General features: G+C 61.1%; 52 protein-coding genes and 1 pseudogene (2 of these 53 running past the window's edge). 30 read left to right on the forward strand and 23 right to left on the reverse strand.

Annotation, left to right across the window (positions count from 1 at the left end):
• Positions 1-1,291 carry the 5' portion of a ribonuclease J gene (locus B9A12_RS10030; RefSeq protein ID WP_084057758.1) on the reverse strand. 389 nt of this gene lie to the left of the window's left edge, so the window shows 1,291 of its 1,680 coding nt (coding positions 1-1,291); its start codon is at positions 1,289-1,291; its stop codon lies beyond the left edge, outside the window.
• Positions 1,288-2,055, reverse strand: coding sequence for a lysophospholipid acyltransferase family protein (locus B9A12_RS10035; RefSeq protein ID WP_170920523.1), 768 nt, complete (start codon positions 2,053-2,055; stop codon positions 1,288-1,290). Before B9A12_RS10035 ends, B9A12_RS10030 begins: the two co-directional genes overlap by 4 nt.
• Before the next feature lie 209 nt (positions 2,056-2,264).
• On the opposite strand from B9A12_RS10035, the gene B9A12_RS10040 reads away from it, so the two are divergent.
• Positions 2,265-2,738, forward strand: a complete 474-nt coding sequence (locus B9A12_RS10040; RefSeq protein ID WP_084057816.1) for a single-stranded DNA-binding protein — start codon at positions 2,265-2,267, stop codon at positions 2,736-2,738.
• Between the two features lie 236 nt (positions 2,739-2,974).
• On the opposite strand, the gene B9A12_RS10045 is transcribed toward B9A12_RS10040, so the two are convergent.
• The 8 genes from B9A12_RS10045 to B9A12_RS10080 form a co-directional block, all read right to left on the reverse strand.
• Positions 2,975-3,199, reverse strand: coding sequence for a twin-arginine translocase TatA/TatE family subunit (locus B9A12_RS10045; RefSeq protein ID WP_084057760.1), 225 nt, complete (start codon positions 3,197-3,199; stop codon positions 2,975-2,977).
• 21 nt (positions 3,200-3,220) lie between these two features.
• Positions 3,221-3,622, reverse strand: coding sequence for a hypothetical protein (locus tag B9A12_RS10050; protein WP_084057761.1), 402 nt, complete (start codon positions 3,620-3,622; stop codon positions 3,221-3,223).
• Positions 3,623-3,669: 47 nt separating this feature from the next.
• Entirely contained in the window at positions 3,670-4,977 is a 1,308-nt protein-coding gene (gene hemA / locus B9A12_RS10055) for a glutamyl-tRNA reductase (RefSeq protein WP_084057817.1), read from the reverse strand.
• Positions 4,978-5,201: 224 nt separating this feature from the next.
• A complete protein-coding gene (gene ccsB / locus B9A12_RS10060; RefSeq protein WP_170920524.1) occupies positions 5,202-6,023 on the reverse strand; it encodes a c-type cytochrome biogenesis protein CcsB in 822 nt (273 codons plus the stop codon).
• Entirely contained in the window at positions 6,005-6,721 is a 717-nt protein-coding gene (locus B9A12_RS10065) for a precorrin-2 dehydrogenase/sirohydrochlorin ferrochelatase family protein (RefSeq protein WP_170920525.1), read from the reverse strand. Before B9A12_RS10065 ends, ccsB begins: the two co-directional genes overlap by 19 nt.
• A gap of 119 nt (positions 6,722-6,840) precedes the next feature.
• Positions 6,841-7,866, reverse strand: coding sequence for a polyprenyl synthetase family protein (locus B9A12_RS10070; RefSeq protein WP_245802412.1), 1,026 nt, complete (start codon positions 7,864-7,866; stop codon positions 6,841-6,843).
• A gap of 161 nt (positions 7,867-8,027) precedes the next feature.
• Positions 8,028-9,392 (reverse strand): 30S ribosomal protein S12 methylthiotransferase RimO, encoded by a 1,365-nt coding sequence (rimO, locus tag B9A12_RS10075; RefSeq protein ID WP_084057764.1) that lies wholly within the window; start codon positions 9,390-9,392, stop codon positions 8,028-8,030.
• A gap of 73 nt (positions 9,393-9,465) precedes the next feature.
• Positions 9,466-10,431 (reverse strand): hypothetical protein, encoded by a 966-nt coding sequence (locus tag B9A12_RS10080; RefSeq protein ID WP_084057765.1) that lies wholly within the window; start codon positions 10,429-10,431, stop codon positions 9,466-9,468.
• A 310-nt stretch (positions 10,432-10,741) separates the two neighbouring features.
• Here B9A12_RS10080 and B9A12_RS10085 point away from each other — a divergent pair, with 310 nt between their 5' ends.
• The 11 genes from B9A12_RS10085 to B9A12_RS16995 all read left to right on the forward strand — a co-directional run bounded on the left by B9A12_RS10085 (position 10,742) and on the right by B9A12_RS16995 (position 24,015).
• Positions 10,742-11,812, forward strand: a complete 1,071-nt coding sequence (locus B9A12_RS10085) for a lytic transglycosylase domain-containing protein (protein ID WP_139796584.1) — start codon at positions 10,742-10,744, stop codon at positions 11,810-11,812.
• Between the two features lie 412 nt (positions 11,813-12,224).
• Positions 12,225-12,407: a hypothetical protein gene (locus B9A12_RS10090; RefSeq protein ID WP_084057767.1), complete on the forward strand. Its 183-nt coding sequence runs from the start codon at positions 12,225-12,227 to the stop codon at positions 12,405-12,407.
• Between the two features lie 189 nt (positions 12,408-12,596).
• Positions 12,597-13,829, forward strand: coding sequence for a sulfate adenylyltransferase (gene sat / locus B9A12_RS10095; RefSeq protein ID WP_084057768.1), 1,233 nt, complete (start codon positions 12,597-12,599; stop codon positions 13,827-13,829).
• 164 nt (positions 13,830-13,993) lie between these two features.
• Entirely contained in the window at positions 13,994-14,440 is a 447-nt protein-coding gene (aprB, locus tag B9A12_RS10100) for an adenylyl-sulfate reductase subunit beta (RefSeq protein WP_084057769.1), read from the forward strand.
• 18 nt (positions 14,441-14,458) lie between these two features.
• Positions 14,459-16,372: an adenylyl-sulfate reductase subunit alpha gene (gene aprA, locus B9A12_RS10105; protein WP_084057770.1), complete on the forward strand. Its 1,914-nt coding sequence runs from the start codon at positions 14,459-14,461 to the stop codon at positions 16,370-16,372.
• A gap of 595 nt (positions 16,373-16,967) precedes the next feature.
• Entirely contained in the window at positions 16,968-18,236 is a 1,269-nt protein-coding gene (locus tag B9A12_RS10110; RefSeq protein ID WP_084057771.1) for a CoB--CoM heterodisulfide reductase iron-sulfur subunit A family protein, read from the forward strand.
• A gap of 5 nt (positions 18,237-18,241) precedes the next feature.
• On the forward strand, positions 18,242-20,461 hold the full coding sequence (locus tag B9A12_RS10115; protein ID WP_084057772.1) for an FAD-dependent oxidoreductase: 2,220 nt from the start codon (positions 18,242-18,244) through the stop codon (positions 20,459-20,461).
• Between the two features lie 39 nt (positions 20,462-20,500).
• Positions 20,501-21,661 (forward strand): (Fe-S)-binding protein, encoded by a 1,161-nt coding sequence (locus B9A12_RS10120; protein ID WP_084057773.1) that lies wholly within the window; start codon positions 20,501-20,503, stop codon positions 21,659-21,661.
• A 246-nt stretch (positions 21,662-21,907) separates the two neighbouring features.
• The gene (locus B9A12_RS10125; RefSeq protein WP_084057774.1) at positions 21,908-22,174 is read left to right on the forward strand and encodes a hypothetical protein; all 267 of its coding nucleotides are present in this window, start codon (positions 21,908-21,910) and stop codon (positions 22,172-22,174) included.
• Positions 22,175-22,490: 316 nt separating this feature from the next.
• Positions 22,491-23,207 carry a YkgJ family cysteine cluster protein gene (locus B9A12_RS10130; protein WP_084057775.1) on the forward strand — a complete coding sequence of 239 codons (717 nt, stop codon included), beginning with the start codon at positions 22,491-22,493 and terminating at the stop codon, positions 23,205-23,207.
• 19 nt (positions 23,208-23,226) lie between these two features.
• Positions 23,227-24,015 (forward strand): YkgJ family cysteine cluster protein, encoded by a 789-nt coding sequence (locus tag B9A12_RS16995; RefSeq protein WP_170920526.1) that lies wholly within the window; start codon positions 23,227-23,229, stop codon positions 24,013-24,015.
• A 101-nt stretch (positions 24,016-24,116) separates the two neighbouring features.
• Here B9A12_RS16995 and B9A12_RS10140 read toward each other — a convergent pair whose 3' ends face one another.
• From B9A12_RS10140 to B9A12_RS10150, 3 genes are all read right to left on the reverse strand, one after another.
• Positions 24,117-24,380 carry an Ogr/Delta-like zinc finger protein gene (locus tag B9A12_RS10140; RefSeq protein WP_084057776.1) on the reverse strand — a complete coding sequence of 88 codons (264 nt, stop codon included), beginning with the start codon at positions 24,378-24,380 and terminating at the stop codon, positions 24,117-24,119.
• Between the two features lie 103 nt (positions 24,381-24,483).
• The gene (locus B9A12_RS10145) at positions 24,484-24,885 is read right to left on the reverse strand and encodes a DUF5663 domain-containing protein (RefSeq protein ID WP_139796585.1); all 402 of its coding nucleotides are present in this window, start codon (positions 24,883-24,885) and stop codon (positions 24,484-24,486) included.
• 137 nt (positions 24,886-25,022) lie between these two features.
• Positions 25,023-25,577, reverse strand: a complete 555-nt coding sequence (locus B9A12_RS10150) for a hypothetical protein (RefSeq protein WP_084057778.1) — start codon at positions 25,575-25,577, stop codon at positions 25,023-25,025.
• Positions 25,578-25,794: 217 nt separating this feature from the next.
• On the opposite strand from B9A12_RS10150, the gene B9A12_RS10155 reads away from it, so the two are divergent.
• The 6 genes and pseudogenes from B9A12_RS10155 to B9A12_RS10180 all read left to right on the forward strand — a co-directional run bounded on the left by B9A12_RS10155 (position 25,795) and on the right by B9A12_RS10180 (position 34,447).
• On the forward strand, positions 25,795-29,988 hold the full coding sequence (locus B9A12_RS10155; RefSeq protein WP_084057779.1) for a DEAD/DEAH box helicase: 4,194 nt from the start codon (positions 25,795-25,797) through the stop codon (positions 29,986-29,988).
• Positions 29,989-30,148: 160 nt separating this feature from the next.
• Positions 30,149-30,727: pseudogene (locus B9A12_RS10160) on the forward strand (DsbA family oxidoreductase); the annotation flags it as partial.
• Positions 30,728-30,917: 190 nt separating this feature from the next.
• The gene (locus B9A12_RS10165) at positions 30,918-31,379 is read left to right on the forward strand and encodes an acyl-CoA thioesterase (protein ID WP_170920527.1); all 462 of its coding nucleotides are present in this window, start codon (positions 30,918-30,920) and stop codon (positions 31,377-31,379) included.
• 74 nt (positions 31,380-31,453) lie between these two features.
• On the forward strand, positions 31,454-32,614 hold the full coding sequence (locus B9A12_RS10170; protein WP_084057782.1) for a homocysteine biosynthesis protein: 1,161 nt from the start codon (positions 31,454-31,456) through the stop codon (positions 32,612-32,614).
• 47 nt (positions 32,615-32,661) lie between these two features.
• Positions 32,662-33,423 carry an ATP-dependent sacrificial sulfur transferase LarE gene (gene larE, locus B9A12_RS10175; protein ID WP_212636901.1) on the forward strand — a complete coding sequence of 254 codons (762 nt, stop codon included), beginning with the start codon at positions 32,662-32,664 and terminating at the stop codon, positions 33,421-33,423.
• Between the two features lie 34 nt (positions 33,424-33,457).
• The gene (locus tag B9A12_RS10180; protein WP_084057784.1) at positions 33,458-34,447 is read left to right on the forward strand and encodes a DUF814 domain-containing protein; all 990 of its coding nucleotides are present in this window, start codon (positions 33,458-33,460) and stop codon (positions 34,445-34,447) included.
• Positions 34,448-34,466: 19 nt separating this feature from the next.
• Here the strand turns inward: B9A12_RS10180 and nth are convergent, their stop codons facing one another.
• Positions 34,467-35,108 carry an endonuclease III gene (nth, locus tag B9A12_RS10185; RefSeq protein ID WP_245802413.1) on the reverse strand — a complete coding sequence of 214 codons (642 nt, stop codon included), beginning with the start codon at positions 35,106-35,108 and terminating at the stop codon, positions 34,467-34,469.
• 162 nt (positions 35,109-35,270) lie between these two features.
• Between nth and B9A12_RS10190 the strand changes: the two genes are divergently transcribed.
• From B9A12_RS10190 to B9A12_RS10220, 6 genes are all read left to right on the forward strand, one after another.
• Positions 35,271-35,453, forward strand: coding sequence for a hypothetical protein (locus tag B9A12_RS10190; protein ID WP_084057785.1), 183 nt, complete (start codon positions 35,271-35,273; stop codon positions 35,451-35,453).
• Between the two features lie 35 nt (positions 35,454-35,488).
• Entirely contained in the window at positions 35,489-35,857 is a 369-nt protein-coding gene (locus tag B9A12_RS10195) for an RlpA-like double-psi beta-barrel domain-containing protein (RefSeq protein WP_139796586.1), read from the forward strand.
• 616 nt (positions 35,858-36,473) lie between these two features.
• Positions 36,474-37,502, forward strand: a complete 1,029-nt coding sequence (locus B9A12_RS10205; protein WP_084057788.1) for an OmpA family protein — start codon at positions 36,474-36,476, stop codon at positions 37,500-37,502.
• Between the two features lie 66 nt (positions 37,503-37,568).
• Positions 37,569-37,985 carry a hypothetical protein gene (locus B9A12_RS10210; protein WP_084057789.1) on the forward strand — a complete coding sequence of 139 codons (417 nt, stop codon included), beginning with the start codon at positions 37,569-37,571 and terminating at the stop codon, positions 37,983-37,985.
• 72 nt (positions 37,986-38,057) lie between these two features.
• Positions 38,058-40,067 carry an ABC-F family ATP-binding cassette domain-containing protein gene (locus tag B9A12_RS10215; protein ID WP_084057790.1) on the forward strand — a complete coding sequence of 670 codons (2,010 nt, stop codon included), beginning with the start codon at positions 38,058-38,060 and terminating at the stop codon, positions 40,065-40,067.
• Positions 40,068-40,098: 31 nt separating this feature from the next.
• Positions 40,099-40,503 carry a glycine zipper 2TM domain-containing protein gene (locus tag B9A12_RS10220; RefSeq protein WP_084057791.1) on the forward strand — a complete coding sequence of 135 codons (405 nt, stop codon included), beginning with the start codon at positions 40,099-40,101 and terminating at the stop codon, positions 40,501-40,503.
• Positions 40,504-40,545: 42 nt separating this feature from the next.
• On the opposite strand, the gene B9A12_RS10225 is transcribed toward B9A12_RS10220, so the two are convergent.
• From B9A12_RS10225 to B9A12_RS10250, 6 genes are all read right to left on the reverse strand, one after another.
• Positions 40,546-40,836 (reverse strand): tetratricopeptide repeat protein, encoded by a 291-nt coding sequence (locus B9A12_RS10225; protein ID WP_084057792.1) that lies wholly within the window; start codon positions 40,834-40,836, stop codon positions 40,546-40,548.
• Positions 40,833-41,279: a DNA polymerase III subunit chi gene (locus B9A12_RS10230; RefSeq protein ID WP_170920528.1), complete on the reverse strand. Its 447-nt coding sequence runs from the start codon at positions 41,277-41,279 to the stop codon at positions 40,833-40,835. The genes B9A12_RS10225 and B9A12_RS10230 overlap by 4 nt, the downstream gene beginning before the upstream one ends.
• Positions 41,280-41,365: 86 nt before the next feature.
• Complete coding sequence (locus tag B9A12_RS10235) at positions 41,366-41,707, reverse strand: Mth938-like domain-containing protein (RefSeq protein ID WP_212636902.1); 342 nt, start codon at positions 41,705-41,707, stop codon at positions 41,366-41,368.
• Positions 41,708-41,830: 123 nt separating this feature from the next.
• The gene (dnaE, locus tag B9A12_RS10240; RefSeq protein ID WP_084057821.1) at positions 41,831-45,325 is read right to left on the reverse strand and encodes a DNA polymerase III subunit alpha; all 3,495 of its coding nucleotides are present in this window, start codon (positions 45,323-45,325) and stop codon (positions 41,831-41,833) included.
• Between the two features lie 112 nt (positions 45,326-45,437).
• The gene (locus B9A12_RS17820; protein ID WP_084057795.1) at positions 45,438-47,606 is read right to left on the reverse strand and encodes a peptidase U32 family protein; all 2,169 of its coding nucleotides are present in this window, start codon (positions 47,604-47,606) and stop codon (positions 45,438-45,440) included.
• Positions 47,603-48,337: a creatininase family protein gene (locus tag B9A12_RS10250; RefSeq protein ID WP_245802414.1), complete on the reverse strand. Its 735-nt coding sequence runs from the start codon at positions 48,335-48,337 to the stop codon at positions 47,603-47,605. Before B9A12_RS10250 ends, B9A12_RS17820 begins: the two co-directional genes overlap by 4 nt.
• Before the next feature lie 204 nt (positions 48,338-48,541).
• Here B9A12_RS10250 and B9A12_RS10255 point away from each other — a divergent pair, with 204 nt between their 5' ends.
• From B9A12_RS10255 to B9A12_RS10270, 4 genes are all read left to right on the forward strand, one after another.
• Complete coding sequence (locus B9A12_RS10255) at positions 48,542-48,826, forward strand: hypothetical protein (RefSeq protein ID WP_084057796.1); 285 nt, start codon at positions 48,542-48,544, stop codon at positions 48,824-48,826.
• A 47-nt stretch (positions 48,827-48,873) separates the two neighbouring features.
• On the forward strand, positions 48,874-49,461 hold the full coding sequence (locus B9A12_RS10260; protein ID WP_084057797.1) for a DJ-1/PfpI family protein: 588 nt from the start codon (positions 48,874-48,876) through the stop codon (positions 49,459-49,461).
• A gap of 233 nt (positions 49,462-49,694) precedes the next feature.
• A complete protein-coding gene (locus B9A12_RS10265; protein WP_212636903.1) occupies positions 49,695-50,351 on the forward strand; it encodes a LysE family transporter in 657 nt (218 codons plus the stop codon).
• 545 nt (positions 50,352-50,896) lie between these two features.
• The gene (locus tag B9A12_RS10270; protein ID WP_084057798.1) at positions 50,897-51,091 is read left to right on the forward strand and encodes a hypothetical protein; all 195 of its coding nucleotides are present in this window, start codon (positions 50,897-50,899) and stop codon (positions 51,089-51,091) included.
• Between the two features lie 16 nt (positions 51,092-51,107).
• Here the strand turns inward: B9A12_RS10270 and B9A12_RS10275 are convergent, their stop codons facing one another.
• From B9A12_RS10275 to B9A12_RS10285, 3 genes are read right to left on the reverse strand one after another with little or no spacing between them, the layout of a single operon-like run.
• A complete protein-coding gene (locus B9A12_RS10275) occupies positions 51,108-52,790 on the reverse strand; it encodes a SidJ-related pseudokinase (protein WP_084057799.1) in 1,683 nt (560 codons plus the stop codon).
• The gene (locus tag B9A12_RS10280; protein WP_084057800.1) at positions 52,787-53,584 is read right to left on the reverse strand and encodes a histone deacetylase family protein; all 798 of its coding nucleotides are present in this window, start codon (positions 53,582-53,584) and stop codon (positions 52,787-52,789) included. Before B9A12_RS10280 ends, B9A12_RS10275 begins: the two co-directional genes overlap by 4 nt.
• Positions 53,578-54,045 carry a hypothetical protein gene (locus tag B9A12_RS10285; RefSeq protein WP_139796587.1) on the reverse strand — a complete coding sequence of 156 codons (468 nt, stop codon included), beginning with the start codon at positions 54,043-54,045 and terminating at the stop codon, positions 53,578-53,580. Before B9A12_RS10285 ends, B9A12_RS10280 begins: the two co-directional genes overlap by 7 nt.
• A gap of 212 nt (positions 54,046-54,257) precedes the next feature.
• Here B9A12_RS10285 and B9A12_RS10290 point away from each other — a divergent pair, with 212 nt between their 5' ends.
• Both B9A12_RS10290 and B9A12_RS10295 read left to right on the forward strand, forming a co-directional pair.
• Positions 54,258-54,914: a fatty acid metabolism transcriptional regulator FadR gene (locus B9A12_RS10290; RefSeq protein ID WP_342752490.1), complete on the forward strand. Its 657-nt coding sequence runs from the start codon at positions 54,258-54,260 to the stop codon at positions 54,912-54,914.
• 54 nt (positions 54,915-54,968) lie between these two features.
• A protein-coding gene (locus B9A12_RS10295; RefSeq protein ID WP_084057803.1) for an acyl-CoA dehydrogenase crosses the window boundary here: on the forward strand, positions 54,969-56,517 show its 5' portion. The gene runs 311 nt beyond the window's last position; 1,549 of the gene's 1,860 nt are visible here — the first part of the coding sequence; it begins with the start codon at positions 54,969-54,971; its stop codon lies beyond the right edge, outside the window.

Consider the following 56,517-nt stretch of genomic DNA (forward strand, 5'->3'; position numbering starts at 1 on the left):
GTCCGTTCAGAAAGGTGATGGAGTCGCCGTTTTCCAGGATGAAACAGTTTTGCGGCGAAAGACCGACCTGCTGGGCCAACTTTTTGTGTTTGACCAGGTGGCGGTATTCCCCGTGGATGGGCACGAAATAGGTGGGCCGCACCACGTTGAGCATCATCTTGAGTTCTTCCCGATAGGCATGACCGCTCACATGAATGTCCTTGACCTGCTCATGGATCACCTCGGCGCCCTGCCGATACAGATGATTGATGATGTTCTGGATGGCCCGTTCATTGCCCGGGATGAACTTGGAACTCAGGATGATCGTGTCCCCTTCCTTGATGGACAGCTTCCGGTGCACGTTGAAGGCCATGCGGGTCAACGCGCTCATGGGCTCACCCTGGCTGCCCGTGGTCAGCATGAGAACGCGATGGTCCTCCAGACGCTGCAATTCCGCCAAGGTGGCTTCGCTGTCCGGATCGAAATCCAGGTAACCCAGCTCACGGGCGATCCGCACATTGGTCACCATGGACTTGCCACTGAAAAAGACCTTCCGATCGAATTCACGCGCCAGATGGAGTACCTGTTGAATGCGGTGCAGATTGCTGGCGAAGACCGCCACAATGATCCGCCCGGAGCATTCCCGGAAGATCTGGCGAAAGGTCTGTCCGATGTCCCGTTCTGACAGTGTATAGCCTTCCCGTTCCACGTTGGTGGAATCGGAAAAGAGGGCCAGCACCCCCTGTTCCCCGTAGTGGCCGAAGCGCGCCAAATCCAGCCGGCGGCCATCGATGGGGGTCTGGTCCAGTTTGAAGTCGCCCGAATGGATGAGGACTCCCTGGGGAGTGCGGATGGCCAGACCCACACCGTCCGGTATGCTGTGGCAGACCCGGATGCCCTCGATCTCGAAGGGGCCGATACGGAAAGGGTGGCGGGGTTGCACCGTGTGCAGAACGGTTCTTTCCAGGAGCTTGTGCTCCCTCAGCTTTTCCTCCACCAGGGCCAGCGTCAGCCGGGTGGCGTAGATGGGAATGGGAAATTCTCGAATGAGAAAGGGGATGGCCCCGATGTGATCCTCGTGGCCGTGGGTGATCACCAGGGCCTTCACCTTGTCACGGTTTTCCCGAAGATAGGTGAAATCCGGGATGACGATATCGATCCCCAGCATGTCTTCTTCGGGAAACATGAGGCCCGCATCCACCACCAAGATGGTGTCCCCATACTCCACCACCATCATATTGAGGCCGATCTCGCCCAATCCACCCAGGGGAACGACCTTGAGGGGCAAACGGGATGTGTCCGTGGAATTCATGACGCCGCCGAGCGCACCTCCCTGGTTGAAGTTTCGGCCTCCAAGACACCACCCTCCCGGGTCGTCAGGTATTGACGAATGGCTTCCCGCACGAGAAAGATCACCTTGTCGCGATCCTCAATGGAAAAGCCTTGTGTTTCAATGGGATGGCCAATGGTCATGCGGATGCGGCCCGGGCGGACCAGCCAGGCCCCCTTGGGCAGGATGGAGTAAGACCCGCTCAGACTGACGGGAACAATGGGTTGGCCCGACTTGATGGCCAGGATGATCCCGCCCTTCTTGAAAGGCTGGATCACGCCGTCCCGGCTTCGGGTCCCTTCCGGAAAGATGACGATGGACGCACCTTCACGCACCCGGCGGGACGCCTCCTCCAGACTTGCGAAGGCCTTTTTTCGATCCGCCCGATCGATGGGGATGTAGCCGATCATGCGCATGGCATGTCCGAACAAGGGGATCCGGAAGAGCTCCTCCTTGGCCAGCCACCGGAACTGTACGGGAAGTTTTCCAAGGATGGTGAAGATGTCGAACCAGCTCTGGTGATTGGCCGCATAGACGACGGGCCGATCGGGTGTGAGCCGTTCCAGGCCGTGGACTTCCACCGGAACCCCGGCGGCCCACAGATTCAGATTGCCCCAGAGGCGTCCGCACAGATGGGCCCAATCGCTGCGGCGCGTCGTGACCACGATGCCTATGGCGCACAGGCCCAGGACGATCGTGGAAAGGACCAGCATGGCGTAGAAGAGAGCGGTTCGCACATAGCGCATAGGCGTTTCCATCACATAAGTGATAAGTGCTCAAAAAACGGGAAAATTTCGTTCGGCAAAAGAGTTTAGCCACTTTCGCGGCCTGAGTCAACGCTGTCTTGTGGGCGAATGGGCTCTGTGCTATAGGAAGATCATGGGACATGCCCTTTGGATCCCGCCCGATTCTCGGAAGATTGTGGACCCAGAACCAACACCATACGAGGGACATCATGGCAAAGACAATGAACAAGGTGATACTCATCGGCCGCTTGGGGGCTGATCCGGACATCCGTTACACCCAAAGCGGCACCGCGGTGGTTCGTTTCAACCTGGCCACCAATGAAAGGGTGCCTGCCGGGGAAGGCAATTGGGAAGAGCGCACGGAATGGCACCGGGTCGTGGTTTTCGGCAGGCAGGCGGAGGCGTGCGGCAATTATCTGGCCAAAGGCCGGTTGGTGTACGTGGAGGGGCGTTTGCGCACCAACCAGTGGGAGGACGCCCAGGGAGTGCGGCGCTACACCACGGAAATCGTGGCCGGGGACGTGGGGTTCCTGGACAGCGGCCGGGACGCGGCTGCCGGAACCCAAGCCCCTCAAGGCTCGTACCAGAAGGCACCGGCCCGGTCTCAGCGAAACGGCGAAGCGGCCTTTCCCGATGCACTTCCCGAAATGTCCACCCCGCCGGACGACGATATCCCCTTCTGACAGGCGGGTGTCACGGCAGGCCGTGGCGGTCCGCCATCCGGGCTCCGTCATTCGGTGCCTGAAAGAAGGTGTTGGGTGACGGCAGGGCAAAGGGCCCCATGGTCGCTCCCCTGGCCCCGGACGGCTGGGATCCATCTCCATACAAACAAGGCGGGGCGCCCTGGGGCGCCCCGCCTTGGTCCGGCCTGTTATCCACTACAACCGCCGCGGGCCCTTCTGTGCCGCATGCCAGACTCTCAGCTTGTGGTCTTGTCCGTTTCCGCGGATTCCTGCTTCGTTTCGATCTTTTCCACCGACTCGGATTTTGACCCAGCCAATTCCGCTTCCTGGGTGGCTTTCTTGAAATTGCGAATGCCCTTGCCGAGACCGGCTCCGATCTCGGGCAGCTTTCCCGCCCCGAAAATGATCAGCACGATCACCAGGATCACAAGCAATTCAGGCATTCCGATTCCACCAATCATGGGAGGGCTCCTTTTTCTCGATTACTTTCCCAGAAGATCTTCCACTTCCTGCACCAACTGCAAGAATTCCTTGCTTTGTCGGTATTGGTCCAGCACCTGCTGATGTTCCAGCCAGGTGTCCCACACCTTCATCCACAAGCTGTTGTGCCAGTAATACTTGGCCTGTTGCTGGGCTCCGTCCCGTCTCGCCCGGTATTCTGCGTATTCCTCCCGGCAGGTGCGGCAAAGGGGGTAGGGACTGGCGTATTTTTCGTCGCACCGATCCTCTTCACCCAACTGCGCGCCGCACTTGGAACACTTGAAGGCACATCGGGTGCACTGAAAAATCTTGCGCAGTGCCTCCACCTTGCGTCGACGAACCTCTGCGTCCTTTTCCGACTTCAGGCTCTCGCAGCGTCGACCGAATTCAATAATGTTCGCCATGGAAGAAACTTTTCTTTATGTTTCAATCAGTTACTTTGCTCATACCACTATCTTTCATGGGAGTCAAGGGAGGAGGCGGATGAGGAGCGGTCTTCGTTCAGGTTGAAGAGTTGCTGGGTGAAATCCACGAAGAGGCGCTTGGATTCGCGCCCGGACTTGTGCTTAAGGAACACGATGGGATCGTGGAGCATCTTCTTGAGGATGGAGTCCGTCAGGACGGCGATGGCTTCCCGCTCCCTTTCGCCCAGGTCGGGAAGCTGGGAAAGGGTCCTTTTGAGTTCCGCCTGTCGGATGGCTTCGGCCTTTCGGCGAAGGGCGATGATGGTGGGCACCACATCGAGGGTTTGCAACCACTGCTGGAAACGCAGGGTTTCCGACTCGATGATGTGTTCCGCGCGTTGAGCCTCTTGGCGCCGCTCCGTCAGGTTGAGATCCACAATGCCTTGCAGATCGTCGATATCGTAGAGGTACACGTTGTCCAGGCGGTTCACTTCCGGATCGATGTCCCGGGGCACCGCGATGTCGATAAAGAAGAGCGGTCGGTTCTTTCGTCGGCGCATTCTGGGCTTCAGGTCCCGGTAGGTCACGATGGGATCGATGGACCCGGTGGAGCTGATCACGATATCCGCATCCACCAGGGCTTCCAAAAGGTTTTCAAAGGGAGCTGTGGAGGCGCCGAAACGGGCGGCCAGCTCCAGGGCCCGTTCCAGGGTCCGGTTGACCACCACCATGTCCCGCACCCGCTGGGCCAACAGGTGTTGAGCGCCCAGTTCGGCCATTTCCCCAGCGCCCACGAGCATGATCCGCTTGTCGTGCAAGCGGCCGAAGATCTTCCTGGCCAGTTCCACCGCCGCATAGCTGATGGAAACGGCATGGCAGCCGATGTTGGTTTCCGTGCGAACCCGCTTGGCCACGGAAAAGGTCTTGTGGAGCAGGCGATTCAGGACCACGCCCACGGTCTTGCGCTGGGTGGCTTCCCTGTAGGCCGCCTTGATCTGGCCCAGGATCTGGGGCTCACCCACCACCATGGAATCCAGGCTGGAGGCCACGCGAAACAGGTGGCGCACCGCCTCCAGATCGTGATGGACGTAGAGGTGGGATTCCAATTGGAGCCCTGGAAGCCCCAGATGGCCAAACATGAGCTCTTTGACCTGCTCCAAGGCCTGGGGCCCGTTGGCGGTGGTGAAGAGGAATTCCACTCGATTGCACGTGGACAGATAGAAGAGTTCATCCACCGCCGGACACTGGCGAACCTTTTCCAAGGGGCTTTCGTCCAAACGGCACACCTGGGCCAGTCGTTCCCGAACGGCGACGGGCGCTGTCTTGTGGTTCATGCCGATGAGAGTGATTTCCATGGCGTTGCCCTTCACAGTGCATGTGGCGATCCCAATCGCCGGCACATTATCTGGAATTGAGAGGCCAAAAGATCAAGGTCCATGATCCCGTGGTGCAAAGAGCCGGAGTTTCTTTCCGATCGTCTTGCCTCTCTTTCTTTTCTCCTCCAACCTGCGCGCACTCACATGAAAAAAGGCCAGTCAGGCGCCCATCTGTCCGCTGTCACGGCCTGACACAGGGCCGCTTACCCCACAAAGGTGGAGTGATGTCCCTTGAATAGAAGGTTCACACCGAGAAAGGTCACCAAAACGGCAGAAAAGCCGAAGATGGCCAGCCAGGCGGCACGCCTCCCCCGCCAGCCCACGGCCAGTCGTTCGTGCAACAACACGGCGTAGATCAGCCAGGTCAAGAGGGCGAAGATCTCCTTGGGATCCCAATTCCAGGGAGATTTCCACACCGTGCTGGCGTAGAAAAAACCGGTGAGCAATCCCACGGTCATGAGCGGGAATCCGACCAGCAGGCAGATATGGTTGATTCGATCCAGCCGTTCCAAGGACGGGAGTCGGGAATGGAGGTTTCCCAGGCGCTTCTGTTTGATGGATCTTTCTTGTAGCAGGTACATGATGGCTGCGGCAAAGGCCACGGCAAAGAGCGCGTTGGCGGCGAAAAGCGTGGCCACGTGAACCACAACCCACGAGCTTCTGAAAAGGGGCCCCGACGGGATGGAGGAGGCGGGCAACAAGGTGGAACCGAACATGAAGACCGCCGCCAGGGGGGAGACGAAACTTCCCAGGATGCGCAGCCGCAGACGCAGGGACAGAACCAGGTAGGCGATGACCAGAAACCAGGCGAAAAAAGACAGTGCTTCCGGACTGGAGGTGACGGCCAGGTACCCTTTGGCCGCAGAGCGTAAAGCGATCGCCGCCCCGTGGCAGATAGCTCCCGCCATGAGAACGGCCCAAGCCGCCCGATGCACTTCCTCCCGGTCCCGAATGAGGAAAACCAGATATCCCGCGGTGCCCACACAATAGAAGGCCACCGCCAAGGTCAAGAGGACGCCTTCCATGCCCTTTCCCATTCCCGCTCTATTTCCGTTTCGGCGAGCACCCCGTCCAGGACCCGCCCGACGGCCTGTGGTATTTCCTGGAACCGCCCGTTTCCAATCCACTCCAAGATCGGCAGCTGGACCACGGCCCGAAAGAGCGCCTGGTTTCTTTCCGAATCGGCAGACCGTTTCTGAACCGCTCGGCGCAGGCCGCCGAGAAAGTGCAGGTAGGCGGCCCATTCCGGCCCGAACTCTTTTTCCAGCTTCTCGCGGACCAGCCGGGACACGGCGGGGCTCAGCCCCGCGGTGCTCACCGCGATGGTCAGCGGGCCCCGCCGGAAGGAGGCCGGCACCAGGCAGGTTCCCCGTTGGGGATCGGAGGCCGTGTTGCACCACAAGCCCAGGCGCCGGGCATCTTCGGCCACCCTGCGGTTCAAGGCCCGATCGCTGGTGACCGCAAAGACCAGCACCGCCCCTTGCAGATGGTGCGGCTCATAGCTCGAAGCGACCCACGTCACCCGCTCACGGGCAACCTGGTCCCGCCACCAGGGGTTCAGATCCCGGGCCACCACCATCACCTGGGCCCCATGGTCCAGGAGCCGGCGGGCCTTTCGTTCGGCCACCGTTCCGGCACCGACCACCACGCAACGCCTGTCTTTCAGCGACAGGAACAGCGGGCAATAGGTGGTGAAATCTTCTGAGCGCACACGATCCACCACGTACCTCTTCCCTTCACGGCCAAGGTCGGCATCTCGGGCGAATGCTTCGACGCAAGCCGTGGCCACCTTTATCATGGGCAAAGCGAAGAGACAAGTAGGGGGGCGGCAGGTACAGACCTCTACGAACGTCGGCACAGGACGTAGTCGGCCAGATCCAAGAGCGTGGACTTGGCGGGGCTTTCCGGGAAAATGCCCAGGTTCGACCGGGCACGGTCCAGATGATGCGCGGCCTTTTGGAACGTGTAATCCACGCCGCCCAGATCCAGCACCAGCTTTTGAATAACTTCGATCTGCTCCCTTTCAAGGGGCGCCTCGGACAAAAAGGCGGATCGGATCAGATCGCGCTGTCCGTCCTCGGCCCGGCCCAGGGCATGAATGAGAGGCAAGGTGGCCTTGCCTTCCTGGATGTCGTTTCCCACGGGCTTTCCCAACTCGCCCACCGATCCCACGTAGTCCAGGGCATCGTCCGTCAACTGAAAGGCGATCCCCAAGTGGTGGCCATAGTCCCGCAGGGCCGATTCCTCTTGCGGCCCGGCACCGGCGAAAATCGCCCCGATCTGGCAAGCGGCGGTCATGAGATCCGCCGTCTTTCGCGTGATCACTTCCATGTAGGCGGCCTCGTCCGTTTCCAGGTCGTCCGAATGGATCAGCTGCAAGACCTCGCCCTCCGCGATGCGACTGGTCGTGGCGGAAAAGACCTCCAGGATACGCAGATCTTTGTAGCAGACGGTGGTGCGAATGGCCTGGGAGTAGAGATAATCGCCGATGAGGACCACGGCCGGGTTTCCCCAGATGGTGTTGGCAGCGGGATTTTTGCGGCGGATCTCGGCGTTGTCCACCACATCGTCATGGAGGAGCGTGGCGGCGTGGAGCAGCTCGAAGGCGACAGCCAGGTCCACCTCTTGATCGCCTTGGTAGCCGCAAAGCCGGGCGGAAAGGATCATCAGAAGAGGGCGAAGGCGCTTGCCCCCGCTGTTGACGATGTAGCGGCCCACTACCTCGATCAATGGGACGGAAGAGCTCAGATGCCTTTGCAGCGCCCTTTCAATGCGCTCCAAATCGCAACGGACCTGATCGTAGATACGGGCCTTAAGGAATTCGGCTCGCAGTGCGTTGGCCGGTTCCGAGGAGCAACATCCTGACACGTCCACTCTTCCCCATACAAAAGGTGATGTCACGCCATTCAGCCCCGCGGGACCCGGGGCCCTGTCGGGGGGTGCTTTGTCTACCCAGAATGCACCGGTTCATATCGAAAAGAAGCAGGCATGTCAAAGAGTTTGGTCGGTGCGCCGGCATCGGCTCCGGGTCAAGACTCCAGTCGTGCCTCCAGGTCGTAATCGTGAGTCCTGGTGATGACGGCGGGCACAATCTGTCCCACCTGGGCGTTGCCTTCGGTGATGATCACCTGCCCGTCCACCTCGGGGGCCTGGGTGGGAAGCCGTCCCACGGCCAGCAGTTCCGTCTCCGGATGTTCGCCCTCCACCAAAACGGGCCATCGCTGTCCCACCAGGGCCGCCAGCTTTCTGCGGGAGACCTCCTGCTGAATCGCCAACAGGGTTTCCTTCCTTTCCTCCTTGACCGGTTCGGGCACCTGATCCGGATACCCGGCGGCCCGGCATCCCTTTTCAGGCGAAAAGGCAAAGACCCCCACGTGGTCCAGCTCCATGTGCTGGACGAAATCACACAGGGCCCGAAAATCCCTTTCCGTCTCCCCGGGAAAACCCACCATGAGGGACGTGCGCAGGGCCGCACGGGGCAGGTGTCTTCGGATGAGCTCCAGGATTTGCTCCGGACGCCGTTCCATGTCCACTCGATGCATGGCTTGCAAAATCCGAGGAACGGCGTGCTGGAAGGGAATGTCCAGATAGGCGACCACCTTGTGGGAGGCCGCCATGGTCTTCAATAGGTCTTCGTGAACACGGTGGGGATAGGCATAGAGGAGGCGCACCCACCGGATCCCGTCCACCTCTTCCAGTGCTTCCAGCAGCCGCACCAGCGCCCCGGTGTCTCCCCGGTCGCTTCCGAAGGCCGTGGTGTCCTGGGCAATGAGATTGACCTCCACCACTCCTTGGTCCGCCAGGGCCCGTGCCTCCCTCGCCACGTCCTCCACGGTTCGACTGCGATATGGGCCTCGCAACTTCGGGATGACGCAAAAAGAGCACCGGTTGCTGCAGCCTTCAGCGATCTTGACGTAGGCCGTGTGCGCTGGCGTGGAGGGCAGCCGAGCCGTGGAGGCATCCACGAGATAGGTGGGTCGCTCGAGGAAAACCCGAGGGGAGCCTGTCTTCAGGAATTGGCGGAAGATCTCCCCAAACCGATGGTATTGGGACGTGCCGAGGAAAAGATCCACCTCGGGCAAAAGGTCCGGCAGCTTGACCCCGTAGCGTTGGACCATGCATCCCACCGCCACCAGATGGGCACACGGGCCCTGGGATTTGAATTGGGCCATTGCCAGGAGATGATCCACCGCTTCCTGGACGGCGGTTTCCAAGAAACCGCACGTGTTGACCACGATGAGTTCGGCCTGCTCGGCGGACTCCGTCAGGGTGTAGCCCAGATCCCGGATCTGGGCGGCCAGTACCTCGCTGTCCACCAGGTTCTTGGCACATCCCAGGCTGATCAGCGCCGCACGGTGCCGGGGGGCGTTGGTGTCACGGTTTCCATCCAACATATCGGTGATCCTCCGCGCTTCAAGATTCCCTTCCAGAAAAGGCGCTGCACCATACGGGAGTCGGACATCCCGGTCAAGGCATCCACCTTTGGACCGTGAAATGATCGATACCGGCAAAGACAAGAAAGTCCACGATGAGACTCAGCAGAAAGGCGTTCAGAGCCACGAGGCCATGAACCGCAGGGGGCAGGTTCCTGCGGAGATGCTCCCACACGAGCCGTACCGATTCCACCATCACGAAACATTCCAGGGCAAAGGGCGCAAACCCGAGGAAGCCCAACACGGGCATCTCAAAAAGTTTCATGTCCCCCACGAAAGGAACCGTATAGACCCACTTGGAACCGGCCCAGTAATTCCAGAGCTCCCACAGGAAGCCGCACAGGAGGCCCGCCCCCAGAAGACGCAAGGTGTGGCCGTAGTGGCCCCTTTCCCAGTCCTGCATGAGGGACCGTCCGCGGCAGGCGGCGTTCCAAGGATCCAGAAGGAAGAAAAATCCCAGCCAGATCAAGGGAAAGGCGAAACGGGGGAGGATCAAGGGAGCGAGCACACAGAAGGCGCCCAACCTGCGAAGCGTCTGGGCGTGGCGCAGGGTCCATCCGTGGGGGATCGGAGGCCATGGAGGATTCCACCGCCCGGCCCCCAAGTGCTCCAACAATCGTGTGGTCACAAAGAGCCCGGGCAATACCGTGGCGTAGGCGATCCAGTATCCCCACCAGCGGGTGAGCCGCGACGGGGGCAGACCCACGTAATGCCAGTTGGAAAGGCGGAAATTGGCCGCTTCGAACACCCCCCAAAGAAAGACGGACAGGGGCAAAAGGGCCAGAAACCCCAAAGGGCGTTCAAAGAGCCGGGATCGGCCGCCGGTGCACCGGAGCACGGCTTCACATACCAGGATGTACGGCCACCAGGCAAAGCAATAGTACCAAGTCCTTACAAAGGGATCTCCTTCGGCAAGCCGCCAGGTGGCCCAGACAAACACGGCCGTCCAAAAGAGAACCCAGGCCCCGCACCATGCCTTCTCCTTTCGTTTTCGTTCCATGGCCGTCCCTTCCTTTTTCTCAAATGGGTGCCTCTTTCCTTCGTAAGGGGCCGCTATGATGAGCCATGGTGAAGAATCGTAAGGTGGCCCCTCGCCGGAGAACCGCCTGAGACGAGTAACCATAATATGGAAAAGAATCCACGGACGTCATGTCCCGCAAGGCTTCTCAAAAATATCGCGAAACGACCCGAAATGTGGGGAAAAGACGCTTGTCAGCCCCGCGTGTCTGCTGTTAATAAGGCGACCAGATCATCGGGGAAAGTCGCCCTTGGCGGCCTTTCCTTGCAGCGAACTGGAATGGGGGAAAGCGATGGCTTCTCGTCTGCAGTGCCTCCGCGAAGGCACAGCGGAAAAGGCCGTTTCCATAGTCAAGATTTCCGCCGCGATTTGTGTCGCGTTTCTTCTCGCCCTGGGATCCGGGACCCCGTGGGCCCGGGCGGCTGCTCAGGAGTCCCCGGTCCTCTTGGCCCGGGTACTCGTCGGCCCTTCGCCTGCCTCCAAGGAAAACGGTGGATTCCGGATGGCGGCGGTGCCCATCTCCCGCGACCTTTCTTCCGGCCAACCGACCCCCCTTCCCGACGATAGCCTGCTGGGGCGCCGAGGCTTTCACGTTCCCGACCACCCACTGGTGGACCGGTACATCACCTATTATACGGGTAAATGGAAGAAGGGGTTCCAGGAATCCCTGGACCGGGCCTGGCCGTACCTGCCGCTCATGGCGGAAATTCTGGACGTGATGGGCGTACCCACCGAGCTGGTCTACGTGGTCCTGGTGGAAAGCCACTTCAAGGGCAAGGCCCGTTCGTGGGTGGGCGCCTGCGGGTTCTGGCAGCTCATGCCCTCAACCGCCCGGTCCTTGGGGCTCCGGGTCGACGCCTACGTGGACGAACGCCTGGATCCTCTGCGATCGACCCAGGCGGCGGCGGTTTACCTGCGCCGGTTCTACGACAAGTTCGGTTCGTGGGAGCTGGCCCTGGCGGCCTACAATGCGGGCCCCGGGGCGGTCCGCCGCGCCCTCCGCAGGCATGGTACCTCGGACTTTTGGACGCTTCGAAAAAAACGAGCCCTGCCCAGGCAGACACGCTTCTATGTGCCCAAGATCATGGCGGCCATTCGCATCTGCCGTGACTTGGACCGCTATGGGTTTCAAAAGCCTCGATACATGCCCGTGTGGGCCTACACGACCGTGTGGGTTCGGCGTCCCCTTTCGCTCAGCCGAGTGGCCCGGTGGAGTGGCATCCCACTGCGGGACATCAAGAGACTGAACCCCGCTCTCAAAAGGGGCCGGATTCCCCCGAAGGGATACCGGCTGAGACTTCCCCCGGCGGTCCTGGAAAAGTTCCTGTCGGCCTACGAATCCTATTTGCGCCGGCAGGGCTAGGAACCTGCCTGAGAACGCCCAGGTTGCTCCCTTGTTGTACGGGCGGAAGCTTGGGGCTACCAGCCGGGGCCGTGCTGCCGGCCTGGTGTTTCAGCAGTAGGGGCGGGTTCCCAACCCGCCCCTACAAGGCTGTCTGAGAATTCAAAAAGCACCACGAGCTGGTGAAATTTCAACTGATCAGAAAACCACAAAAGGGCGAAAGGCCTTTTGCGGACACGGTCCTAGCGGCTTGCCCGTGTGGTTGTGGGCCGGCGCCGGGGTGGCCGGGCCCTTCAGCCGGCACAGGTCGTGTGAACGTCGTTTTTTTCACGAAAAAAGCTGACATTCCTGGGCCGTTGGTGTATGAGGCTACAATAATGGCACTGAACGGGGTGAAGGCCATCCACACTTTCCATGGCACCGAGGCGAATCCATGACGTTGAAGGCACTGGCTGCCGAACTTTACAAGAGCATACGGCGAGTGGAAGAGCTTGAAAAGAAGGTGGCGGAGATGCCGCCCCATGATCCCGCCCGGGCCCAATTGGAGCGGGAACTGGCTCAGGCCCGCCAGGAACGCGACCGCCTGAAAGGCGCGCTGGATGGGGCCAAGGCCTAGATCTTTTTGGAAGATCAAGCAGTCCGCAGGCGCGACCCAACCGGTGGCCTGGGCGGGATGCTTGCGTACTTTTTCACTTGACAAGGGGACAGCCTTCCCTATAATCACCTTGCTACAGATTGCACAAGCTGGAGTGCCGCCCCTTGCGGATGATTCGAATATCTAACACTTTAGAGAGGAGAAAAGGTCATGTCCAAACTGGTTCCTCCCCATGGAAAAGAAGGAAAGCTGAAACCGCTCTTGCTGGAAGGCGACGAGCTCAAGGCCGAAATCGAAAAGGCCAAGACCCTCAAAAAGGTTCCCATGACGAGCCGCGAGGCTTCCGACCTGGTCATGCTGGGTATCGGCGCCTTCACGCCCTTGGAAGGCTTCATGGGCTACGACGACTGGAAGGGTGTCTGTGACGAATACAAGATGGCCGATGGCACCTTCTGGCCCATCCCCATCACCCTTTCCGCCGACAAGGATCTGGCCGACAGCATTGGCCCCAACGAAGAGGTGGCCCTGTGGGATGAAGAAAACGATCAGATCCTGGGCACCATGCAGGTGACCGAGAAGTACACCATCGATAAGGAACATGAGTGCAAGTCGGTCTTCTGGACCACGGATGCCGAGGGTCATCCCGGTGTGGCCAAGGTGATGGCTCAAAAAGAGATTAACCTGGCTGGCCCTGTGAAGGTGCTCAGCGAAAGCTTCTATCCCGAGGTGTTCGCCGGTACGTATCAGAGGCCGGCTGAGTCCCGCGCCATCTTTGAAGAGAAGGGCTGGTCCCGGGTGGCGGCCTTCCAGACCCGCAATCCCATGCACCGCAGCCATGAATACCTGTGCAAGATCGCCGTGGAAGTGATGGACGGCGTCTACATTCACCAGCTGCTGGGCAAGCTGAAACCCGGCGACATTCCAGCTGACGTGCGCAAGAAGGCCATCGGCGCCCTGGTGGATAACTACTTCGTGAAGGATACGGTGGTGGTGGGCGGCTATCCGGCGGAAATGCGCTACGCCGGTCCCCGCGAGGCCCTGCTCCATGCGGTCTTTCGTCAAAACTACGGCTGCAGCCATCTCATCGTCGGCCGCGACCACGCCGGTGTGGGGGACTACTACGGCCCGTTCGATGCCCAGAAGATCTTTGATGAGATCCCCGAAGGCGCCCTGGTCACCAAGCCGCTCAAGATCGATTGGACCTTCTGGTGCTTCAAGTGCGACGGCATGGCCTCCATGCGCAGTTGCCCGCACGGCAAGGAAGACCGCCTCATCCTTTCCGGGACCATGGTCCGCAAGACCCTGAGTGAAGGCGGTGAGCTGGATCCACACTTCTCCCGGCCCGAGGTCGTCCAGATCCTCAAAGAATACTACTCCGGGCTGGAAGAGAAGGTGGAGATCAGGCTGCACGGTGCCGCCACCGGCGACGCCGCCAAGGAATAAGGTTTGCCGAGGGTTTGTGGAAGGGGTCGTGGGGCCCCTTCCACAAGGAGAAATGGCAGGGATTGCATCTGAGAAAGGAGGTGCAAGGGCTATTTCTTGGTGCGGGTTGTGATGGGCCCGCAAATGTCAGAGGGTTGTTGTGTTAACCTTTAGGAGGTGAAGAAATGCCTAGTTACGTCATCCTGGAAAAGTGCGACGGCTGCAAGGGGCAGGATAAGACGGCGTGCATGTACATCTGCCCCAACGACCTGATGGTCCTGGACAAGGAAAAGATGAAAGCCTACAACCGCGCCCCCGAGATGTGCTGGGAGTGCTACAACTGCGTGAAGATCTGCCCGCAGCAGGCAATTGATGTTCGCGCCTACGCCGACTTCGTGCCCATGGGTGCTTCGGTGGTGCCTCTGCGCGGTTCCGAGGACATCATGTGGACGGTCAAGTTCCGCAGCGGCCAGGTGAAGCGCTTCAAGTTCCCCATCCGGACGACCCCGGAAGGTCAGGCGCAGCCGTGGCCGGATGAGTGGCAGACCGGCTCCGACGACATCAAGAGCCCCGTTCTGTCCACCGAGCCGGCGTCCACGTGGGCCGACGAACTGCCAACCCTCAAGAAGTAACCCTAAGGAGGTGAACACATGAAGCCTTCCGATTTCGAAACCGTACGCGTCGATACCGATCTGCTCATCCTGGGCGGCGGCATGTCCGCTTGCGGCGCCGCTTTTGAGGCGGCCTATTGGGCCAAGAAGAACGGCTTGAAGGTCACCGTGGTGGACAAGGCCGCCATGGACCGTTCCGGCGCCGTGGCCATGGGTCTTTCGGCCATCAATGAATACATCGGCTATGCCGAAGGCGACAACACGCTGGAAGACTACGTCAAGTACGTGCGCCAGGACCTCATGGGCATCTCCCGTGAAGACCTGGTCTATGACATCGCCCGCCATGTGGACAGCTCCGTGCACCTGTTCGAAAAGTGGGGCCTGCCCATTTGGAAAGATGAAAACGGCAAGTATGTCCACGAAGGCCGTTGGCAGATCATGATCAACGGTGAATCCTACAAGGTGATCGTGGCTGAGGCCGCCAAGAACGCTCTGGCCACCATGGGCGACCAGGCTGAGATCTATGAGCGCGTCTTCATCGTGGAGCCGCTCATGAACAACGGCAAGTGCGTGGGTGCCGTGGGCTTCAGCGTTCGCGAAAACAAGTTCTACGTCTTCACCGCCAAGGCTACCTTGGCTTGCATGGGCGGCGCCGTGCACGTCTTCCGTCCGCGTTCCGTGGGCGAAGGTCTGGGCCGCGCCTGGTATCCGCCTTGGAACTCCGGCTCCACCGCCTACTTCACCATTCGCGCCGGTGCGGAAATGACCTGCCAGGAAGTGCGCTTCATCCCCGTGCGCTTCAAGGACGGCTACGGCCCGGTGGGCGCCTGGTTCCTGCTTTTCAAGTCCCGCGCTACCAACGCCATGGGCGGCGAATACATGGTGGAACGTGCCGACGAGCTCAAGAAGTGGGCTCCCTACGGCACGGGCAAGCCCATCCCGGCCAACCTGCGTAACTGGCTGGGTATGGAAGACGTGATGGAAGGCAAGGGCCCCATCTACATGAGGACGGAAGAGGCCATCGCCAACCTGGCCGCCGCCTACAAGGATGACCCCAAGGCCTTCAAGAAGAAGATGAAGGAACTGGAAAGCGAGGCCTGGGAAGACTTCCTCGACATGACCATCAGCCAGGCTCTGCTGTGGGCCGGTATGAACATCCAGCCCGAAGAGAAGCCTTCGGAAATCGCCGCGGCCGAACCGTACTTCATCGGTTCCCACTCCGGTGCCTCCGGTGCCTGGGTCTGCGGTCCCGAAGACATCATGCCGGAAGAATACAAGAAGCAGTGGGAATCCATCGGCGTCTACAACCACATGACCACGGTTCCGGCGCTCTTCACGGCCGGCGACGGTGCGGGCGCCAGCTCCCACAAGTTCTCCTCCGGCTCCCACGCGGAAGGCCGCATCGCCGCCAAGGGCGCCATTGCCTACATCCTGGATCACAACGAAGCGCCCCAGGTGGACGATGCCCAGATCGAAAAGCTGCGTGAGACGATCCTGGCCCCGCTGGCCCGCTTCGAGGAGTTCAGCCCGATGTCCAGCGATCCGGACATCAACCCCAACTTCATCAAGCCCAAGATGTTCATGTTCCGCCTCCAGAAGATCATGGATGAGTACTGCGCGGGCGTGTCCGCTCAGTTCACCACCAACAAGGCTCTTCTGGAAAAGGGCTTGGAGCTCCTCACCATGTTGAAGGAAGACTCCGAGAAGCTGGCGGCCGAGACCCTGCATGAACTGATGCGGTGCTGGGAAAACGTGCAGCGCATGTGGATCGCCGAAAGCCACCTGCGCCACGTGATGTTCCGCGAGGAAAGCCGTTGGCCGGGCTACTACTACCGCGCCGACTTCCCCGACATGGACGAAGAGAACTGGAAGGTCTTCGTCAATTCCGTGTGGGATCCGGCGACCGGCGAATGGACCATGAAGAAGGTCCCCGTGGTGCATCTGGACGTCTAAGCCGCTAGACGGACGGTCCCACCCCCTGAAGCCCCTGGCTTCAGGGGGTTTTTTTGTGGGAAATTCGACAGGCGCACCCCACCGTCCATAAAGGAAACCACGGCAGCGGGGCGGTGGTTCAAGAGGCTGGCCGAAAAGGCCCAGGTTGGCCCCTTCCTGTGCGGACGGAAGCTCGGGGCTACCAGGCGGGCCCGTGCTACCGGCCTTTTCTTCGAGCCGCGGGGGCGGGTTGCGAACCCGACCCCACAAGGTGTGCTGAGAATGCCGAAAGCACCACGGGGCCGTGAAATGTCAACGGGTCAAGAAAGTCCCAAAAGGGCGAGAGCTCATTGTCACACCGCCTCCCGGGGTTCGCTGCGGGCCTGGCGTTCGGGGGTGCACCCTGGCGTTACGGCAGAGTTTCAACCGCCCTTATCCGGGGGGCGCCCACACCTTGCACCGACAGTTTCGTTGTGCTATGCGAAGACGTTTGAGTGAATACGTGCACAAGGGACCGGGTCCGGTAGAGATCTTCGGCTCACCATGCACGATCCAAGGAGGGGGAGATTGTCGGCAGAGGGAGAGGCACTATTTCCCAGTTGATGGAGGAGAATCCATGTCGGATGTGGTCAACGCAAGTCGCAGTCTTTTGGTGGTAGGAGGCGGCATGAGCGGCCTGAGTGCGGCTCTGGAAGCCGCCGAGGCCGGCTATCAGGCCTACATTGTGGAAAAGGAGCCGTACCTGGGTGGCCGTGTGGCGCGCATGAACAAGTACTTTCCCAAGCTTTGCCCGCCCAGTTGCGGTCTGGAGATCAATTTCCGTCGCATCAAGAACAATCCCTTGGTGCGGTTTTTTACCATGGCGGAGGTGACCAAGATTGAAGGAACGCCGGGGGATCTGGACGTGACCATCAAGATCCGGCCCCGGTACGTGAATGAAAAGTGCACGGCCTGCGGGCTGTGCCAGGAAGCGGCGGAAACGCAAATCCCCAATCCCTTCGACTATGGCCTGAGCACCGTCAAGGCCGCCTACCTCCCCCATGAATTCGCCTTCCCCATGCGCTATGTGATCGCTCCGGAAGTGATCGGCACCGAGGAGGCCGGAAAAATCCAGGCCGCTTGCCCTTACGGAGCCGTGGAACTGGACATGGCGGAAAAGGAATTCGATCTCAAGGTGGGAGCCGTGGTGTGGGCCACCGGCTGGAAGCCCTATGACGCTGAAAAGATCACCTATTACGGTTTTGGGAAACACCAGAACGTGGTGACCAACGTGATCTTCGAGCGCCTGGCGGCCGTCAACGGCCCCACGGCGGGTGTCATCCAGCGCCCGTCCGACGGACAGCCCGTCCAGAACGTGGCCTTCGTCCAATGCGCCGGATCCCGCGACGAGAACCATCTGCCCTATTGTTCCGGGGTGTGCTGCCTGGCGTCGCTCAAGCAGGCCACCTACCTGCTGGATCAAAACCCCGATGCACGGGCCACCATTTTCTACATCGATATCCGTGCCCTGGGTAAGTACGAGGACTTCTTCGCCAAGGTGCAGGCCGATGAGAGGGTGCGTCTGGTGAAGGCCAAGGCCGGAGAGATCACTGAAGACCCGGCCACCGGCCAGGTGACGGTCCAGGCCGAAGACCAGGCCACCGGGGCCATCCTCAAGGAATCCTTCGACATGGTGGTGTTGGCCACCGGGATGGTTCCTTCCACGGCCGAAGACAAGGTGCCCGCTGAGGTCGCCTACGACGACCATGGCTTTCTCCTGAACGGCTCGGCGGCCGGTGCGGTCATCCCGGCGGGATGTGTTAAGCGGCCCGTGGATGTGGCCACCAGTGTCCAGGATGCAACGGCGGCAGCCCTCAAGGCGATTCAGGCGACGGTGAGGAGGTAATTTCGATGGAAAAGAAGATCGGTGCATATATCTGCACGGGTTGTGGCATTGGAGATGCCCTGGATGTGGCGGCTCTGGCGAAGGTGGCCACGGGTGAATACAAGGTTCCGGTTTGTCGTGAACACGGCTTTCTGTGCAGCGAAGAAGGGCGGGCCCTCATCCAGGCGGATGTGGAACAGGAAGGTGTGAACTCACTGGTCATCGCCGCCTGCTCGCCTCGGGTCATGGTGGACGCCTTCGACTTCGGCCCCGACAAGGTGGTGGAGCGCGTCAATCTCCGCGAACAGGTGGTCTGGTCCCATCCGGCCGAGGATGAAGACACGCAGATGATGGCCGAAGACTATCTGCGCATGGGGATCACCAAGGCCAAGGAAATGGAGCCCCCGGTGCCCTACCAGGGGGAAAATTTGAGCAAGCGCATCCTGGTGGTGGGCGGCGGCCTCACGGGCCTCACGGCGGCCAAAGAGGCCGCGGCGGCCGGCTACGAAGTGGTGCTGGTGGAAAAGTCCGACGAACTGGGCGGCTACACCCGGAACGTGGCCAAGCTTCCGCCCTTGACTCCCCCTTACGAAGAACCCACTGCCTTCGATCTGGAAGGGCTCGTGGGGGAAGTGACCGGAAGCGACAAGATCACGGTCTATACCGGATCCCAGATCGAAAAGATCAGCGGCGCCCCCTGCATGTTCGACGTCTCCATCCAGCAAAACGGCTCCCAGGCCGCTGAACGCGTGGGGGCCATCGTGCTCGCCACGGGCGCCGTGCCTTACGATGCTTCCAAACTGGAACATTTGGGCTTTGGAAAGCATCCGGACGTGATCACGGCCGATCAGCTGGAAGGCATGTTCAAGGCAGGCGAGGTGAAGCGGCCTTCCAACGGGCAGCCCGTGAACGGGGTGGCGTTCATCCTGTGTGCCGGATCCCGGGATCCCGAACATCTGCCCTACTGTTCCGCCGCCTGCTGTGTGGAGTCCTTGAAACAGGCCAAATACTTCAAAGACGCCAATCCGGAAATGCCCGTCTACATCTTCTACAAGGACTTGCGGGCCCATGGGACCTACGAGTTCCTTTACAAGCAGCTCCAGAAGGACGGGGTTTTCTTCGTGCGCGGTACGGTGACCGGTGTGGACGACGACGGCTCCGGCGCTCTGGCCATTTCGGCCGAAGACGTGCTCACCCGTGCGCCCATTCTGTCCGAGAGCGTGGATCTGGTGGTGCTGGCCACGGGCATGGTGTCCACGGCCTCCCTCGGAAAGCCCTACAAGGCCCAAGAGCCCAAGGAAGGGGAAGAGGAAGTGGAGGTGCCTGCCGACACCATCCTGGCCTCCAACCTCCTCAATCTGGAATATCGCCAAGGCCCGGAAATTCCCGCCTTGAAATACGGTTTTCCCGATTCCCACTTCATCTGCTTTCCCTATGAATCCCGACGGACGGGCATCTATCCCGCCGGAACCGTGCGCGCTCCCATGGACTACAGTCGAGCCATGGACGATGCCGCCGGAGCGGCTCTCAAGGCGATCCAGTGCGTGGAGATGACCGGCCAGGGCAAGGCGGTTCATCCGCGGGCCGGCGATCTCAGTTACCCCGAATTCTTCATGCAACGCTGCACCCAGTGCAAGCGCTGCACCGAAGAATGTCCCTTCGGGGCCATCAACGAAGACGAGAAGGCCAACCCGTTGCCCAACCCCACGCGGTGCCGGCGTTGCGGCGTGTGCATGGGCGCCTGCCCGGAACGGATCATCTCCTTCAAGAACTACTCGGTGGGCATGATCGGCAACATGATCAAAAACATCGAAGTTCCCGAAGAGGACGAGGAAAAGCCCCGCATCCTGGTGCTGGCGTGCGAAAACGACGCCTACCCCGCCTTGGACATGGTGGGCATCCGGCGGGCCCAGTACAACCCGTGGGTGCGCGTCATCCCGGTGCGTTGTTTGGGATCCATGAACCTGGTGTGGATTGCGGACGCCCTGTCCAGTGGGATCGACGGCATCCTCCTGCTGGGCTGCAAGCACGGCGATGACTATCAGTGCCACTTCGTCAAAGGCAGCGAACTGGCCAACATCCGCATGAGCAAGATCAAGGAAACCCTGGACCGGTTGGTGCTGGAATCGGAGCGCGTGCGCTTCGAGCAGCTTTCCATCACGGACTACGGGAAGCTGCCGGAGATCCTGGACGACTTCGCGTCCGACCTGGAAGATCTGGGCCCCAACCCGTACAAGGATTTCTAGTCCGGCCGCCGCGCCCGCGGCATGAGAAGGAGAGTGAGCATGGAACCGAAATACGTATCCGCAGAGATGCGCGACTATATCGTGAGCATGGGTGCCGAGACGGTCAACTGGTGCATGCAGTGCGGTCTGTGCACCAATCTGTGTCCGTGGCGTCTGGTTCCCGGTGAGACCAGCGAGAAGTTCAACATCCGCCACATGCAGCGGCTGGGCCAGATGGGCATGGAGGGATTCGAGGACGAAACGGTCCTCTTTGCCTGTTCCACCTGCGGCATGTGCCAGAGCAACTGCCCCCGAGGCGTCAAGATCATCGACAACGTGCGCGGCATGCGCGCCAGCATTGTGGGCGCCGGCATGGCCCCGGCCAATCTGCGGCCTATCCTGGGCAGCGCCCACGCCAATGGCAATCCCTGGTCCGGTCCCAGGGAAAAGCGCACCGCCTGGCAGGAAGGCCTGGATGTGCCCACCTTCGGTCCGGACACCGAGTACTTTCTCTTCGTGTGCTGCCATTCGTGTTACGATCCGCGCAGCACCAAGGTGGCCCGGAGTATCGTGAAGCTGCTCCAAGCGGCCGGGGTGAGTTTCGGGGTGATCGGCCAGGAAGAAAGCTGCTGCGGCGAGAGCATGCGCAAGCTGGGCGACGAGGAGCTTTTCCAGAAGCTGGCCCAGTCCAATATCGAGCTCTTCAACAGCAAGGGCGTGAAGAAGATCATCACTACCTCGCCCCACTGCCTGTGGACCTTCACCCAGGAGTACCCGGAATTGGGCGGTGAATGGGAAGTGATCCACTACACCGAGCTTTTGAACCAACTGGTGGAGGAAGGAAAGCTCAGCCTGAAGGCAGGCCAGGGCAAGAAGGTGGCCTTCCACGATCCCTGTTACCTGGGGCGCCACAGCGGCGTCTACGATCCCCCCCGGGCCCTGCTGGAAAAGGTGGTTCCGGACGGTACCGTGGAACTGACTCGCAACCGGGAATCGAGCCTGTGTTGCGCGGGGGGAGGGGGTCGCATCTGGGCGGAAGTGCCCATGGGCGAACGGTTTGGAGAGCTGCGCGTGACCGACGCCCTGGACCAGGGCGCCCAGGTGCTGGCCACGGCCTGCCCCTATTGCATGAACATGCTCATCGATGCCTGTAACAGCCTGGGCAAAGAGGACGATCTGGAAGTGGTGGAGTTGAGCGAAATACTCGCCGACTCGCTTTAAAAGCCTGTCCCAATCGGCCGATCCCCCTTCGGGGGATCGCGTTTCCGGTTTGAGCGCGGGGGCGGTACGTATCGCCCCTCAACAAAACGGCTGCCACCGAAAAAATCCCCGGCTCCCAAGGAGCCGGGGACAATCGTGGCGGGGATCCATCGGTTCCGGAATGAGGTCGATCTCCAGCCCGGGTTCAAAGGCTTGGGAGGATGGGCCACGGACGCCGGATGACCGATGACGACCAAGGGGAATGGAATGGCTTTGACGCCGGAACGACTCAAGGAACAGAAAGAGGACTATTTCGTCGCCCAGTGGGAGGATGAGCAGCTCTACATGACGCCCCACTGTCATTGCGGCAATGTGCTGGACGAGCAATATTACTGCGACCAATGCAAACGCCAGTGCACCTGCCAGGTCATTTTGTGCCGGGATGGCCAGACCCTGAACGTGGTGGAAAAATTCCTGCACGGAAACCCGGACTTCAAGCATTTCCAGGTGCATCTGCTGGAGGAAGATTCCTGAGAAAAGAAAAGGGCATCCCCGGAAGGAACAGGGAGCCTGGCAAGGGGAATGGGGGAGGCGGTCTGGGCGAGGAATCTTTCACCCCCGTCTTTTTCTTTCTTGGAAGGGGGTTTTTCCAGGGCCGTGCCTGCACGCGACGGGGGATGTGGGCCGCCCCTCCGTTCTGGATCCCCCGGATGGGGACTGGGGAGGACTGGTGCTCCAGGAACCGATCCACGGTGAGGAGACGTTGGCCGGAAGCAGGTGCGGGCGGAATGGCCGAAAATCCCAACCACCCCGAGAACTGAAGACAACGGCATCAGAGGAAACACGAACCATGACGCAAGCAGAAGACAAAAAGACCGTGCTCAAAGCAGACGATCCCTTCCAGTTCGCCTGTCATCACGATCTGCCGTGCTTTACCCAGTGCTGCCGGGACGTGAACATCTATCTGACCCCCTACGATGTGCTGCGCCTCCGCAAGGCACTGGGCCTGGGGTCCACCGAATTCCTGCAGCGCCACACCCGTCACTTCCTGGCCAAGATCACCCACATCCCCGTGGTGCAGCTGGCCATGGACGAACAGACCCTCCGTTGCCATTTCGTGGGGGATGCGGGCTGCACGGTGTACGATCACAGGCCCTGGGCGTGCCGGATGTTTCCGCTGGACCTGGCGGACCGGGACGACGAGTACAGCCTGCTGGCCGGCAAGGAACGCTGTTTCGGCCTCCGGGAAGGCGCCCGGTGGACCGTGGCCCAGTGGCTGGAGACCCAGGAAGTGGAGCCCTATGTGGTCATGGAACGGGCCTTCCAGGCGCTCATGCCCCCGAACTTCCAACCCGGCCAGCCCCTGGAACCCGGCCTGGGAAAACTCCTCTTTCTGGCCTATGACCTGGACCGGTTTGCGGCCATGGTGGACGATCCCAAATGGACCCGCCTCTACCAGATCGACCCCGAGCGTCTCCAGCGGGCCCGGGAAGACGATGAAGAAATGCTGCGCCTTGCCTTCCACTACATCCGCTCCCAGATGGCCGAGCTCCTGGAAGTGCTCTGAAGGGAGAATGGGAAATTTTATGAAGAATCTCGAAACCACCGCTCCCGAAACGATTCGTGACCGGCTGCAACCCATCGAAAACGATCGTTTCCAGTTCGACTGTCACCCGGGCGTGCCCTGCTTCACGGAATGCTGCCGGGCCCTCACGCTCATGCTCACCCCGTACGATATCCTGAGGCTTTCCCGGCATCTGGGGCTAAGCACCACCCAGTTTCTGGACCGTTACGCGGACATCGTGGTGGAAGAGGGAAGCCCGCTTCCCCAGGCCGTGCTCAAGATGCAGGACAATGAACGGCAGACCTGCCCGTTTGTGTCCGAAAAGGGCTGCCAAGTCTATCCCCATCGGCCGTCCGCCTGCCGCACCTATCCCCTGGCCCGGGCGTCCCGTAAGCATCGGGTCCACGGAACCGTGCTGGAATCCTATTTCCTGGTGAAAGAAGACCATTGCCGGGGGTTCGAGGAGCCGCGGGAGTGGACCGTGGCCCAGTGGGTGGGCGATCAGGGCCTGGAAGACTACCAGGCCATGAACGACCTCTGGATGGAGCTGGTGACCCACCCCAGGGTGCGGGAAGGACTGAGCGAAAAACAGCTCCAGATGTTTTACCTGGCCTCCTACGATCTGGACCGGTTCCGTTCTTTCGTCTTCGAAAGCCGGTTTCTGCAAGCCTTTGAAGTGGAGGACATGGATCCCCAAGAGGCGCGCACCGACGATCAGGCCCTCCTGGGCCTGGCTCTTCGATGGCTGCGCTTCATCCTGCTGGGATCCGGGCCCATCAAGGCGAAAGGGGCTCCGACTGGAACGGTCTGAGGGAAGGTGAAACCCCGTGGCACGGGATCTTTCGGGGCCGTGGGGGCGTGAGGGCCGCGGGGCCGGTCGCTGCCTTGCCGGCCCGCGTAGTTTCGGTGCTTTCAGTCCTCGATGATTCCCGATTTGAGCGCATCTTTGGACCAAACGGGGATGGGGCCCGTGTAGCCGGTATCGGGGTCATACCGGTACCTGTAGGACACGCTGGCGGACACCGTGGCCTCCATCTGGTTCCATCCCCGGGTGAAATAGGGACAATCGTCGTTGAAACAGACAAAGAAGAATTCCGCGGACCACGTGGAAAATTCGGGTGTCCGCCACTTCTTCATCCGGCTTCCGCAATGGGGGCAAATGGTCTTGTCATCCATCGTTCAAACTCCTTTATTCCATAGGTCCACCAGTGTGACGGCCACGGGTTGAACCTAAGGCCGAGGCGGCATGGGCGCAAGCAGGCGCCCGCTGGGCCTTTCCTCAATCGGTGACTGCATCCGACACGGGGTAGTCCTTGGGGTTGAACTCGCGGTTTTTCATGAAGATGGCCGCGAACTGCTTCATGGTCTCCTTCATGACTTCTTCATAATTGGGAACGTACTTGTCGAAGATCTCCTCGATCTTCTTGTAGCTCACTTGGGTCAGGTCCTGGGTCAGTTCCAGGTATTCCTGGCGTTTGTCCTCGGGCAGGGCCTGGACCATGTTCTGGCCGAGCATGTTTTCAAAGAGCTTGTACATGTCGTCCAGAAGCTTCTTGAGCGCCTCGGGCTCGTGCTTCTCCCCCTTTTTTTCCACCAACGCCTTCATGAAGTTGACGATGTAGGGGTTGCGGATTCCCAGGGGTACGGCGGTTTCCGGATCGTTGGACTTGGGTTTTTGCATGATCTCTTGTTCCTCCATTCGTTCCGCTGGCTTTCAGGTTGCCCCTAATTACCATCGGAGCCGGGCTTTCACCAGACTTTTTCTCGTGGGGATGGGGATGCGAGGGGAGGGACAGGACGGGCCCGGGCCACGGAGGCTCAGGCCGTGGCCGCCTTCTTTTTGGCCTCGGCGTCTTTGTAGGCCTGAAGCTCTTCGTATATCTTCTTGGCGCACTCCGGGCAGACGCTGTGCGTAAAGGTGACGTCGGCGTGCTGGGCGATATAGCTTTCCAGCTGGTTCCAATAGCCCTGGTCGTCGCGAATCTTCTTGCAATAGGCGCAGATGGGGAGGAGCCCTCGAAGTTTTCGAAGATTTTCCAGGGCCTCTTTCAGTTCCTGGATGAGTCGCTCCTTGTCCTTTTCCACCTGCTCGCGCTCTTCCACTTCCGCTTCCAGCTCCTTGTTCTTGCGCCGAAGTTCGGCCAAGACCGTGAGCAATTCCCGGGATCGATTCCGGAGACGCACCCGCAAGGCCATATAGGTGCCCACAGCTCCGATCACGAACATGGCCATCGCGAGCATGGCGGCTTCGTAAGAGGTCCAAAGGCGGGCCGGTCCCCCGGACGGTACCGGGTCCGATCCGGCGGCAAAGAGCCACAGAGGGCAACACAGGATCAAGAGACTGAAGAGAAGCAACCGAATGGTATCCTTCATGTCTTCCGTTCTCCGGATTTCGCTTCCTGCAAACGGTTCAAGCAGGCCGGCCGATGGGTCGTTCCGTTCAAAAGAGGCGAGATAAGGATTCCATGCAGTTTAGTCGAAAGCGGTCCGGTTGCCAAGGGCCAATGATGGAACCGAATCCGGTCTTGATATCCCACCGGTCCATGTCTATAAGACCGGAACGTAGTCCCAGGAAGGAGCCTCAGCCAGCATGCCCGTCTCCCGTCAGGATGCAGTGCGGATCCGCAACCAGCTCAAACGAGAATACCAGACCCTGCGGCCCCTGGAAAAGATCGTGCTCCACCTGTACGCCTTGGTCGACGGGCTCGTTTCCTCCATGCGCCTCACTCGCACGCTCAGGGAACCGCCCTTCAACCGTGCCGTCCAGACCGACCCCAAGGTGGAACTTCAGGAGGCGGTGGCCCGGCTGGAACAGGTGGGATTTCTTCAATACGGTCTCCTTGAACGCACCCCGCGGGTCCACCCTTTCTTCATCGAGGTGGCCGCGCGATCGGCTTTCAAGGATCCGCCCCCTGTGGACGTGGACCGGGCCGTGTACGCCCAGGCCCTGAGGGAGAAAGCGCAGGCCCTCTGGCCCCTCCATCACGTGTTCATGCCTCCCCAGGGCCGGCCGTTTACGGGGAAGGCTCTGCGCATCGTCCGACTCGGCCTGTGCGCCCACGACCCATCCCTCATCGCCGCCGCCCGGAAGGAGGCCGAGGACGAAAGGACCTTCCGGGCCGCACTGGCGGAGGTCTGCAACACCCCGTTCGATGGGCGCTGGTTTGATACCCTGGATCCCGATATCCAGCTGGACGCTCTGGAGGCCATGGGGGAACGGGCCGTCACCTTCCTGGACGACGACACGGAAGCCCTTCAGCACGCAATGTCCGCCACGTGGCTCCAGGGCCTGGAGCCGGAAAGGTCTTCGAAGGCGGCGGCCATCCTGGCCCCTCGCCTCATCCTAGCGGGTCGCATGCGTAAGGTGCAAAAGCTTCTGCCGGCGCTCCAAGATGCCACCCGGCGCGGGATCCTGAATGCGTGGATCCAATGGGTGCAAGGCCACCCGGAAGGAGGTCTTTCCCTCGCAAGAGAAAAGGGCTCCGGAAGCGAAGGGGTGCTGGTGGAGACCGTGCGCGGAATCTCCGGGCTCTTTTTCCTTCTGGCCTTCCTTTCCCGTCCCGGGACGGATCCGAAAGATGTCTTGAACCGGTGGCCGATTCGAGAAATCCTGAAAAAAACCGTCGCCCCCGATCCCTGGGAGGCTCCGGCGCGGGCGCTCCTGGCGGCTGTGCACCTGAGCCGCATGGAGACGGACAGGGCCGAAAGGGGCCTTGAGAAGGCTCGCACCGTGTGCCAGACCCCTTGGGGGGACTATTGCTGCGCTTTGGTGGAGTACTGGAACCGGGGGGCCCTTTCCGACCGGGTGATCGAGAGGGTGAGCGAGATCTTTATCCAGTCCAAGCAGGCCCAAGTGCACTGGCTCGCCATGGAAAGCGCCGAGCTCCTGTGCCGGGCGGAACGGGTCACGCCGGTTCGGAGCAACTATTTGGGGGAGATCGCCCGAAGGTCGGGACTGCGCAGCCTGTTTGAGATCCTCACCCTGCACGAGCCCTGGCGCCGCAATCTGAACGCCCTGCGCCGCATCATCCGGGAAGAATCCCAGGAGGTGGAGGAAAAGAGGCTCGTTTGGTTTCTTTCTTTCAGCGGCACCGCTCTGAACGTGGAACCTCGGATTCAAACGCGCAGAAGGGACGGCACGTGGAGCCTGGGACGCCGGGTTTCCCTCAAGCGCCTCTACGAGGATTTCGATTTGGTGCCCTTGGACCGCCATGACCAGCGGATCCTTTCCACCTTAGAGGAGGTCCGGAGTGGATTCTCGAACCCCGGCTATGCCTTTCGACAACCTGATTTGTCCTTGGCTCTGGTGGGACATCCCAGGCTCTTCAACGCCCAGCAGCCGGAACATCGGGTGGAGGTGACGGCGGAAGATCCGCACCTTCTGGTGGAATCCGGCCCGGAAGGATTCCACATCCACTTGTGGCCGCGCGTTAAGGGGCGACGGGCGCTCGTCCTTCGGGAATCACCCACACGCTACACGGCGGTGAGATTTTCCAAGAAACATCAGGAGATCGCCGCTGTGATCGGACCGAGCGGCTTGCACGTTCCTGAAAGCGCCGCCGGCGAACTCAAGGAAATCCTGGGGGAATTGGCCCGCCACGTGGCGGTGCATTCGCCCTTTTCTCCCACCGACGAAAGCATTCCACGGTCGGAGGCGGATCCCACGCCCCATGTGCACCTGCTGCCGGCGCGCGGCGGCCTTCGTGCGGAACTTCTGGTCAAGCCCCTGGGCGAGGACGGTCCTTATCTGGAGCCCGGCCAGGGCGGTGAAGTCCTCATGGTCGAACGCAACGGCGCTCGCCTTCAGGCCCGGCGGGATCTGGCGGCGGAACGGCGCAAAGCCCAGCGGGTGGTGCAGGAATGCTTCACTCCCTGGGCGGAGTCCCAAGACGACCTGTTCCAGTGGAGCGTGTCGGAGCCCGCCTCGTGCCTGGAAATCCTCGAGAAGCTCAAAGAACTGCAGGACCAGGGGCAGGTGGTGGTCTTCTGGCCGGAGGGCGAAACGTTTCGCCTGGTTCGCACCGTTTCTCCGGGCGATCTGCAGCTCTTCCTACACGGGCGTTTCAACTGGTTTGAGCTAGAGGGGCGGCTGCAGGTCACCGAGGACCAGGTGCTGGACCTTCAGGCGGTGTTGGACCAGATGCGGCGTCGCAGGGATCGCTTCCTTCCCATCGGAGAGTCCGAATACGTGGCCCTGAGCCGGGAACTGGCCAAACAGCTCCAGGACATGGACGCCTTCACCCAGGAACGGGGCAAGTCCCTTCGGATGCACCCCTTTGGGGCACTGGCCCTCAAGGATTCCGGAGCTCTGGGCGAAAAGGTGCACTTGGACGAAAAGGTGCATGAGAAGATCCGTAACCTGGAGCGGGCGATGCGCAGCACACCGGCCCTGCCCAGCACGCTGCGGGCGGATCTTCGGGACTACCAGGTGGAGGGTTTCCAATGGCTGGCGCGCCTTTCGGACCTGGGCATCGGGGCGTGCCTGGCCGACGACATGGGACTGGGAAAAACCCTCCAGGCCCTGGCCGTCATCCTGTATCGATCCAGCGAAGGGCCCTCCCTGGTGGTGGCTCCCACCTCCGTGTGCATGAACTGGGTGGAAGAGGCCCGTCGGTTTGCTCCCACCCTCCAGGTGCACGTCTTCGGCGGCAATCACCGCAAGGATCTGGTCCAGGGCCTGGCCGAAGGGGACCTGCTGGTGTGCAGTTATGGGCTCATGCAGCAGGAGATCCGCCTCCTGGAGGACGTGGAGTGGCAGACGGTGGTGTTGGATGAGGCGCAAGCCATCAAGAACGCCGCCACCAAGCGGGCCCAGGCGGCCATGAAGCTTCGGGGACGCTTCAAGATGGCCACCACCGGCACCCCCTTGGAGAACCGCCTGGAGGAACTGCACAGCCTTTTCCAGTTCATCAACCCGGGCTTGCTGGGCTCCCGTGCCGGATTCCGGCGGCGCTTCGTGCTTCCCATCGAAAAGCACCGAGATGGCGCCGCCCGCCGGCGCCTTCAGAAGCTCATCCGTCCCTTCGTTCTGCGGCGAACCAAGGCGCAGGTCCTGGAGGAACTGCCGCCGAGAACGGAGATCACCCTCCAAGTGGAGCTTTCCAAGCGGGAGGCGGCCTTCTACGAGGCCTTGCGCCGGGATGCCCTGAGCCGTCTGGAAGAAGAAAGGGCGGGACGCGGGCTCACCCACGTCCAGATCTTTGCCGAGCTCATGCGCCTGCGCCAGGCCTGTTGTCACCCCCGGCTCATCGACTCGCGTTTTTCAGCCCCCAGCGCCAAGATGCGTCTGCTGGACGGCCTTTTGGAAGATCTGCTGCCCAGCGGCCACAAGGCCCTCATCTTCAGCCAATTTGTCCGCTTCCTCCAGATCATCCGCCACCATCTGGATGCCAAGGGGATCCAGTACCGTTACCTGGACGGCAGCACGCCGCCCAAGGAGCGGGAACGGGAAGTGAGAGCCTTTCAGGAGGGCCGGGGGGACCTCTTTCTCATCAGTTTGAAGGCGGGCGGATTCGGGCTCAATCTCACGGCCGCCGACTATGTGATCCACATGGACCCGTGGTGGAATCCGGCGGTGGAAGACCAGGCCTCCAACCGGGTACACCGGATCGGTCAAGACCGGCCCGTGACCGTCTATCGCCTGATCACCGAGGGAACCATTGAAGAGAAGGTGATCCAGCTCCATCGAGAAAAGAGGGCCTTGGCCGACACGGTCTTGGCGGGAACCGATACCGCCGGCATCGTTTCGGCCGAAGAGCTGCTGGCGCTCCTGCGCGACGACTGACACCGTCCAGCCGGTGGCGGCGGTTTTGGCCCAAAGGACCGCGCTCAACATGGGATCCCGAAATGAACTCCAACAACCCAGGAAGGCAGGGCAGAGGATGCACTGGAACCAAGACCCTGTGCTGGAAATCTTCACCGACTACGTGTGACCCTGGTGCTACTTCAGTGCCGGGAGCATTGAGAGACTGCACCGGGAATACCGGCTGACCATCAAGTGGATCGCCTTCCCACTGCGTCCGGATACGCCCGAGGAGGGCACCCCCATGGACGCGATCCTGACCGCCAGGGGGCTGGATCCGGTCCAGGCGCAGGCCGGCTTGGAGCGAGCGGCGGCTTCGTGCGGGGTGGCTTTCGGCAAGCGCACCCACACATACAACAGCCGCCGTGCCACCGAGCTGGGGAAATGGGCGGAAACGAAGGGAAAGAAAGAGGCCTTCGATGCGCAGGTCTTCCATGCCGTCTTTGTGGAACAAAAGAACATCGCCCGGGAAGAGGTGTTGAGCGAGATCGCACACAGGGCGGGCCTGGATCCCCAAGAAGCCCTGCGCGTTCTGAAAGAAGGAATCTTCCACCATGCGGTCCTTCGCGACTGGGACGAAAGCGCTCGATGCGGCGTGGTGGCGGCCCCCACCTTCCAGATCGGACCGCACCGGCTGGTGGGAGCTCATCCGTACGCGCGCTTGGCGGCCTTCGTGGAGAAGGCGGGCTGCCAAAAACGCGACTCCAAGGAGCCTGTTTGAAAGGCGGGGGATGCGCCTTGGGACACGGCTCGGGCCATCGGCGACGGCGCACCACTTTCTGGGGTGGCCATGGCCCTTTTTTTGCGGGGGAGAAGCCGAGCCAGCACCCCTACCACGGATCATCGTTGTGCCGAAGCGGGCCCGATATGGTATGAGGGGGTATCGTCAACCGAAAAAGAGAGGAGGCGTCATGGAGAAGGTGCCCGCCCATGCCCCCGAAAAGAGCCTGAAGGTGAACGTGCCCATCCGTTTCGGAGATACCGATCCCTATGGAGTTGTCTATTTCGCTTCCTATTTCCGCTACTGCCACCACGGGATCGAGGAACTGCTGCGCCATGTGGGCTGTCCGCCCCACCAATACTTCCGCAACGCGGAGCGGGGCTTTGGTCTGCCCATCGTGGGGGCCGCCTGCGACTTTCTAAGACCCGTCCGCTACGGCGACGAACTTTCCCTTTACGTCTCTGTACTGCGGCTGGGAAACCGTTCCATCACCTTTGGGTTCCATTTCTACGGCGAAGATCGTTCCGCCTGTGTCGGACGCGGCCAGGCCTCCATGGTGGCTATTGACAGGGCCTGGCGTTCCTGCCAACTTCCCGAAGAGCTTCGATGCGGCCTGGAACCCTACCTGACGGCTGCGCCCGTTGACAGGTGAAAAGGCGGAAACTACAAGGTCTAGTAACTTGGTGGGAATTGCGTGAACCTCCAACGCACGTGATGGGAAGGACGATGGGCGAAATCAAAAAGACCTACGAAGAGATCAATGAGCGAATCCGCAAGGGTCGGGCCGTGGTGGTGACGGCCGAAGAGATGACCCGCATGGTGAAGACGATGGGCCCCCGCAAGGCGGCCAAGGAAGTGGACGTGGTCACCACGGGCACGTTCGCGCCCATGTGTTCTTCGGGGGTGTTCATCAATTTCGGGCATACGAAGCCACCCATCAAGGCATCCCGGGTGTGGCTGAACGATGTTCCCGCCTATGCGGGCCTGGCGGCCGTGGACGTGTACCTGGGTGCCACCGAACCCACCTTTGACGATCCGCTGAATAAGGTGCCCCCCGGCACCTTCGAATACGGCGGCGGACATGTGATCCACGACCTGGTGGCGCGGAAGCCCATTCGACTGCGCGCGGAGGCCTATGGGACGGACTGTTACCCCAACAAGCGGGTGGAGATGACGGTCACCCTGGACGATCTGCCGTACGCGGTGCTGTGCAATCCGCGCAACGCCTACCAGAACTACAACTGTGCGGTGAATCTTTCCAAAAAGATCATCTACACCTACATGGGGACGTTGAAACCCCGTCTGGGGAACGCCAACTATTCCACCGCCGGGGAACTGAGTCCTCTGCTGAACGACCCCTATTACCGCACGGTGGGACTGGGGACGCGCATCTTTCTCGGCGGTGCCCAGGGCTACGTGGTTTGGCACGGCAGCCAGCATAATCCTGACGCGCCTCGCCTTCCCAACGGCGTGCCCCGGATGCCCGCCGGCACCCTCATGGTGATGGGGGATCTCAAGGAGATGGACCCGCGCTGGCTCCTGGGGGTGAGTATTCAGGGCTACGGCTGTTCGCTGGCCGTGGGCATCGGTGTTCCCATCCCCATTTTGGACGAGGAGATGGCCGCCTTTACGGGGATCTCCGATGCGGAAATCGTCACCCAGGTGAAGGACTACAGCTTCACCCAGTCCGAACCTCTGGCGGAGGTCAATTACGAGGAGCTGCGTTCCGGGACCATTCGGGTGGCGGGAAAAGAGGTGCCCGCGGTGCCTCTTTCCAGCCTGGTGCGAGCCCGGGAGATCGCCGGAATTGTGAAGCAGTGGATTGAGGAAGGGCGCTTTGAGTTGGGAGTGCCCCAGAAACTCCTGCCGTCGCCCACCAGGCCCTGAGGGGTGCGCGCATCAACGGCATGGACTGGATCGGAAAAGACCTTAAGATGAGGGAGCTGGGGACCGTCATGGTCCCCTTTCATTCTGTGGCCGTGGCCTATTCGGGTGGGGTGGACAGCACGCTTCTGGTCCATCTGCTTGACCGGGTCTTGGGCCTGAAGGTCCGGGCCTGTTTGGCCCGCACGCCCTTTTTGCACGATCGGGAACTGCGGGCCGCCCTCAGCTTGGCGGAACATCTGGGGTTTGCGCTCACGGTGGTGGATGTGGATCTTTGGGCCCGGCCCCAGGTGCAAGCGAACCCCTGGAACCGCTGCTATCATTGCAAGAAGGCCATTGTCCAAACCCTCCGCAAGTCCGTAGAGCCTGTGGATGCCTTTCTGGACGGCTCCCACGTGGGGGATCTGCAAGAAGACCGTCCGGGCCGAAAGGCCCTGAAGGAACTGGGTGTGATCAGCCCCTTGGCCCAAGCCGGCTGGACCAAGGCGGATATCCGCGAAACGGCCCGGAGATTGGGCCTTCCCAACTGGGCCAAACCCTCCCAGTCCTGCCTGGCCACGCGGGTTCCGCACGGGACGCCGCTGCGCCCGCAGATCTTAAAGAGGGTCGAAAGGGCGGAAGAGAGACTTTGGGAACTGGGATGCCACCAGGTACGCGTGCGCTGGGATCGCGGGGCCGCCCGTATCCAGGCCTCTGCGGAGGACATGCCCCTGCTGGCCCAGGACCAAGTTCGATCGCAGCTACTCGACGAATTCACGGGATGGGGCTTCGAGGGCGTGGTCTTTGATCCGGTTCCTTACGGAAGGGGCTGAACGAATTCTTTGGATGTTTTGGGTAAGGGGTGAAATGACGAGACGAAAAGCGAAAGGAATCGGCCTGCTGTCGGGAGGCCTGGACAGCATTCTGGCCGTGAAGGTGCTCCAGGAACAGGACCTGGAGCTTGTGGGCATTACCTTTGTGACCCCTTTTTTCGGGCCCGGTCCGGGTCTCAAGGCGGGCCGCATGGCCGGAATCTCCGTCCGGGCCGTGGACATCGGACAGGTACACCTGGAGATGCTCAAAAACCCCCGCTATGGCTACGGCTCCAACATGAATCCGTGTATCGACTGCCACGGCCTCATGCTGCGGGAGGCAACCCGCATCCTGGAAGAAGAAGGAGCGGATTTTCTCTTTACCGGGGAGGTCCTGGGTCAGCGGCCCATGAGCCAGAGACGGGACGCCCTCAATGCCGTGGAAAAACTTTCGGGGCTATCCGGACGCATCCTTCGGCCGCTCAGCGCCAAACTGCTTGCCCCCACCTTGGTGGAACAGGAAGGGCTGGTGGACCGGGAAAGACTTCTGGACATCCACGGCCGGGGCCGAAAGCGCCAGATGGAACTGGCGGCCCGATACGGTATCACGGACTATTCCCAGCCGGGCGGGGGCTGCATGCTCACCAAAGAAGGGTTCAGCAGAAAGTTGCGGGAACTGCTGGCCACCCTGCCGGAAGCCGGGGTGCGGGAGGTGGAATTGCTCAAGTGCGGGCGCCACTTCCGCCTGCCGGGCGGTTCCATCCTGAGCCTGGGCCGATCCAAGGCCGACAATGACCGGCTGCACCGCCTGGCCTCCCAGCGCGACGTGATTCTCAAGGTGCCGTCCCATCCCGGCCCCACGGGCGTTCTCTTCGGTGGCGAGGGAATCCCACGCGACCTGCAGACGGCGGCCCACATCGTCACCGCCTACAGCGACGTGGGCGAGGGAGAAAAGGTGGATGTCGTATGGAAGAAGGGAACGGAAAAGGGCACCCTGACCGTCAAGAATATGGGGAGAGGAAGCTTTGCGGAATTTTTCATCTGAAAAACCTTTCGCCCTCGCCTCACCGGGATGCCCGGCTACCATAATCAGCACAAAGATCCTGCAGAGGACACGGATCGCACAGGGGACGGCGGGCATGGCAGAGGGCCCGGCCGTGACGGATGAGCTGATGTGAAAGGCTGACCCAGGATTTCTGGGGGAAAAGGCGGGTCAGGTCCCTTTCGATGCGCACAGGGTCTTTGTGTCCGGTCAGGCCCAGGCGCCTGGAAACCCGGGCCACGTGAGTGTCCACCGCGAGCCCCGGTACTCCGAAGGCGTTCCCCAAGATGACATTGGCGGTCTTGCGGCCGATACCCGGAAGGCGCACCAGTTCCTCCAGGCTTTCCGGCACCCGCCCGCCGTGGCGTTCCATGAGGATGCGGCAGAGCCCTTGAATGTTTTTGGCCTTGTTCCGATAAAGCCCCACCGGACGGATGGCGTTTTCAATCTCCTGAATGGGCGCTTGAGCGAAACGTTCCGGATCCGGAAACCGGCGAAAAAGAGCGGGCGTGACGGCGTTGACCCGCTCGTCCGTGCATTGGGCGGACAGGATGGTGGCGATCATGAGCTGAAAGGGGCTGTTGTGTTCCAGCGTGCATCTGGCGTCGGGGTAAGCGGCCTTCAGACGGTCCTGGACGGCTTGGGCCTTTTGGCGAAGTTCCACGGAGGCGATCCTTTCCCAAATGGGTTGACGGGAAATACCATGTTCAAGGGTGGCGTCGCCCTTGGATGCCAAAGTTCCTGTTGGATTTCAAGTCGCCGAGTCCTTATAATGCAAGTCATGGGCGGATTGGATGTTCCCCACGGACGATGAAAGGAGTGCCCCATGACGACCATGCGCCAGGTTTGCCATTGCGAAAACTGCGGCAGTGAAGCGGACATGATCGTGACCTGTACCTGGGTCGAGGTGGAAGAAGAGCCGGGTGTGGTCAAGAAAAAGAAGAAAGAGACCCGCACTTGCACCCGGTGTGGCAATGAGGCGGACATGATTCTGGACGAAGAAGAATAGGAAAGACGGCGAGGATGGTGGAGACCGATTTGGCGATGAGCGCAGCTTATTCCAAGCGACCTATGTACCGACACATCATCGTGTGTCCCTTTTGTGAAAGCGGCCAACCGATTCCCTTGGATTTCGATGCCATTCACCGATGCCAATGCGGCGCCTGCTACAAGGTGTGCGGCAACGAAGCCTTGGAAAACGGCGTCAGCGATATTGCGGAAGAGCTGTGGAGCGAGGATGAGCTGGATTTCATTCGATCTGTGCCCATCGATTTTTGTAACGTGGTTGTGGAAAAGGACTTCGACCGCCTGCTGGACTTGAAGCAGGCGGTGGATTCCTGCGGCATGGAAAGATTTTGTAAATTTGACAGGAACTTGGAGCTGAACCTGATCTGGGTGAAGCGCCTTTTCTAGGAGCGTGTCCGTCAAGGCCCAGGTTGCTCCCTTCTTGTACAGACCAAAACTTGGGGCTATCAGGCGGGCCCGTGCTGCCGGCTTGGCTTTGCAGTTGTGGGGGCGGGTTCCGAACCCGTCCCCACATGGCTTTCTGAGAATTCAAAAAGCACCACGGAGCCGGTGAAATTTCACCTGGTCAGAAGCCACAAAAAGGCTAGAGGCCGCTGTCCGACAGCCATGCCCATCCCCGGGATGGCGCGTCCATCCCTGGGCCCGAGCCCAAGCGGGACAACGGCCGGCCGGCCCAGGCCGGTTTGACGGTCGGCCCAAGGGGCGTGCCCCTTCCCTCACGCATCACGGTTGAGCCGGGATCCGTGTTGTTTGGGGCTTGCGATCGGTCTTTTTCACCTTCGATGCTCTATTTCTTTGCTCCCTGTGGTTATTGACTCCCCTTGCAACCCTGGTTAACTTAAAGAAGCTTTGTATCCGAGAGTTCATTTTCACGTTTCCATGGTTCAGCAACAAGATGAGGGACAAGAAGGGTAAGGGCCGCTCAGGCTTGGCGCTGAGCTTTTCGGTTAGGTGGATTTGGCGGCAAATGAGCAAGATGTGAACTCGTTCAAGGAGGTTGATCATGAGAAAGGCGAAGTTCTTCCTGGCTGTGGCAGCGGTGATGGTCACCGCCGGTTTTCTTTTGGCCTTTGGGGGCAGCGCCCAGGCCAAGATGGTTCCCAAGGTGGATAATTTCATTCTCTTTCCCGATCAATCGGGTTCCATGTACATGACCCACGGCAAGCTGGGCGTGGTGAAGATGGTGGCCGCCAAGGATCTCATGATGAAGATGAACGAGCGGATCCCGGAATTGGGCTACCAGGGGGCGCTGGATCTCTTTGCCCCCTGGCAGGTGGTGGCCGAGCCCGCCGTCTATGATCGGGCCTCCTTTGGCGCCGCCCTGGAAAAGATTCCCTCCGACCAGGGCATCTTCAACCGCCTCACCCCCATGGGCCCGGGCGTCAGCTCGCTGGATTCGGTCCTGAGCGGTCTTCGCGGCAAGACGGCGGTGATCGTGGTTTCCGACGGCGGTGCCAACAAGGGAGCGGATCCGGTGGCCGCGGCCCAGGCCATTCACCGCCGGTATCCCGATGTGTGCTTTCATGTGATCAGCTTTGCCGAAGATGCCAAGGCCCGGTCGATCCTCAAGAAGATCAGCGAAATCGGCGGCTGCGGCGTCTACGCGGAAGGCACGGACCTGCTGGCCGACGACCAGGCCCTCAATCAATTCGTCAAGGACGTCTTCTACGCCGAGCAAATGGAACCGCAACCGGAAGTCATCGTGCTTCGCGGTATCCACTTCGATTTCGACAAGTCCGACATCAAGCCGGAATGGCAGCCGGTGTTGGATGAAGGGGCTGAGATTCTCAAAAAGCATCCCCAGATCCGCATCATCATCGAAGGCCATACGGATTCCATCGGGACCGAAGCCTACAACCAGAAGCTTTCCGAACGCCGAGCCAAGGCGGTCTATGACTACTTTGTGGCCAAGGGCGTGGAGGCCACCCGCATGAAGGCCGTGGGCTACGGCGAACTCAAGCCCAAGGCGGACAACGCCACCAAGGAAGGCCGGGCCATCAACCGGCGCGTGGAAATCAAGGTCGTTCAATAACCGGTAATCTGCCACTCACAGGCCGGGCGGCTTTTGCCCCCGGCCTTTTTTAATCCAGGACCCCTCATGAAAAAATTCTTGATCCTACCCGCTGTCCTGATCTGCCTGACGGCATGGGAAATACACGCCTGGGCCCTGAGTGAGCAGAAAGTGGCCGAGGCCTTCGGCGTTTTTCAAAAGGAATGGATGGACAAACTCTCCCGCCACGGCATCTACGGTCCCAAACATATGACGGTCCGAAAGAGCCGGGACGGATCTCTGGTCGTGGCCAGTTACAAGGAACTGGGTGCGGTCAAGGGAAGCCGTGTCAAGAAAACCGATTCCAAGGCGTGCCCCTTCGTGGGAGTGCTCCACTACGAGGAAATCGTTTTTGAAAGCCGGGGCCCCACGGAGCAGATCGCTCGAAAAGGCCCCTTCAGGGAGGCCGGAAGAACCAACATCACGGAGATCTTTCGGTTCGCCGATGGGAAGTGGATTTATTGAGTCCTTGCCCTCCACGGCGGGAACGGCCATACTGGCGCCGAACCCATTCCTGACAATGGAGCGCGGCGAGCTGTGGTCAGCGTACAAAATATCAGCAAATTTCTTGGCAACCGGGAGCTTTTCCGAGACGTTTCCTTCCATATCCATCCGGAAGACCGCATCGGGGTGGTGGGCCCCAATGGGGCGGGCAAGACCACCCTCTTCCACATCCTGATGGGTGAAGTGGAACCCGATACGGGTTCCGTCACCAAAGCCCGAAACACCTCTGTGGGCTATCTGCCCCAGCAGTGGATGCCGCCGGCCCAAAAGAGCGTTCTCCAGCATACCCAGGAAGTGCACGCGGAACTTCATGCCGTCCGAAGCGAGGTGGAGCGACTGGAAGCGGCCATGCGCCATGAAAGCGATCCGGAGCGGGTGGAGGCGATGGCCGCACGCCACGCCCACCTGCTGGAGCGTCTGGAACATCTGGGCGGCTACGACCTGGAGGCGCGCGCCCAGAAGATCCTCGCCGGATTGGGTTTTTCCCAGGAGGATTTGGATCGTCCGGTGGCCTCCCTGAGCGGCGGTTGGGTGATGCGGGTGGAATTGGCCCGGCTGCTCTTGGCCGAGCCCGAAATCTTGCTGTTGGACGAACCCACCAACCACCTGGATCTGGAATCCCTCCTGTGGCTGGAAGATTTTCTGAAAACCACCCGATCGGCGGTCCTGCTCATCTCTCACGACCGGGCGTTTCTCAACGCCGTGGCCCGCAGGATCCTGGAGGTGGAAAACGGACGGGTGGAACAATACAACGGCAACTACGATACCTATGTGGAAGAGAAGGCCCGAAGGCAGGAGATCCTCCTGGCGTCCCATCGCAACCAGCAGGAGCGCATCCGGCAGATCGAACGTTTCATTGCCCGCAACCGCGTGCGCAAGGATCGAGCCCGGCAGGTGCAAAGCCGGCTCAAGATGTTGGAAAGGATGGAACGCATCCAGGTTCCCGACCAAGAAGCCACCATCCAATTTCAGTTCCCGGAACCGGACCGTTGCGGCAAAAGGGTCTTTGAACTCCAAAAGGTGCACAAGGCCTACGGCGATCATGTGGTCTACGAGGGTGTGGACCTGGTGGTGGAGCGGGGAGATCGGATCGCCATCATGGGTCCCAACGGAACGGGAAAGAGCACCCTGCTCAAGATCCTGGCGGGAAAGGAAGCGCCGACCCAGGGCCGTCGTCTGGTGGGGCACCGGGTCCGCCTGGGCTACTACGCCCAGCACGTGTGGGAAGAATTGAACCCGGACCATTCGGTCCTGCAGGAGGTGGTCTCCATTGCCGGCTCCATCCCCCAGAGCCAGGTTCGAGCCCTTCTGGGGTGCTTTCTCTTCCGCGGCGACGACGTGGAAAAGAAGGTGCGGGTGCTCAGCGGCGGCGAAAAGGCCCGTCTCACCCTCTGCAAGCTCCTCATCCAGGCCCCCAACGTACTCTTGCTGGATGAACCCACCAACCACCTGGACATTCCCAGCCGGGAGATCCTGGAAGAGGCCCTGGACGATTATCCCGGGACGCTGTGCCTGATCAGCCACGACCGGCGCTTCATCAACGCCGTGGCGTCCAAGATCCTGGTGGTGGGCCCCAAGAAGCTCGAGCTGCTGCCGGGAAACGCCGACGACTACGAGCGTTTCTGGAAAGACGCTCTGCCGGCAACGTCCCGTGAGACGGCGGGCGACGAAGGCCCGGGCCAGGTCAAGGCCAAGGTGGATGCCAAAGAAAGAAAGCGCCTGGAAGCCCAGTGGCGAAACGAGCTCTACCGGCGGACCAAGCCACTCAAGGAAGAGCTGGAGCGGTTGGAGGAGGCCCTGGATCAGGCCCACCGACAAAGGGACGAGCTGAGCGAGCAGCTGGCGGATCCGGCCACCTACCAAGATGCGGCCCGTGCCGCCCAGCTGCAGCGGGCCTATCGCCATTGCCAGGACGAGATCCAGCGGTTAACAAAGACGTGGGAGGATACCGCCCTGGAACTGGAAGAGGTGGAAGAGCGGTTCCGGGAAGAAATGGAACGCCTGCGCCGAGAGGTCTTGGGGCAGGCGGCTTGCGAGGGCTAACCGATACACGTGTGAACAGGAAGGGGACCAGATGAAGAATCTTGCCATTTTGCTGGTTTCAGCCTTGGTGATCACCAGTGTGGGCGCCTGTGTGCCGGGCCCCACCACCCAGCAGCATCTGGAATCGGCCACCTGGCTAGGTGTGGTGGGCGCGGGCGTGGGGGCCCTGATCGATAAGGACAACCCGTGGCGGGGCGCCGTCATTGGAGGTGCCATCGGTTCGGTGGCGGGTTACGGCCTGGCAGAAATCACCCAAAGGGCTGCGGAAGAGGCTGCCAGCCGTCGCCAAACGGTCACCTATCACAATCCCAATAGCAACGAATGGGTGCAGGCGGACCCCGTGGCCTACGATAACGGCTATGCCACCGTGCGCACGCGCACCTGGAAGGATCGCCAGCTCACCGACGACCGCTACCTGCGTGTTCCGGCCTACTGAGGAGCCGGAAAAGACGAGGCTCTTTTCATCTTCCCGGGCCGATCAATCCGGGGTTTGAGCGCTTTCCTGTGCCAAGTTCCGGATGCGGGTCCGGTGGGCCTCCAGGGCCGCGTTGCCCGGATAGATCTTGAGGGCCCTGTCCAGTGTTTGAAGGGCTCGCGGCCAGTCCTGGCGCACCTCATAAAGGCGCGCCAGCACGAGCCATGCGCCCGGATCCAGGCCCTTCTTGCGCAATCTGCGGTTCACGAGAAAGATGGCCAGTCGGCTGCCGTAATCGTAGTAGAGCTTTTTGGGATAGTCCAAAAGGCCCATGAGATCTGCATCCTCCGTCATTTCTTTCTTTTCGAGCCCCGGTGGGTTGCGGCCGCATGCTTGAGTTCCACTCCGCGTGCCTTGGCTTCCAGCCAGAGACGGCGGCTGTCTTGCTTCCTTTCTTCGTCGTCCAAGGGCACAAAGTGCAGGATGGCGGGGTAGCGTGCCAAGGCGTCCAGATCGGGAAAGGCGTCACAGAGGACCACATCGGCCGGCAACGGAAGCCGGGGATCCACCGCAATGAGGACCGGCTCGGGAAAGGATACCTCCAAATCCGCCTCCGCCACGATCCGGTGGGGCACAAAGCTGGGCTGGGAAAAACTCCACAGGAGCTTATCCAGGTGCTGCGCTCCCAGGCTGGAGTCGGTAAGCACCAGCACCTTCTTTCCCTTCTCCGCGAAATACTCCGCCCAACGGCACAAATCCCGGCGCTGGTCCCTGGCCGTGGTTTCCACAAAGATCATTTCCTGCGGCATAAACTCCTCACCATGATGTGTCATGGGCAGCCGGCCTTTTCCAAAGGAAGAGCGGCCTTGGCAGGCTGTAACCTTCAGCAGGTCAGGTGAAAGGCCGCAGCGGCGTCTTCTCCCTGGGCCACCAGCTCGTTGAAGGTTTGCACCGCCCTTTCGGTGGGCTCATCCAGCAACCGGATGCCCATCTCGGCACAGGCGCGGCGCACATCGTTTCCCGGTTTCATGAGGCCGGGCTTGCCGCGGCCGATGACCAGCACCTTCGGTCGAGCTTCCAGGATGTCTTGGATGTCGTCCACGCACACCTTGTGGCCTTCCCGGCGCCACCAGTTGGCCGTCACCTGGCCTTTGACGATCTTGAGATCCGCCTGATAGGTGGTCCCCCCGATGTCCATGGCTCCGAAACGATACCCTTCGATCATGGCGTCCACCTCCCGAAACCGATCGTTACGGGCCTTCCTGATCCGATCCGGCCTCTTTGCTGCCTGACGGTGGATTGTTGGGAAACTGTTTTCCTCTTTCTTTTCTCCTCCGAACGGCTCTGTCTAGGCCCCGCAGGCCTTCATGCTCAGATCCACGCAATCTTGCCCGAAATGTTGGCTCATGTCTTCCAAAAAGGAGGCGGTGGGATTCACCTGGAGCTTGGGATTGAGGGCGATCACCGCTTCGGCCTGTCCCTCCACGTCGATGTGCAGCAGGGTGCTGCACTGGCCCGGGTGGGTCACCAGCAGGTGCCGGAGCCGCTCCAGGGCGTCCCGGTCCAGTCGGTCCGCGCTCAGGTGGATGTGCACGGCTTCCACCGTCTGGGTCTGGGCATCGTCCAGGGTGAGAATGTTGTCGGCGAGGATCTTGGAGCCCTTTTCGTCATGCTGGATGGTGCCCAGAACCACCAGCGGTTCGTCTCCCTGGAGCAACTCCCGGGCGCGGCCATAGACCTCGGGAAAGGCCACCACCTCCAGGGTTCCGTTCCTGTCTTCCAGGCTCAGGAAGGCCATCCGCTCGCCCTTCTTGGTGGTGAGCTCCTTGGTGATGGAGAGCAAGCCGCACAGGATGGTTTTGGCCCCGTCCTTTCTTTCCCGCACCCTTTGGGTGTCGGCCGTGCACAGCTTTTGGATCTGATCGCGGTAGTGGTCCAGCGGATGGCCGGAGATGTAGAAGCCCAGGGCCTCCTTCTCAAACTGGAGCGCGGTTCGGGTGTCCCAAGGCGGAACGTCGGGAAGCTTGGGTTCCATGGCCTTGCCCTTCGACTTGGCCCGGAGCAGGTCGAACATGTTGATCTGGCCCGTCTGGCGGTCCCGCTGACGCGCCTGGGCCTTGTCCAAGGCCTCGTCCAGGGCGGCGAAGGTGCGGGCCCGGTCCGGGTGGATGGAATCGAAGGCGCCGCACTTGATGAGCTGTTCCAGAACGCGCCGGTTGACCCGGGAGGTGTCCACGCGGTCGCAGAAATCATGGATGGATCGAAACGGGCCGTCCTTCTTTCTTACGGCCAGAATGGCTTCGATGGCGCCTTCTCCCACGTTTTTCACCGCGCCCAGCCCGAAGCGGATCTTTCCTTCCACCACGGCGAAGTCCCGCTCACTCACGTTCACGTCCGGAGGCAGCACCGGGATGCCCTTTTCGCGGCATTCGTTGATGAGCTTCACCACCTGATCCGTGTTGCTCAGGAAGCTATTGAGCAGGGCCGCCATGAATTCCACCCGGTAGTGGGCCTTGAGGTAGGCGGTCTGGTAAGCGATGAGGGCATAGGCGGCGCTGTGGGATTTGTTGAAGCCGTATCCGGCGAACTTTTCCATCAAGTCGAAGATGTGATTGGCCTTGGCCAGATCGATCCCGTTTTCCTTGGCACCGGCCAGGAACCGTTCCCGCTGGGCCGCCATGACTTCCGGGATCTTTTTGCCCATGGCCCGGCGCAGGATATCGGCTTCGCCCAGGGTGTAGTTGGCCAGCACGCTGGCGATCTTCATCACCTGTTCCTGGTAGAGGATCACGCCGTAGGTGGGTTCCAGGATGGGCCGGAGCTGCTCCAGATCATAGGTGATGGGGATGCGGCCGTGCTTGCCGTCGATGTAGTTGTCCACCATGCCGCTTTCGATGGGACCGGGGCGGTAGAGGGCCACCAGGGCGACGATGTCGGCGAAGTTTTCCGGGCGAAGTCGCACCAGGATGTCCCGCATGCCCGAGCTTTCCAGCTGGAACACCCCGGTGGTGTCCGCGGCGCACAGGAGTTCAAAGGTCTTGGCATCGTCCAGGGGCAGGCGCTGCATGTCCAGGTCCACCCCGTGGTTTTTTCGGATGAGCTCCACGGCGTTCTGGATCACCGTGAGGTTGCGCAGCCCCAGGAAGTCGAACTTGATGAGCCCCGCCTTTTCCACGTACTTCATGGAAAACTGGGTCACCACCTCCCCTTCCTGGTCCCGGTAGAGGGGCATGTACTCCACGATGGGCTTGTCGCCGATCACCACCCCCGCCGCATGGGTGGAGGCGTGCCGGGTGAGGCCCTCCAGGGCGAAGGCGATCTCGAAGAGCTCTTTGATCTTGGGATCGTCGCGCTGGAGTTCCGCCAGGCGCGGCTCCAGTTCGAAGGCCTTCTTCAATGTCATGCCGGGAGCCGCGGGAATGAGCTTGGCGACCTTGTCCACCTCGTTGTAGGGCAGCGCCAGGGCACGGCCCACATCCCGGATGACCGCCTTGGCCTGCATGGTCCCGAAGGTGGTGATGTGGGCCACCTGGTCCTTGCCGTACTTTTCCGCCACGTAGCGAAAGACCTCGTCGCGGCCCAGGACGCAGAAGTCCACGTCGATATCGGGCATGCTGATACGTTCCTTGTTGAGGAACCGTTCGAAGATGAGCCCGTGCTCGATGGGATCCAGGTCCGTGATCCCCATGACATAGGCCACCAGGCTGCCGGCGGCCGACCCACGGCCCGGGCCCACGGGGATGCCCTTATCCTTGGCAAAGCCGATGAAATCCGCCACGATGAGAAAGTAGGCGGCGAAGCCCATCTCCTTGATCACGTCCATTTCATAGCGGAGCCGCTTCTCGTATTCGGTCCCATCCTGATCGGAAAAGTCGGGACGGCGGGATCGGATCTCCTCCAAACGCCTTCGAAAGCCTTCCTTCACAGTGCTTTCGAAGCGGTCTTCGATGGTTTCTCCGTTCTGCAGGGGAAAGACAGGGAAGTGGTATTCTCCCAGGGGAATCTCCAGGGAGCACATGTCGGCGATGCGCACGGTGTTTTCCAGCGCCTCCGGCACATGGGCGAATTCCCGGGCCATCTCGTCGGGGGACTTGAAGTAGAGCTGGTCCGTTCGGAACTTCATGCGCTTTTCATCCAGGATGTTCTTTCCGGTCTGGATGCAAAGCAGGATTTCGTGGGCCCGGGCATCGCTCTTTTTCAGATAGTGGCAGTCGTTGGTGGCCACCAGGGGGATGCCCAGTTCCCGGCCCAAAGCGATGAGCTTTTCGTTGACGATCGCCTGCTCCGGGATGCCGTTGGCCTGCATTTCCAGGTAGAAGTTCCCCGGTCCGAAAATCTCCTCGTATTCCCGGGCGGCCTTGGCCGCCGCGTCCGGGCGGTTGTGGTTCAGGTGAAAGGCCACTTCACCCTTGAGGCAGCTGGAAAGGGCCACCAGGCCCTGGCTGTGTTGGCGAAGCAACTCTTTGTCGGCCCGGGGCTTGTAGTAGAAGCCCTCCAAATGGGCCAGACTGACCACCTTCATGAGGTTCTTGTAGCCGGTGAGATCCTTGGCCAGAAGGACCAGGTGGTAGTTGCGATCCTCCTCCCCTTTGTTGCCCGTGGCCGCCTGGCGTTCATGTCGGCTTCGGGGAGCCAGGTAGATCTCGCAGCCGATGAGCGGTTTGATCCCCGCCTTTCGGGCCTTTTCATAGAATTCCAGGGCCCCGAACATGTTGCCGTGATCGGTCACGGCCACGGCAGGCATTCCAAATCCCTTGGCCGTCTCGATCAAATCCTGCAAACGGATGGCTCCGTCCAGGAGGCTGTATTGACTGTGCACATGCAGATGGACAAAGGGCGGCATCTGTCGATCCTCTGAAAGTGAAAGGTTCAGGAAAAAGGGCGCCAGGAAAAACGGTTGCTGCCCATGGGAATCTTCCCGCACCCGGGCTCCCGCTATCTTGTTTCCTGGCCCTTTACCCCTTCTCCCGTTTCGCTTTTCCTTCCGGTATGGCCTTGCGTTCGTAATTGAAAAGGGAATAGGGGGCATCGGCCCGATGGCGTCGGAAACCGCTCAAAATCCGCTGCCAGTCCTTGTCGTTCAAACGGGCGCCCCCTTCGCTCAGGTCGATCAAGAAGAGGCGGTAGCCCATGGCGCGAAGCTCCGGAAGCTTTTCGAACCAGCAGAAAGGGTGGTCGGCGAAAACGGTCGTCAAGGCTCCCTGACGCTCCACCATGTACTGATCGCCCCGGGCGGTGCGCACCGGAACCCCGGTCATGATCGCAGGCTGCAGCCGGGAGATGAAGAGAAAGGGCTGGCCGTAGACGGTCACCACGGGGATGGCCGGTACGGGATCCGCAATGAGCTCCCGGAGCTCCCCGCCGGTCACTTCCTGGGAGAGCACCGTATGGGTGCATCCCATATCGGCCAAGGCCGCCATGGCCGCCTTGTTGCGGATGTTCATTCGGGATCCGGCCCACAGGTGCAGTCCCTCCAGACCCTCCAGCCAGTCCCAATGGCCCCAGTTGTTGACCTCCCAGATGCGGTATCCCCGGGCGGCGAACCAGGCCACCGCTTTCCGATAATACTCCTCGTCCTTTTCCAGGACCACCGGGGGAAGGGACCAGCCGAAGCGCTTTTTCTGTGCCGGATGCAGGCGCCCCTTGGCCAGGCGTTCCAGGTTTTCCTTGGTGGCGGTGCAAAAAATCCATTGGGCCGGAGACTGGAGAGCCCGACTCAGGTCCTGGTGCCGTCCCACCTTGAGCACCAGAGTCTCCGCCAGGCGGCGTGCCTTGGGCCCCCTGTCCGCCGCTTCTTCCGGAATCCAGGCCTCGGCTTGAAACGCCTTTGAAAAGGTGAAGGGCTCCTGGCCTTCCCGTCGGATCCTTTTCCAGATTTCCGCGGGGGAGGTGGGCCTTCTGCCGATGCGGAAAAGACGTTCGCCCTCCACGGCCGAGGCCTTGGCGGCCACCACGACCGCCGGTCCCTGGGGGGGCGTTGGGTCCAGGGGATCTCCCGAAAGGGACTGGACGGCTTGGACCAAAAAAGGGGCCTTCTCACGGCCTTCCGCCGATTCCGGGCGCAGGCGGTCCCCGGCCTGCACGGACCGGCGAAGGTTCACCACCAGGCGATGGCCTTCCGCCTTGACGACGGTTCCCACCCACAAGCCGCTGGATCCGGACCGGTGGGGGCTGAGAATGGTCTCGCTGGGCGCGGCACCCAGAAAGCCGTCCGTGAGGCGCCGGGCGGGCGAAAGGGCCAACTGTTCCGTGGCCTTGCGGATTGCCTCACGCCGCCCGGCCGCAGGGGCGTCCAGCACCTGGCGATAGGCCTGGACCACCGTGGCGATGTAGTCGGCATCCTTCATACGCCCTTCGATCTTGAAGGACGCGATGCCCAGCTCCATGAGCTCAGGGAGCCGGGGAAGGGCGGAAAAATCGCCGCACGAAAAGAAGTAGCCCTGCTTGCGGCCCTGGCGAAACCGCAGGCGGCAGGGCTGGACGCACCGGCCCTGAAGGCCGCTGTGGCCCCCGCGGAAACTGCTGGCCAGGCACAGCCCGGAAAAGGAAAAACAGAGGGCGCCATGGACGAAGATCTCCAATTCCACGTCCGCACTACGGGTGATGTCCCGCAGTTCCTCCAGGCCCAGTTCCCGGGCCAGCACCACCCGGCGGGCCCCCAGGCGCTTCAGAGTACGCACTCCGGCACGGTTGTGGACCGCCGCCAGGGTGCTGGCATGCAACTTCAGGTGCGGGAAAAAACGGCGGCAAAGGAAGAAAAGGCCGGGATCCTGCACGATCAGCGCGTCCACGCCCAAATCGGACAGGGCCTGGAGAGTATCCAGCACCTGCGGCACTTCGGGGGCCGTCACCGTGCTGTTCATCGCCACATAGACGGACACGTGACGGGACCTGGCAAAGGGAAGCAACCGGCTCACTTCCTTCAGGGAAAAGTTGGCGGCGTGCGCCCGGGCACTCAGCTGCTTCAGGCCCAGATAGACGGCGTCCGCTCCGCTTTCCACGGCCGCCCAGAAGGCCTCCACGTGTCCTGCGGGGGCCAGCAGCTCGGGCTTTTGGAATCGGGCCGTGTCCCTGGGGGGCGGTCGCTTTGTGGCGCGTTTCCTTCGAGTCGAGGTTTTCGTCATGGGTGGTTCGGTTCTTCCCAAGCCTTGAGCTTTTCAATGAGTTCGATCAGAGCGGCCACGGAGGCCTCCAGGAGCCTTCTGCCCTTGTCCGGGCTGGCCGCCGGCGGGTTGCCCCATACGCCCGAACGCCAATAAGCGCGCTTGTTCCGCACCAGAATGTGGGCCGGGAAAGTGGGATAGGCCTCCTCGGCCGTTCCTTGTACCCACTTGGGATGCAGATGGAGCATGAGCGACGTTTCCACCTCGCCGGCATGGGAATCCCCCGGGGTTTCCTGAATGGTGCTCCAGGCGGCCCTTCCCAGATCCAGTACGGACAAGACGGCCATGCGAAGATCGGGGCATCGCTCCAGCAGTTCCTCTCCGGCGTCCAACAGCGTGGCCATGTGGGTGCCTCCCGCATGACCGCTCAGTAGGACCACCTGGCGCATCCCCTGACGGACGAATCCTTCCACCACGTCCAGGACGAGGGCCCGCAGGGTGGCGCTCCGGATGCCCACCGTGCCGGGATGAGCGCTGGAACTGCGGCACACGCCATACCACAAGGGGGGAGCCGACCAGACGGGGTGGCGTTGGGCCACGGCGTCGGCCAGGGCCTGGGCATGCAGGGTGTCCGTTCCCAGCGGCAAGTGGGGTCCGTGCTCTTCCAGAGAGCCGCAGGGCACGATGACCGTCGAGATACGATCCCGCTCCCTTTCGAAGAAGTCCATGGTGCATTGTTTGAGAATCGGCACAGGTGCCTCCCGACAGCGTTGGAAATCAGTTCACGGCATCTTCCTGTTCGGCATCCCTTCCTTATCCCGTTCGGACGCCGGGAGCAAGGCCGATCCCTTCTTGACGCGGACTCCTGCACGGGATAAGGATGGCCGAAGTAGAGCCTGGAAGTCGACTCGTGATGGGCCTTGCATTCATCAGGAAACGGGAGATTGGCATTACCCATGCAACTGCCGAACCTTCATCTCAGCCTCACGGTGGTGGCAGCCGTTGTCTTGTGCATCAATCTGCCTTTCGGCTACTGGCGCGCCCAGACGCAACGTTTTTCCAGGGGTTGGTTTCTGGCCATCCATGTTCCCGTGCCCTTGGTGGTGGGCCTGCGGATCGTGTCCGGCCTGGGCTGGCGCCTTGCCACCTTCCCGGTGCTCATCGGAGCCTTTTTCGCCGGGCAGCTGCTGGGCGGGCTCTTGTGTCGGCTCTCGGGTGGCAAAGGCGAAGGATCCCAATAGAGCGCGTTTCATCCTATGGTTTAGCATTCGACAACGGGAGGAAAACCATGGCAGCGAAAAAGATCCTCATGCTGGTGGGCGACTATGTGGAAGATTATGAGGTGATGGTTCCCTTTCAGATGCTCCTGATGGTGGGCCACACGGTCCACGCCGTCTGTCCGGACAAGAAGGCCGGCGAGACGGTCCGAACGGCCGTACACGATTTCGAAGGGGATCAAACCTACAGTGAAAAACCCGGCCACAATTTCCTCTTGAACGCCACCTTCGACGAAGTGAAACCCGAAGACTACGACGCCCTGGTGATTCCCGGGGGGCGGGCGCCGGAATACATTCGGCTGAACGAGCGGGTGTTGGACCTGGTGCGCCACTTCGCCCAGGCCGGAAAGCCCATCGCCTCCATCTGCCACGGCCAGCAGGTCCTGGTGGCCGCCGGCGTGGTGGAAGGAAAAGCCTGTACGGCCTACCCGGCGGTCAAGCCGGACCTGTTGCGTTCGGGAGCCAGCTGGGTGGAGGTGAACGAAACCTTCACCAACGCCCATGTGGACGGGAACCTGGTGACCGCCCCTGCCTGGCCCGCCCATCCCGAATGGATGCGCAAATTCCTGGAGCTTCTTGGAACCCGCATCGAGCCCTAGGAGCTTGCCTGACAATGGCCCCTTGGCCTTTTGTGGCTTTCTGAGAGGTTGAAATTCCACCGGCCCCAAGGTGTTTTGAATTCTCAGATAGTCTCGTAAGTGCCGGTTCGGAACCCGCCCCCATCAAAGCTCCAAAAACACCACGGGGCACAGTGGGATTTCAACTGGTTGACAATTTCCAATAAAGTCGGAAGGCCTTTATGGGACAGGCTTTTGGAGGAGGCCATGAGGTCATGATGGAACTTCTGGCCGTGGGCGCCGGCTCTTTCACCGTGGCCCTTTCGGGGGCCCTCATGCCCGGTCCGCTCTTTACCGTCACCATCGCCGAATCGACCCGCAGGGGCTTTCGAGCAGGCCCTCTCCTCATGACGGGCCATTCCCTGCTGGAACTGGCCGTGGTGGTGGCGGTGGTGCTGGGGCTGGGACCCTACCTCAAGATGCCCGCCGTGATGGCCCTAATCGCCCTTCTCGGCGGCGGGTTCTTGGTGTTCATGGGGGCGGACATGGTGAGGAGTGCCGCGGGGCTCTCCTTGGACCTGGCCGTCCACGATCCGCAATCCCCGCCGAAAGGGCGCCATCCCGTCCTGCTGGGAGCTCTCGCCAGCCTTTCCAACCCCTACTGGACCCTGTGGTGGGCCACCATCGGATTGGGTTACCTGGTGGCGTCCATGAAGCTGGGCGTCTGGGGGATCGGGGCCTTTTTCCTGGGACACATTGCGGCGGATTATGCCTGGTACAGCCTACTGTCGTTGGGGGTGAGCAAGGGCACCCGGTTCATGGGCGATGGAAGTTACCGGTGGATCGTTCGCTGCTGCGGAGTTTTCCTGGTCTTCTTCGGCGCCTGGTTCCTGTGGGCCGCCAAAGGGTTCTTGACCTGCTGGCTTGCCTGAGGATTGACGCAGCCCCCCCTTGGGCCGGGCTCCTCCCGATGGCTCTGGATGGGGCCTCGGCTTGCCTGCGGTCCACGTGAAACCACAGCCTGTTTGCCCCATGATGGCGTCCCCCCACTTCGGCGCCCCCGACGCGGCTTTCTGAGAGCCCAACAGCACACCAGCACACCAGGGCACAGGGGAAGTTCAACTCGTTGGAAATCCCCAAAAAAGTCGATGAAAGGCCGTTGTGGGAAAAACTCCGAAAGTGGGCCTTCGCCGAAGAAAAAAGCCGGCTCCGGCGCATCCTCGCATCGCGTGTCCTTTCCAGGGCGGGCGCGCTGGGGTCGAGAAGGCTTTACCGGATGGTTGCCAAGGGATAGAGTGCTTCTTGCGTGGCCATGGATTTGAGCCTGTCCAGCCTGGTGGGGCTCGGGAATGGGGGATGAAGGGCTTGGCGGCGTGCGGTCTTCCCCGGAAGCGGGGTCCTACATATGGGGTTGGGGCTTCCAAGATCAAAGAGGGAGTGGAAGTACGGTTTTACGAAGACCATAGGAGGTCAAACCATGACAGAGGCCGTGAAACAGCTCATTTCGACCACCCGTGCCCTCATGGAATACATGGACCAGGAATTCGTCTTCGATAAGATGGGCGATGCCGGCTGCGGCGGGGTGGATCCCTATCGTTCCGAGACCTTCGACGAGCTCATCCGGGCCGTTCAGGCCGCTCTGAAGGAGGTGGACGGGGCCTCATGCGAATAAGGCGTCCGGCAAGGCCTTAGGGGGAGTACGGCGCCGCTGCTCGCTTGGCCGGTTCGGCGCTGTGGCGCCGGTGAAAGTAGCGGCCGCTGATGCAAAGCGCCGATGCCGTCCCCACGAAGCGGATCATCTCAGGAAGCGAGATGCGGTCGTTGAAGGCGCCCAGGTGGGGGCCGGTGTGCAGCACGATGTCTTCCGCACCCCGCCGGTAACGGAGCGCTTCATGGGGCGACAGGCCCCGCTCCATCAGAAAATCGCGGAATTCGTCGTCGGCCATCTGTTCCTGGTCGGGCACTCGCAGGATCTCTTCCATGTGCCGGTCCACACCCATTTCTTCGATCATTCGATGGGCCAGGTGATCCAGGTCCCAGCCGGGTTCCGGAGCCGGAAGGCCTCCCGTAACACCTTCATAATACCTTTCAAAAACGCTTCGGAGGATCTTTTTCAAAAGCGGCGGGTCGAAAAGGTCCCGGGCGTCCACGGGGGACCCGTCCGGCTGGAGCCCCCTTCGGCGCGGATCCCGGTTGCGGAAGTAGCTTCCCGCCACCAGCAGAAGGCTCAAAAGGTGCATCCCCACCTGTTCGTAGATGGACACGCCCGAGGCACCCGCGGGTTCCAGGTGTTCCAGGTCGCGGATTCCGGAAAGGCCGAAGTTGGGAAAATCACACGATTCCAGCCAGCGGTCCAACCGTCCGCCCCGTGGCCACCGGTAGAGCCCCCCGTCGTTTCGACGGTGCCGCTGAACGCGGTTGTGGAAAAGGGGGATGGGGGCGGTGTGCACCACCCCTCGGGATAGCAGCCTGCCCAGGAGCAGGGCATTTCGAGAAAGGAACTTCAAAAAGACGGCCTTGGAAAGGAGGCGCCCCTCACATGGCTGGTTGGGGTAGTGGAAGTAACCGTTCGGCGCTTGGAAGGCCACGGCCCATCGAGCCTTCTCTAAGCCGGGCGAAAGGGGCGCTCCGGTGTGACGGAGCCGAAACAGCCACCGCCCGTCCAGGGACAGCGGCAACGGGATCTTGCCCAAACGGCCCAAACGGGTCTCTTCCCAGGACCAGAGAAGCCGCATCCAGCCGATCTCCCGCACAAGCAGTCCCGCTGCCTCCTCGTCCTGGGCCGTCTTCACCACCAGGATTCCCCCGCTTTTCCGGACCCACACCAGGCTGCGCCCCTTGGGAAACCATCTCCCGGAGCGGCCGGCACCTGTTGGAGCTTCCGGCCGGAAAGTGGGCACCTGCCTCAATCGATTCAGGAGATCCGGGAGGGCCACTGGAAGGGCGTGGGAACGATCGTCTGTGGGCATGGACGGGGGATTGGTCTCCAACGGCAGGCTTCCCAGCACCTGGCAAGCGGCCTGCTGGCAGGGGTCTTGCCCTTCCAGGGCCAGCGATTCCAGTACTCTTCGGGCATGTTCCACCACGTCCCGTCTGGGGCAGGCCTCCACGATGCAGCGAAGCCCCATGGCCGCTTCCTTACAAAAGAAAAAAGCCTGGCGCTGCTTGAGATAGGGCGGGTGCACCAGGAGGCGGCGAACGAGGCGAATGGTTTCGTGGTCGGCGGAGCCCGGATTGTGGAGAAGAAACCGATTCAGTTCCTGAACCTTCAAGTAGGCTCCACCGAAATCCAAAGGCCGCGGGCGAAGTTCGTTCTTAAGGCGCTCCAGATCTCGGTTGGGCGAGAAGGCTTTTGGTGAAAAACCATTCATGCCCGTCTCTCCGCCACCGTCTCCCACCCTTCCTTTCCCTCCAGTCCCCGGCAGAAGGCCAGTGCGGCCTTTCCCAATGCGTGGGCCGTGTAGCCGCCTTCCAGCAAAGCGAAGAGACGGCCGCGTGCCTTCCGGCGCGCCGTCTCGCCAAGAACCCGCCCTATGCGGTGATAGTCCCCGTTGGTCAACAGATTTCCCCAGTCCTGGACGTGGAGGTCAAAACCGGCCGAGACCCCGATGACATCCACGGGCCCGAGCTCCTCCAGCCGGCTCTCCAATCGATCCATCAAGTCAGCCCCGTCGGCCAGGGTCATGTCCACCAGGTGGACCCGGGAATCATCGCCCAGGATCTCCGCCGTTCCATCGGCCCGGTGCATGTCGATGTCCACCACGGCGGCGCTCTTTGCCAGCCCCTTTTCCAGAAGGGACAAGACGGCCACGGCCATGTTGTTGAAAAAACAAAAACCGCCGTAACGGTTGCGACCCGCGTGATGGCCGGGGGGGCGGATGGCGGCGAAAGCGCATCGACCGGACAGGGCCAGTTGCGCCGCGCACAGGGCCCCGCCCGCCGCCAGGAAGGCCGCCGCCAGAACATCCAGGCCTTCCAGCTGGACACGCACCAGTTGTTCCGGATCGTGGGCTCTCAGGATGTCCGCCTTGGAGGCCGGTTCCGGAGTGACGACCGGGTAGAATTCCTTGAGTTTGGAGAAGACGGCGCGGGCCCGCGCCGGGGTTTCCACAGCACCGGTGGGATAGCGCTTGAGGTAGCCGTCGTGAAAGACAAGGGTCAGCATGAGGGATCATCCGTTGTGTGATCGGTCGCTGGATTGTTCTCGTAGGGACTTCGAGATGTGACCACTTCTTTGAGTCTTTCCGCAATGGCATGGTACAGGGCCAGGGTCTGCGGGGATCCGTAGCCCTTGTCGGCGTGGATGAAGACGGGCTGCCCGTTTCCGTACTTGAGCTTGGACGAGACCACCACGTAGGGGATGTGGCGTTCCTTGGCGCATTCATGGACCAGTTGGATGAAATGGCCTCGGATCAGGATGAGATCCGGCGTTTGGAACTGCGGGTGCAGGTGGTAGGCGAAGGCCTGTTCCCGGGGAAATTGGCGGATTTCCACACGGAGCCCGTGGCGCGCGCAGATCTTTTGAAGCAGCTTTCCGTCCAGTCCGCAGTGAAGCATGTAGAGAAGAAGCGGCCGGTCGGGCGGCCCGACGGGTTCGGGCTTTTCTTTCTTTTCTTCTTCCTTCATGGTGCCCACCTTTTCCGTTTTGACTTTGTGCAATCATTATATCACCAGGAGGCGAGCGCCGACACCTTGGTGCGGGATGTGTGCCCGACGCGGTGCCAAAGCCCAATGGAACGGTCCATCCATCCCGGCTGATTCCGTCGCACTTTTTCCCTTGACAGGGGGTTGTGGAAGAGTTTATGAGCACCCTGAATGATGGTTCATTCATAAGCACGGTGTACATTCACCCGGGAGGTGGGGCCATCGCTCGCAATAACCACAAAAATTCCGACAAGCGCCGGCGCATCTTGGATGCCGCGGTGAGCGTGTTCGCCGAAAAGGGATTCTTCCAGTCCAAGGTGTCTGAAATCGCTCGCATGGCCGGCGTGGCCGACGGCACCATCTATCTCTACTTCAAAAACAAGGACGACCTGCTCATCTCCATCTTCGAAGAGAAGATGCAGGAAATCAACGTCACCTTCCGCCGGGCATTGGAGGAGGAAAAGGATGCTCGGGCCCGGTTCCGAAAGCTCATCCACATGCATCTGGCCGGCTTTCAGGCCTATCCGGAACTGGCCGCCGTGCTCCAAGTGGAGCTGCGACAGAGCAGCCGATTCATGCGCGGCTACAAGAAGGTGGAGTTGAAAAAATACCTGGATTTCATTGGAGAAGTCATAGAACAGGGTCAAAAAGAGAGGGCTTTCCGCCCGGATATCCCGCTGGGGCTGGCCAAGCGGCTGGTCTTCGGCACCTTGGACGAGGTGGTCTCCACGTGGGTGTTGGCCGGTCGGCCCTATGACCTGGAAACTTTGGCGGATCCCATCGTGGATCTTTTCCTCCGGGGGATCCAGCGGGAACCCTCCGGGACGAAGACGGAAACCGAGCGTCGGTGACGGCTTCCAGGAGCCGGGAACGGACACAGCGATCAAGAAGGGGAGGAGACGGTCATGAAACTGCTGGTGGATGAAAGGGACCTCAAGTTCGTTCTTTACGAACAACTGAAGGCGGAGGATCTCTGCAAGTATCCCAAGTGGGAAGAGTATTCCAAGGAAATGTTCGACATGGCCTTGGAACAGGCCGAAAAGCTGGCCGAGCAAGAATTTTATCCCACCAACAAGAAGGGTGACCAGGAAGGCTGCCGCTATGAAAACGGCGTGGTCAAGGTCCCCGAATGCTTTCATCAGCCCTATCGGCTCTACTGCGAGGGCGGATGGCTGGCCATGGCCGATGATCCGGAAGTGGGCGGTCAGGGCTTTCCCGCCACGGTGGCCAACGCCTGCGTGGAATTCTTTGCCGCCGCCAACTGGGCCCTGCTCATGTACCCGGGCCTGACCCATGGGGCCGCCCGTCTGCTCGAGAAGTACGGCACGCCGGAGCTGCAGGAAAAGTACATGTACAAAATGTTTTCCGGCGAATGGGGCGGCACCATGTGCCTGACGGAGGCCGGCGCGGGAAGCGACGTGGGCAACCTCCGCACCAAGGCCGTTCCCGTGGGAGACGGCACCTACAAGATCGAAGGCCAGAAGATCTTCATCTCCTCGGGCATGCACGATCTGACGGAAAATATCGTGCACATGGTGCTGGCCCGGATCGAAGGGGCCCCCAAGGGGACCAAGGGCATCTCCATCTTCCTGGTGCCCCGCCTGCTGGTGGACGACAACGGCAACCTGGTGGACAACGACGTGCATTGCGCCGGTATCGAGCACAAGATGGGCATCCACGGCTCCTCCACGTCCGTTTTGAACTTCGGTGAAAACGGAAAGTGCATCGGCTACCTGATGGGCCAGGAAAACAAGGGCATGCGCATCATGTTCGACATGATGAACGAAGCCCGTCTCTTCGTGGGTATGCAGGGACAGGGCCATGCCAGCGCCGCCTATCTGCATGCGCTGCAATACGCCAAGGAGCGCATCCAGGGCACGCCCGTGGAGCGCATGAAGGACCCGGGAGCCGAACGGGTGGCCATCATCAACCATCCGGACGTGCGCCGCATGCTCATGTTCATGAAGGCCAGCACGGAAGGTGTGCGCGGCCTGCTCCATCTCACGGCCTATTGCATCGACCGGGCCGAGGTGGCCGAATCCGAAGAGGAACGGGAGCTCTACCAGGGCTACGTGGATCTGCTCATCCCCATCGTCAAATCCATGGGAAGCGACCTGGGCTTCCGGGTGTGCGAGACGGCCGTGCAGGTTTACGGCGGTTACGGCTACACCAGCGAATACCCGGTGGAGCAGTTCCTGCGTGATTGCAAGATCGCTGCCCTCTACGAAGGCACCAACGGCATCCAGGCGCTGGACTTGGTGGGCCGCAAGATTGCCATGAAGCGCGGCCGACTCTTCAAGAACGCCGTCAAGTTCAGCCGCGAGATGGTGGCCAAGTTCAAAAAGAATTACCGCATGCGGGAAATGATCGAGATCTACGAAGAGGCGGCCGAAAGCCTGCTGCAGGTCACCAAGTTCTTCGGGCTCAAGGGCATGACCGACGAATTCCACGTGC

Source organism: Desulfacinum hydrothermale DSM 13146 (assembly GCF_900176285.1).
GTDB lineage: Bacteria > Desulfobacterota > Syntrophobacteria > Syntrophobacterales > DSM-9756 > Desulfacinum > Desulfacinum hydrothermale.

What these genes read in the sequence shown, in the direction of transcription:
- B9A12_RS10035 (WP_170920523.1), bottom strand. Translation starts at nt 2,055, where the DNA reads ATGCGCTATGTGCGAACCGCTCTCTTCTACGCCATGCTGGTCCTTTCC.
- B9A12_RS10040 (WP_084057816.1), top strand. Translation starts at nt 2,265, where the DNA reads ATGGCAAAGACAATGAACAAGGTGATACTCATCGGCCGCTTGGGGGCT.
- B9A12_RS10045 (WP_084057760.1), bottom strand. Translation starts at nt 3,199, where the DNA reads ATGATTGGTGGAATCGGAATGCCTGAATTGCTTGTGATCCTGGTGATC.
- B9A12_RS10050 (WP_084057761.1), bottom strand. Translation starts at nt 3,622, where the DNA reads ATGGCGAACATTATTGAATTCGGTCGACGCTGCGAGAGCCTGAAGTCG.
- hemA (WP_084057817.1), bottom strand. Translation starts at nt 4,977, where the DNA reads ATGGAAATCACTCTCATCGGCATGAACCACAAGACAGCGCCCGTCGCC.
- ccsB (WP_170920524.1), bottom strand. Translation starts at nt 6,023, where the DNA reads ATGGAAGGCGTCCTCTTGACCTTGGCGGTGGCCTTCTATTGTGTGGGC.
- rimO (WP_084057764.1), bottom strand. Translation starts at nt 9,392, where the DNA reads ATGTTGGATGGAAACCGTGACACCAACGCCCCCCGGCACCGTGCGGCG.
- B9A12_RS10080 (WP_084057765.1), bottom strand. Translation starts at nt 10,431, where the DNA reads ATGGAACGAAAACGAAAGGAGAAGGCATGGTGCGGGGCCTGGGTTCTC.
- B9A12_RS10085 (WP_139796584.1), top strand. Translation starts at nt 10,742, where the DNA reads ATGGCTTCTCGTCTGCAGTGCCTCCGCGAAGGCACAGCGGAAAAGGCC.
- B9A12_RS10090 (WP_084057767.1), top strand. Translation starts at nt 12,225, where the DNA reads ATGACGTTGAAGGCACTGGCTGCCGAACTTTACAAGAGCATACGGCGA.
- sat (WP_084057768.1), top strand. Translation starts at nt 12,597, where the DNA reads ATGTCCAAACTGGTTCCTCCCCATGGAAAAGAAGGAAAGCTGAAACCG.
- aprB (WP_084057769.1), top strand. Translation starts at nt 13,994, where the DNA reads ATGCCTAGTTACGTCATCCTGGAAAAGTGCGACGGCTGCAAGGGGCAG.
- aprA (WP_084057770.1), top strand. Translation starts at nt 14,459, where the DNA reads ATGAAGCCTTCCGATTTCGAAACCGTACGCGTCGATACCGATCTGCTC.
- B9A12_RS10110 (WP_084057771.1), top strand. Translation starts at nt 16,968, where the DNA reads ATGTCGGATGTGGTCAACGCAAGTCGCAGTCTTTTGGTGGTAGGAGGC.
- B9A12_RS10115 (WP_084057772.1), top strand. Translation starts at nt 18,242, where the DNA reads ATGGAAAAGAAGATCGGTGCATATATCTGCACGGGTTGTGGCATTGGA.
- B9A12_RS10120 (WP_084057773.1), top strand. Translation starts at nt 20,501, where the DNA reads ATGGAACCGAAATACGTATCCGCAGAGATGCGCGACTATATCGTGAGC.
- B9A12_RS10125 (WP_084057774.1), top strand. Translation starts at nt 21,908, where the DNA reads ATGGCTTTGACGCCGGAACGACTCAAGGAACAGAAAGAGGACTATTTC.
- B9A12_RS10130 (WP_084057775.1), top strand. Translation starts at nt 22,491, where the DNA reads ATGACGCAAGCAGAAGACAAAAAGACCGTGCTCAAAGCAGACGATCCC.
- B9A12_RS16995 (WP_170920526.1), top strand. Translation starts at nt 23,227, where the DNA reads ATGAAGAATCTCGAAACCACCGCTCCCGAAACGATTCGTGACCGGCTG.
- B9A12_RS10140 (WP_084057776.1), bottom strand. Translation starts at nt 24,380, where the DNA reads ATGGATGACAAGACCATTTGCCCCCATTGCGGAAGCCGGATGAAGAAG.
- B9A12_RS10145 (WP_139796585.1), bottom strand. Translation starts at nt 24,885, where the DNA reads ATGCAAAAACCCAAGTCCAACGATCCGGAAACCGCCGTACCCCTGGGA.
- B9A12_RS10150 (WP_084057778.1), bottom strand. Translation starts at nt 25,577, where the DNA reads ATGAAGGATACCATTCGGTTGCTTCTCTTCAGTCTCTTGATCCTGTGT.
- B9A12_RS10155 (WP_084057779.1), top strand. Translation starts at nt 25,795, where the DNA reads ATGCCCGTCTCCCGTCAGGATGCAGTGCGGATCCGCAACCAGCTCAAA.
- B9A12_RS10165 (WP_170920527.1), top strand. Translation starts at nt 30,918, where the DNA reads ATGGAGAAGGTGCCCGCCCATGCCCCCGAAAAGAGCCTGAAGGTGAAC.
- B9A12_RS10170 (WP_084057782.1), top strand. Translation starts at nt 31,454, where the DNA reads ATGGGCGAAATCAAAAAGACCTACGAAGAGATCAATGAGCGAATCCGC.
- larE (WP_212636901.1), top strand. Translation starts at nt 32,662, where the DNA reads ATGAGGGAGCTGGGGACCGTCATGGTCCCCTTTCATTCTGTGGCCGTG.
- B9A12_RS10180 (WP_084057784.1), top strand. Translation starts at nt 33,458, where the DNA reads ATGACGAGACGAAAAGCGAAAGGAATCGGCCTGCTGTCGGGAGGCCTG.
- B9A12_RS10190 (WP_084057785.1), top strand. Translation starts at nt 35,271, where the DNA reads ATGACGACCATGCGCCAGGTTTGCCATTGCGAAAACTGCGGCAGTGAA.
- B9A12_RS10195 (WP_139796586.1), top strand. Translation starts at nt 35,489, where the DNA reads ATGAGCGCAGCTTATTCCAAGCGACCTATGTACCGACACATCATCGTG.
- B9A12_RS10205 (WP_084057788.1), top strand. Translation starts at nt 36,474, where the DNA reads ATGAGAAAGGCGAAGTTCTTCCTGGCTGTGGCAGCGGTGATGGTCACC.
- B9A12_RS10210 (WP_084057789.1), top strand. Translation starts at nt 37,569, where the DNA reads ATGAAAAAATTCTTGATCCTACCCGCTGTCCTGATCTGCCTGACGGCA.
- B9A12_RS10220 (WP_084057791.1), top strand. Translation starts at nt 40,099, where the DNA reads ATGAAGAATCTTGCCATTTTGCTGGTTTCAGCCTTGGTGATCACCAGT.
- B9A12_RS10225 (WP_084057792.1), bottom strand. Translation starts at nt 40,836, where the DNA reads ATGACGGAGGATGCAGATCTCATGGGCCTTTTGGACTATCCCAAAAAG.
- B9A12_RS10230 (WP_170920528.1), bottom strand. Translation starts at nt 41,279, where the DNA reads ATGATCTTTGTGGAAACCACGGCCAGGGACCAGCGCCGGGATTTGTGC.
- B9A12_RS10235 (WP_212636902.1), bottom strand. Translation starts at nt 41,707, where the DNA reads ATGATCGAAGGGTATCGTTTCGGAGCCATGGACATCGGGGGGACCACC.
- dnaE (WP_084057821.1), bottom strand. Translation starts at nt 45,325, where the DNA reads ATGCCGCCCTTTGTCCATCTGCATGTGCACAGTCAATACAGCCTCCTG.
- B9A12_RS17820 (WP_084057795.1), bottom strand. Translation starts at nt 47,606, where the DNA reads ATGACGAAAACCTCGACTCGAAGGAAACGCGCCACAAAGCGACCGCCC.
- B9A12_RS10255 (WP_084057796.1), top strand. Translation starts at nt 48,542, where the DNA reads ATGCAACTGCCGAACCTTCATCTCAGCCTCACGGTGGTGGCAGCCGTT.
- B9A12_RS10260 (WP_084057797.1), top strand. Translation starts at nt 48,874, where the DNA reads ATGGCAGCGAAAAAGATCCTCATGCTGGTGGGCGACTATGTGGAAGAT.
- B9A12_RS10265 (WP_212636903.1), top strand. Translation starts at nt 49,695, where the DNA reads ATGATGGAACTTCTGGCCGTGGGCGCCGGCTCTTTCACCGTGGCCCTT.
- B9A12_RS10270 (WP_084057798.1), top strand. Translation starts at nt 50,897, where the DNA reads ATGACAGAGGCCGTGAAACAGCTCATTTCGACCACCCGTGCCCTCATG.
- B9A12_RS10275 (WP_084057799.1), bottom strand. Translation starts at nt 52,790, where the DNA reads ATGAATGGTTTTTCACCAAAAGCCTTCTCGCCCAACCGAGATCTGGAG.
- B9A12_RS10280 (WP_084057800.1), bottom strand. Translation starts at nt 53,584, where the DNA reads ATGCTGACCCTTGTCTTTCACGACGGCTACCTCAAGCGCTATCCCACC.
- B9A12_RS10285 (WP_139796587.1), bottom strand. Translation starts at nt 54,045, where the DNA reads ATGAAGGAAGAAGAAAAGAAAGAAAAGCCCGAACCCGTCGGGCCGCCC.